Source organism: Amycolatopsis sp. cmx-4-54 (genome assembly GCF_046548895.1).
Lineage (GTDB): Bacteria > Actinomycetota > Actinomycetes > Mycobacteriales > Pseudonocardiaceae > Amycolatopsis.
On the sequence record NZ_JAEBEJ010000019.1, the window covers coordinates 1 to 56041 of the forward strand.

Annotated in this window: 55 protein-coding genes and 1 pseudogene (1 of these 56 cut by a window edge); 41 read left to right on the forward strand and 15 right to left on the reverse strand. The window is 69.6% G+C overall.

From position 1 onward, the window contains the following. The first annotated feature begins 395 nt into the window (after window positions 1-395). The gene (locus ACLJQ7_RS39700; RefSeq protein WP_410653350.1) at window positions 396-1250 is read left to right on the forward strand and encodes a M23 family metallopeptidase; all 855 of its coding nucleotides are present in this window, start codon (window positions 396-398) and stop codon (window positions 1248-1250) included. A 148-nt stretch (window positions 1251-1398) separates the two neighbouring features. Next, complete coding sequence (locus tag ACLJQ7_RS39705) at window positions 1399-2463, forward strand: DUF4192 domain-containing protein (protein WP_410653351.1); 1065 nt, start codon at window positions 1399-1401, stop codon at window positions 2461-2463. On the opposite strand, the gene galE is transcribed toward ACLJQ7_RS39705, so the two are convergent. The 3 genes from galE to ACLJQ7_RS39720 form a co-directional block, all read right to left on the reverse strand. Beyond that, a complete protein-coding gene (galE, locus tag ACLJQ7_RS39710) occupies window positions 2438-3391 on the reverse strand; it encodes a UDP-glucose 4-epimerase GalE (RefSeq protein WP_410653452.1) in 954 nt (317 codons plus the stop codon). The two genes, ACLJQ7_RS39705 and galE, sit on opposite strands and share 26 nt — an antisense overlap. Window positions 3392-3586: 195 nt before the next feature. Further along, window positions 3587-4768, reverse strand: coding sequence for a galactokinase (gene galK / locus ACLJQ7_RS39715; protein WP_410653352.1), 1182 nt, complete (start codon window positions 4766-4768; stop codon window positions 3587-3589). Beyond that, the gene (locus ACLJQ7_RS39720; protein WP_091597341.1) at window positions 4765-5484 is read right to left on the reverse strand and encodes a metal-dependent transcriptional regulator; all 720 of its coding nucleotides are present in this window, start codon (window positions 5482-5484) and stop codon (window positions 4765-4767) included. The genes galK and ACLJQ7_RS39720 overlap by 4 nt, the downstream gene beginning before the upstream one ends. Window positions 5485-5592: 108 nt before the next feature. Here ACLJQ7_RS39720 and ACLJQ7_RS39725 point away from each other — a divergent pair, with 108 nt between their 5' ends. The 3 genes from ACLJQ7_RS39725 (at window position 5593) to ACLJQ7_RS39735 (ending at window position 10505) form a co-directional block, all read left to right on the forward strand. Further along, window positions 5593-6441 carry a sulfurtransferase gene (locus tag ACLJQ7_RS39725; RefSeq protein ID WP_410653353.1) on the forward strand — a complete coding sequence of 283 codons (849 nt, stop codon included), beginning with the start codon at window positions 5593-5595 and terminating at the stop codon, window positions 6439-6441. A gap of 196 nt (window positions 6442-6637) precedes the next feature. Then, window positions 6638-7810: an acetoin utilization protein AcuC gene (locus tag ACLJQ7_RS39730; protein ID WP_410653354.1), complete on the forward strand. Its 1173-nt coding sequence runs from the start codon at window positions 6638-6640 to the stop codon at window positions 7808-7810. Window position 7811: 1 nt separating this feature from the next. Next, window positions 7812-10505 (forward strand): GNAT family N-acetyltransferase, encoded by a 2694-nt coding sequence (locus ACLJQ7_RS39735; protein WP_410653355.1) that lies wholly within the window; start codon window positions 7812-7814, stop codon window positions 10503-10505. Window positions 10506-10511: 6 nt separating this feature from the next. Here ACLJQ7_RS39735 and ACLJQ7_RS39740 read toward each other — a convergent pair whose 3' ends face one another. Continuing rightward, entirely contained in the window at window positions 10512-10937 is a 426-nt protein-coding gene (locus tag ACLJQ7_RS39740) for an SgcJ/EcaC family oxidoreductase (protein ID WP_410653356.1), read from the reverse strand. Window positions 10938-11001: 64 nt separating this feature from the next. Here ACLJQ7_RS39740 and ACLJQ7_RS39745 point away from each other — a divergent pair, with 64 nt between their 5' ends. Then, entirely contained in the window at window positions 11002-11607 is a 606-nt protein-coding gene (locus ACLJQ7_RS39745; RefSeq protein WP_410653357.1) for a TetR/AcrR family transcriptional regulator, read from the forward strand. A 78-nt stretch (window positions 11608-11685) separates the two neighbouring features. On the opposite strand, the gene ACLJQ7_RS39750 is transcribed toward ACLJQ7_RS39745, so the two are convergent. From ACLJQ7_RS39750 to ACLJQ7_RS39760, 3 genes are all read right to left on the reverse strand, one after another. Continuing rightward, complete coding sequence (locus ACLJQ7_RS39750) at window positions 11686-13197, reverse strand: long-chain-fatty-acid--CoA ligase (protein WP_410653358.1); 1512 nt, start codon at window positions 13195-13197, stop codon at window positions 11686-11688. Then, window positions 13194-14267 carry an acyl-CoA dehydrogenase family protein gene (locus tag ACLJQ7_RS39755; protein ID WP_410653359.1) on the reverse strand — a complete coding sequence of 358 codons (1074 nt, stop codon included), beginning with the start codon at window positions 14265-14267 and terminating at the stop codon, window positions 13194-13196. Before ACLJQ7_RS39755 ends, ACLJQ7_RS39750 begins: the two co-directional genes overlap by 4 nt. 176 nt (window positions 14268-14443) lie before the next feature. Beyond that, window positions 14444-15625 carry an acyl-CoA dehydrogenase family protein gene (locus ACLJQ7_RS39760; RefSeq protein ID WP_410653360.1) on the reverse strand — a complete coding sequence of 394 codons (1182 nt, stop codon included), beginning with the start codon at window positions 15623-15625 and terminating at the stop codon, window positions 14444-14446. A 103-nt stretch (window positions 15626-15728) separates the two neighbouring features. Here ACLJQ7_RS39760 and ACLJQ7_RS39765 point away from each other — a divergent pair, with 103 nt between their 5' ends. The 13 genes from ACLJQ7_RS39765 (at window position 15729) to ACLJQ7_RS39825 (ending at window position 27677) form a co-directional block, all read left to right on the forward strand. Next, window positions 15729-15920: a ferredoxin gene (locus ACLJQ7_RS39765; RefSeq protein WP_410653361.1), complete on the forward strand. Its 192-nt coding sequence runs from the start codon at window positions 15729-15731 to the stop codon at window positions 15918-15920. An 85-nt stretch (window positions 15921-16005) separates the two neighbouring features. After that, window positions 16006-16890: a 3-oxoacyl-ACP reductase gene (locus ACLJQ7_RS39770; RefSeq protein WP_410653362.1), complete on the forward strand. Its 885-nt coding sequence runs from the start codon at window positions 16006-16008 to the stop codon at window positions 16888-16890. Window positions 16891-16915: 25 nt separating this feature from the next. Beyond that, on the forward strand, window positions 16916-17677 hold the full coding sequence (locus ACLJQ7_RS39775) for a glucose 1-dehydrogenase (RefSeq protein ID WP_410653453.1): 762 nt from the start codon (window positions 16916-16918) through the stop codon (window positions 17675-17677). Window positions 17678-17821: 144 nt separating this feature from the next. Then, window positions 17822-18607 carry an MlaE family ABC transporter permease gene (locus ACLJQ7_RS39780; RefSeq protein ID WP_410653363.1) on the forward strand — a complete coding sequence of 262 codons (786 nt, stop codon included), beginning with the start codon at window positions 17822-17824 and terminating at the stop codon, window positions 18605-18607. A gap of 1 nt (window position 18608) precedes the next feature. Then, a complete protein-coding gene (locus ACLJQ7_RS39785; RefSeq protein WP_034322613.1) occupies window positions 18609-19457 on the forward strand; it encodes an MlaE family ABC transporter permease in 849 nt (282 codons plus the stop codon). Next, complete coding sequence (locus tag ACLJQ7_RS39790; protein WP_410653364.1) at window positions 19454-20788, forward strand: MCE family protein; 1335 nt, start codon at window positions 19454-19456, stop codon at window positions 20786-20788. The genes ACLJQ7_RS39785 and ACLJQ7_RS39790 overlap by 4 nt, the downstream gene beginning before the upstream one ends. Window positions 20789-21020: 232 nt before the next feature. After that, window positions 21021-22058 (forward strand): MCE family protein, encoded by a 1038-nt coding sequence (locus tag ACLJQ7_RS39795; RefSeq protein WP_410653365.1) that lies wholly within the window; start codon window positions 21021-21023, stop codon window positions 22056-22058. Continuing rightward, window positions 22055-23086 (forward strand): MCE family protein, encoded by a 1032-nt coding sequence (locus tag ACLJQ7_RS39800; protein ID WP_410653366.1) that lies wholly within the window; start codon window positions 22055-22057, stop codon window positions 23084-23086. The genes ACLJQ7_RS39795 and ACLJQ7_RS39800 overlap by 4 nt, the downstream gene beginning before the upstream one ends. Next, window positions 23083-24264, forward strand: coding sequence for an MCE family protein (locus ACLJQ7_RS39805; protein WP_410653367.1), 1182 nt, complete (start codon window positions 23083-23085; stop codon window positions 24262-24264). Before ACLJQ7_RS39800 ends, ACLJQ7_RS39805 begins: the two co-directional genes overlap by 4 nt. Then, window positions 24261-25466 carry an MCE family protein gene (locus tag ACLJQ7_RS39810; RefSeq protein ID WP_410653368.1) on the forward strand — a complete coding sequence of 402 codons (1206 nt, stop codon included), beginning with the start codon at window positions 24261-24263 and terminating at the stop codon, window positions 25464-25466. Before ACLJQ7_RS39805 ends, ACLJQ7_RS39810 begins: the two co-directional genes overlap by 4 nt. After that, entirely contained in the window at window positions 25463-26698 is a 1236-nt protein-coding gene (locus ACLJQ7_RS39815; RefSeq protein WP_410653369.1) for an MCE family protein, read from the forward strand. Before ACLJQ7_RS39810 ends, ACLJQ7_RS39815 begins: the two co-directional genes overlap by 4 nt. Further along, on the forward strand, window positions 26698-27186 hold the full coding sequence (locus ACLJQ7_RS39820; protein WP_410653370.1) for a hypothetical protein: 489 nt from the start codon (window positions 26698-26700) through the stop codon (window positions 27184-27186). The genes ACLJQ7_RS39815 and ACLJQ7_RS39820 overlap by 1 nt, the downstream gene beginning before the upstream one ends. Then, window positions 27183-27677, forward strand: a complete 495-nt coding sequence (locus tag ACLJQ7_RS39825) for a hypothetical protein (RefSeq protein WP_410653371.1) — start codon at window positions 27183-27185, stop codon at window positions 27675-27677. The genes ACLJQ7_RS39820 and ACLJQ7_RS39825 overlap by 4 nt, the downstream gene beginning before the upstream one ends. Here ACLJQ7_RS39825 and ACLJQ7_RS39830 read toward each other — a convergent pair whose 3' ends face one another. Further along, window positions 27678-28181: a hypothetical protein gene (locus tag ACLJQ7_RS39830; RefSeq protein WP_410653372.1), complete on the reverse strand. Its 504-nt coding sequence runs from the start codon at window positions 28179-28181 to the stop codon at window positions 27678-27680. A gap of 175 nt (window positions 28182-28356) precedes the next feature. Between ACLJQ7_RS39830 and ACLJQ7_RS39835 the strand changes: the two genes are divergently transcribed. The 3 genes from ACLJQ7_RS39835 (at window position 28357) to ACLJQ7_RS39845 (ending at window position 31796) form a co-directional block, all read left to right on the forward strand. After that, entirely contained in the window at window positions 28357-29601 is a 1245-nt protein-coding gene (locus ACLJQ7_RS39835) for an aminotransferase class I/II-fold pyridoxal phosphate-dependent enzyme (RefSeq protein WP_410653373.1), read from the forward strand. A gap of 87 nt (window positions 29602-29688) precedes the next feature. After that, window positions 29689-30636 (forward strand): ferritin-like domain-containing protein, encoded by a 948-nt coding sequence (locus ACLJQ7_RS39840; protein WP_410653374.1) that lies wholly within the window; start codon window positions 29689-29691, stop codon window positions 30634-30636. A gap of 65 nt (window positions 30637-30701) precedes the next feature. Next, window positions 30702-31796 carry an FAD-dependent oxidoreductase gene (locus ACLJQ7_RS39845; RefSeq protein ID WP_410653375.1) on the forward strand — a complete coding sequence of 365 codons (1095 nt, stop codon included), beginning with the start codon at window positions 30702-30704 and terminating at the stop codon, window positions 31794-31796. Between the two features lie 208 nt (window positions 31797-32004). Here the strand turns inward: ACLJQ7_RS39845 and ACLJQ7_RS39850 are convergent, their stop codons facing one another. Then, entirely contained in the window at window positions 32005-33795 is a 1791-nt protein-coding gene (locus ACLJQ7_RS39850) for an AMP-dependent synthetase/ligase (RefSeq protein WP_410653376.1), read from the reverse strand. Between the two features lie 125 nt (window positions 33796-33920). Between ACLJQ7_RS39850 and ACLJQ7_RS39855 the strand changes: the two genes are divergently transcribed. From ACLJQ7_RS39855 to ACLJQ7_RS39885, 7 genes are all read left to right on the forward strand, one after another. After that, window positions 33921-34331, forward strand: a complete 411-nt coding sequence (locus ACLJQ7_RS39855; protein ID WP_410653377.1) for a polyketide cyclase / dehydrase and lipid transport — start codon at window positions 33921-33923, stop codon at window positions 34329-34331. 173 nt (window positions 34332-34504) lie between these two features. Then, window positions 34505-35293, forward strand: coding sequence for a metallophosphoesterase family protein (locus ACLJQ7_RS39860; protein WP_410653378.1), 789 nt, complete (start codon window positions 34505-34507; stop codon window positions 35291-35293). Between the two features lie 27 nt (window positions 35294-35320). Further along, window positions 35321-35761, forward strand: coding sequence for an SRPBCC family protein (locus ACLJQ7_RS39865; RefSeq protein WP_034322545.1), 441 nt, complete (start codon window positions 35321-35323; stop codon window positions 35759-35761). A gap of 14 nt (window positions 35762-35775) precedes the next feature. After that, a complete protein-coding gene (locus ACLJQ7_RS39870) occupies window positions 35776-36957 on the forward strand; it encodes an ArsA family ATPase (RefSeq protein WP_410653379.1) in 1182 nt (393 codons plus the stop codon). Beyond that, a complete protein-coding gene (locus tag ACLJQ7_RS39875) occupies window positions 36954-37373 on the forward strand; it encodes a hypothetical protein (protein ID WP_410653380.1) in 420 nt (139 codons plus the stop codon). The genes ACLJQ7_RS39870 and ACLJQ7_RS39875 overlap by 4 nt, the downstream gene beginning before the upstream one ends. Before the next feature lie 16 nt (window positions 37374-37389). Next, window positions 37390-38349 carry an ROK family protein gene (locus ACLJQ7_RS39880; RefSeq protein ID WP_410653454.1) on the forward strand — a complete coding sequence of 320 codons (960 nt, stop codon included), beginning with the start codon at window positions 37390-37392 and terminating at the stop codon, window positions 38347-38349. Window positions 38350-38353: 4 nt separating this feature from the next. Further along, window positions 38354-39226, forward strand: a complete 873-nt coding sequence (locus tag ACLJQ7_RS39885; RefSeq protein WP_410653381.1) for an NUDIX domain-containing protein — start codon at window positions 38354-38356, stop codon at window positions 39224-39226. Window positions 39227-39247: 21 nt separating this feature from the next. On the opposite strand, the gene ACLJQ7_RS39890 is transcribed toward ACLJQ7_RS39885, so the two are convergent. From ACLJQ7_RS39890 to ACLJQ7_RS39900, 3 genes are read right to left on the reverse strand one after another with little or no spacing between them, the layout of a single operon-like run. After that, on the reverse strand, window positions 39248-40390 hold the full coding sequence (locus tag ACLJQ7_RS39890) for a glutamate--cysteine ligase (protein WP_410653382.1): 1143 nt from the start codon (window positions 40388-40390) through the stop codon (window positions 39248-39250). 20 nt (window positions 40391-40410) lie between these two features. Then, on the reverse strand, window positions 40411-40902 hold the full coding sequence (locus tag ACLJQ7_RS39895; protein ID WP_410653383.1) for a hypothetical protein: 492 nt from the start codon (window positions 40900-40902) through the stop codon (window positions 40411-40413). Further along, window positions 40899-41669 (reverse strand): alpha/beta hydrolase, encoded by a 771-nt coding sequence (locus tag ACLJQ7_RS39900; RefSeq protein WP_410653384.1) that lies wholly within the window; start codon window positions 41667-41669, stop codon window positions 40899-40901. Before ACLJQ7_RS39900 ends, ACLJQ7_RS39895 begins: the two co-directional genes overlap by 4 nt. Before the next feature lie 214 nt (window positions 41670-41883). Here ACLJQ7_RS39900 and ACLJQ7_RS39905 point away from each other — a divergent pair, with 214 nt between their 5' ends. Together ACLJQ7_RS39905 and ACLJQ7_RS39910 are read left to right on the forward strand one after the other, a co-directional pair. Continuing rightward, window positions 41884-42645 carry a lysophospholipid acyltransferase family protein gene (locus tag ACLJQ7_RS39905; protein ID WP_410653385.1) on the forward strand — a complete coding sequence of 254 codons (762 nt, stop codon included), beginning with the start codon at window positions 41884-41886 and terminating at the stop codon, window positions 42643-42645. Window positions 42646-42665: 20 nt separating this feature from the next. Beyond that, on the forward strand, window positions 42666-43151 hold the full coding sequence (locus ACLJQ7_RS39910) for a polyadenylate-specific 3'-exoribonuclease AS (protein ID WP_410653386.1): 486 nt from the start codon (window positions 42666-42668) through the stop codon (window positions 43149-43151). Between the two features lie 267 nt (window positions 43152-43418). Here the strand turns inward: ACLJQ7_RS39910 and ACLJQ7_RS39915 are convergent, their stop codons facing one another. After that, complete coding sequence (locus tag ACLJQ7_RS39915) at window positions 43419-44495, reverse strand: 3-deoxy-7-phosphoheptulonate synthase (protein ID WP_410653387.1); 1077 nt, start codon at window positions 44493-44495, stop codon at window positions 43419-43421. Between the two features lie 283 nt (window positions 44496-44778). On the opposite strand from ACLJQ7_RS39915, the gene ACLJQ7_RS39920 reads away from it, so the two are divergent. Both ACLJQ7_RS39920 and ACLJQ7_RS39925 read left to right on the forward strand, forming a co-directional pair. Continuing rightward, window positions 44779-45804 (forward strand): 6-phosphofructokinase, encoded by a 1026-nt coding sequence (locus ACLJQ7_RS39920; protein ID WP_410653388.1) that lies wholly within the window; start codon window positions 44779-44781, stop codon window positions 45802-45804. 195 nt (window positions 45805-45999) lie between these two features. Beyond that, window positions 46000-47454, forward strand: coding sequence for an amidohydrolase family protein (locus ACLJQ7_RS39925; RefSeq protein WP_410653389.1), 1455 nt, complete (start codon window positions 46000-46002; stop codon window positions 47452-47454). 12 nt (window positions 47455-47466) lie between these two features. On the opposite strand, the gene ACLJQ7_RS39930 is transcribed toward ACLJQ7_RS39925, so the two are convergent. Both ACLJQ7_RS39930 and ACLJQ7_RS39935 read right to left on the reverse strand, forming a co-directional pair. Next, complete coding sequence (locus ACLJQ7_RS39930) at window positions 47467-48909, reverse strand: aromatic amino acid ammonia-lyase (RefSeq protein WP_410653390.1); 1443 nt, start codon at window positions 48907-48909, stop codon at window positions 47467-47469. Window positions 48910-48947: 38 nt separating this feature from the next. Then, window positions 48948-49202: a hypothetical protein gene (locus tag ACLJQ7_RS39935; protein ID WP_410653391.1), complete on the reverse strand. Its 255-nt coding sequence runs from the start codon at window positions 49200-49202 to the stop codon at window positions 48948-48950. A gap of 54 nt (window positions 49203-49256) precedes the next feature. Between ACLJQ7_RS39935 and ACLJQ7_RS39940 the strand changes: the two are divergent. The 8 genes and pseudogenes from ACLJQ7_RS39940 to ACLJQ7_RS39975 form a co-directional block, all read left to right on the forward strand. Then, window positions 49257-49888 (forward strand): annotated as a pseudogene (locus ACLJQ7_RS39940) (glycoside hydrolase family 18 protein); the annotation flags it as partial. A 99-nt stretch (window positions 49889-49987) separates the two neighbouring features. Beyond that, entirely contained in the window at window positions 49988-50653 is a 666-nt protein-coding gene (locus tag ACLJQ7_RS39945; RefSeq protein WP_410653392.1) for a DUF2461 domain-containing protein, read from the forward strand. A 111-nt stretch (window positions 50654-50764) separates the two neighbouring features. Next, entirely contained in the window at window positions 50765-52189 is a 1425-nt protein-coding gene (gene pyk / locus ACLJQ7_RS39950) for a pyruvate kinase (RefSeq protein WP_073846805.1), read from the forward strand. Window positions 52190-52491: 302 nt separating this feature from the next. Further along, entirely contained in the window at window positions 52492-53391 is a 900-nt protein-coding gene (gene tesB / locus ACLJQ7_RS39955; protein ID WP_410653393.1) for an acyl-CoA thioesterase II, read from the forward strand. Window positions 53392-53850: 459 nt separating this feature from the next. Continuing rightward, complete coding sequence (locus ACLJQ7_RS39960; RefSeq protein ID WP_410653394.1) at window positions 53851-54768, forward strand: helix-turn-helix domain-containing protein; 918 nt, start codon at window positions 53851-53853, stop codon at window positions 54766-54768. Beyond that, window positions 54752-54961, forward strand: coding sequence for a DUF397 domain-containing protein (locus tag ACLJQ7_RS39965; RefSeq protein WP_410653395.1), 210 nt, complete (start codon window positions 54752-54754; stop codon window positions 54959-54961). The genes ACLJQ7_RS39960 and ACLJQ7_RS39965 overlap by 17 nt, the downstream gene beginning before the upstream one ends. A 160-nt stretch (window positions 54962-55121) precedes the next feature. Beyond that, window positions 55122-55334: a hypothetical protein gene (locus ACLJQ7_RS39970; RefSeq protein ID WP_410653396.1), complete on the forward strand. Its 213-nt coding sequence runs from the start codon at window positions 55122-55124 to the stop codon at window positions 55332-55334. 63 nt (window positions 55335-55397) lie between these two features. Next, window positions 55398-56041: the start of a helix-turn-helix transcriptional regulator gene (locus ACLJQ7_RS39975; RefSeq protein WP_410653397.1), read on the forward strand. The gene runs 2380 nt beyond the window's last position; 644 of the gene's 3024 nt are visible here — the first part of the coding sequence; it begins with the start codon at window positions 55398-55400; its stop codon lies beyond the right edge, outside the window.

The following is a 56041-nucleotide window of genomic DNA, read 5'->3' on the forward strand; positions in this document are numbered from 1 at the left end:
CGCCTACCAGACACTCTTCACCACAACCCACCGACCAGCCTGACCCCCCACCCCAACAACCGGACCACAGTGGACACACCGGATGCGACGACCGGCAATCCACCACACCCACCAACCCCACACCTGATCAACAACCACCACCACGATCAACCCACAACCACACCGGTGGATCCAGGTCCAACGTTGCGAAAGTGGCTTTCGCAACGTCACACCGTGGCCATCGACCACAGCCAGAATCCGGTGGGAAACGAAGACCGACGACGGGCCCGGCCTGAGCGAGAGCGGCTCTCGTCCCCCGAGGGAAAACCCCGACCCGACCTCGGGCTTGTACGGAAAATGTATTTCCACCGGCTTTGCTTCGGCCTGTCCGGCTTCCCCACCTGATGGAGGTCTCCATGTCCAGGTTGCGCCGTTTCGCAGTGCTCGCCGCGGCCGCCGTCATCCCCGCGCTCGGCCTGACCCTCGCCGGTACGACGCAGGCGTCGGCCGCCCCGAACTTCCAGGTCCCGTTCAAATGCGGCGTCACGGTCACGGCGGCGACGTTCAGCGGGCACAGCCCGGCGAACTCGGTCGACTTCCAGAAGTCGGGGATCACCGGGATGCCGGTGCTGGCGTCGTCGGGCGGCACCGTCACCCGGGTCGCCAACGAAGGCAGCACGAGCTACGGGCGCTGGGTCGAGATCGACCACGGCGGCGGCTGGCGTACCCGTTACGCCCACCTGTCGACCCAGTCCGTCTCGGTCGGCCAGGCCGTCAGCCTCGGCAAGCAGATCGGCACGGCCGGGGCGACCGGCGGCGTGACCGGCCCGCACCTGCACTTCGAACAGCGGCTCAACGGGGTCGCGCAGAAGGCGGTGCTGCACGGGGTCGCGGTGCCGTACTACGGCCACACCAACTTCACCAGCAAGAACTCGTGCGGCGGCAACCCGTACGAGGCCACCGAGGTGTGCGGCAGCGGGTTCTCGGTCGTCGACTCGCAGGGGCTCGCGAACGGTTCGGGTACGGCGTACCTGCTCTACAACGCGTCGACCAAGGCCAACTGCGTCACCACGCTGAAGGCGGTTTCGCTCGGCACCGCGTCGCCGGTGTCGGCGTTCCTCGAAGTCCAGGGCTCGGCTCGCGTGACCGACTCCGGCAGCTTCACCTACTACGCCGGACCGGTGAAGAAGACGGCTGCCTCGACCTGCGTCAAGTGGGGCGGCTCGGTCGGGTCGAACGCTTACGAGAGCCCGTTCGAACACTGCGACTGATCCCGAGGGACCGGGCACTGTAGACCACCCCACCGACAGGATTGGCGTCCCCGCGCACGGTCCACGGCGGTTGTCCACAACGGTCCCGGCTGTCCACAGATTGTCCTGCCCCCACCCAGCGGCCCCATTCCCGCCGCAGGGTGGGGGCATGACCACCTCCACCCCGACCGGCAGGACCAAGGTCGATCTGACGGATCCGGCGGACCTGCTCGCCGCGATCCCGTACCTCCTCGGCTTCCATCCCGAGGACTCCGTCGTCGTCTTCGGCCTGCGCGGCCCGGGACGCAAACAGCAGGGCCTCGTCATGCGCGTGGACCTGCCCCCGCCGAGCCTGGAACTCGACCAGGCGCGGGATCTGGCGATCAGGCTCGCCGTGACCGGCCACACCGGTGCCACCGTGGCGGTGGTCGGCGGTGGTGTCGCGAACAAGGCGGGACGGCCCCCGCGACGCCGGTTCATCCGGCGCCTCGAGGCTTCGCTGACCGAGTTCGACATCTCGCTGAAGCATTCGGTGTGGGCGCCGCGGATCGCCGCCGACGTGCGCTGGGGCTGCTACCGGGAAAGGACCTGCGGCGGTCTCCTGCCGGACCCACGCGACTCGGTGGCCGCCGCGGTCGTCACCGGCGCCGGGCAGATCACGCACGCGAGCCGGGAAGACGTCGAGCGCCTCTTCGACCCCGTCGCGCCGGAGACGCTCGCCCGGCGTTCCGATCTCCTGACCAGGATGGCCGAGCCGCCATGGCGAGGCGGAGACCTCGTCCAGGCCGGAATCGACGAGGTGAACGCCGCGCTCGCCCGCGCCGACGGCGGCGACCGGACGATCACCGACGACCAGGCCGTCCGGCTGGCCTGGGCCCTTTCCCTGGTCGAGGTCCGCGGCGCCTGCATGCTCACCGCCGCCCCCGCGGATTCACCGCTCGCCCGCACCGCGGAGGAGCTCTGGCTCACGCTGGCCAGGGAACTCCCGGCGCCGGAAGCCGCCGAGGCGCTGGCCCTGAAGGCGCACGCCGCCTACGTCCGAGGTGACCTGGCGACCGCCGGGATCGCCCTGGTCAGGGCCGGTGAAACCGACCCCGAACACGGGTTGACGAAGTTGCTGACCGGGGCGCTGGAAACGATGGTGCAACCGTCCGAAGTGGCTCGGGTGGTCCTGCGGCAGCGAGCCGAAGGAACCCCCGAGATCGCCCTCAGGCGTTCTGGCGGGACCGGGTGAACGCCCAGGCGTCGGCGACGATGCCGTCGAGGTCGGTGCGTTCGGGCTTCCAGCCGAGTTCGTCACCGGCCCGCTCGCTGGAGGCCACCAGCACCGACGGGTCACCGGCCCGGCGCGGAGCGACCGCGGCGGGGATCTCGTGGCCGGTGGTGCGGCGGCACGCCTCGATCACCTCGAGCACCGAGAAACCGGTGCCGCTGCCGAGGTTGTAGATGCGGTGTTCGCCGTCGGCCGCGTGACGCAGGGCCAGCTGGTGCGCGTCGGCGAGGTCGACCACGTGGATGTAGTCGCGGATGGCGGTGCCGTCCGCGGTCGGGTAGTCGTCACCGAAGATCTGGATCCGCTCGCGGTCCCCGGTGGCGACCTGGAGCACGAGAGGGATCAGATGGGTTTCGGTGGTGTGCCGCTCGCCGAACGAGCCGTAGGCGCCGGCGACGTTGAAGTAACGCAGGCTGACGGCGGCGATGCCGTGGGCGCGCGAGAACGAGGTGATCGCGTGGTCGATGGCCAGCTTCGTCGCACCGTAGGTGTTGGTCGGCTGGGTCGGCGCCGTCTCCGGGATGGGGGAGGACTCGGGCTCGCCATAGGTGGCCGCGGTGGAGGAGAACACCAGCCGCTTCGTGCCGTGGTCGCGCATCGCTTCGAGCAGGCGGAGCGAGGTCAGGACGTTGCCTTCCCAGTACTTCGCCGGATCCGTCATCGACTCGCCGACCAGGGACTTGGCGGCGAAGTGGAGGACACCGTCGAAGCCGTCGCCGAGCAGGCGCCGGGCGACCTCGGCGGCGTCGCCCTCGACGAAGGTGGCGTCCGGGTGCACCGCGTCGGCGTGCCCGGTGGAGAGGTCGTCGACCACGGTGACGTCGTGCCCGGCCTCGATGAGGCGGGCCGCGCAGACGCTGCCCACATAACCGGCTCCGCCCGTCACCATCAGCTTCAGGGTCTTGGTCGGTTCGTCGGTCACGTTCGCGCCTTTCTGCTGCGGATGCGGTCGCGGCCCAGTGTCCTCGCCCCCGGGCACCGGCCGCGCCCCGGGTCCACGGAATCCGGCTTCGGCGTGTTCTCCCTCAAAACACGCGTGTCCCGTGCCTGGACACGCGAATCACGCCGCGCGGCCGATTCAGGGCTAGAGCTCGTCGCGGCCCGCGCCACGCGACGGCACGGCGGTGAACAGCCTGGGGTGACGCAGATCCGCCGCTTCGTACGCGGCCTTCACCGCTCGCCCGACGGTGTCCACATCGGACTCGCGGACCAGAGCGATCGCCGAACCGCCGAAGCCGCCGCCGGTCATCCGCGCGCCGAGCGCCCCGGCTTCACGGGCCGAATCGGCGGCGAGGTCGAGTTCGGGGGTGGAGATCCGGTAGTCGTCGCGCATGCTCACATGCGAGGCGTCCAGCTGAGGACCGATCTCGGTGATGCGGCCCGCCCGCAGCAGATCCACGGTGTCGAGGACGCGCTGGTTCTCCGTCACCACGTGGCGTACCAGTGGCACGAGTTCGTCCGGCAGCCTGTCGAGCGCGGCGTCGAGCCCGTCGACGTCGATGTCCCTCAGCGCCTTCACTTCGAGCAGTTCCGCGGCGCGCTCACAGCCCCGGCGGCGTTCGCCGTAGCCGCCCTCGGCGTGCGAATGCTTCGTGCGGGTGTCCATGATCAGGATCCGGACGCCGGATTCCTCCAGCGGGAACGGCACCTGTTCCAGCTCGCCGGAGCGGACGTCGAGGAACAGCACGTTCGATTCCGTGCAGCACAGGGAAGCGGTCTGGTCGAGCAGACCGGTCGGCGCCCCGACGAAGTCGTTCTCCGAACGCTGCACCCAGCGGGCCACTTCGTGCAGGCTCGGCGAACCCCCGCCGATGCCCGGAGTGATCCCGGCCAGCCCCAGCAGGGCGAGCGCGACGGCGCATTCGAGCGCGTGGGAGGAGGACAAGCCCGCCCCCGACGGCACGTTCCCCGCGATCACCACGTCCGCGCCGCCGGCGAGGCCCTGGTCACGCAGGACCCACGCGACCCCCGCCGGGTACGCGGCCCACCCCTCGACCGAGCCGGGCCGCAGGTCGGCGATGGCCAGCGGGCCGGACTCCTGGACCCTGCCGTCCGAGCCGAGGGTGGCCACGGTCAGCACACCGTCCTCGCGCGGCGTCGCCGCGGCGGCGAGCCGGTGCGGGAGGGCGAACGGCAGCACGAAACCGTCGTTGTAGTCGGTGTGCTCACCGATCAGGTTCACCCGGCCCGGCGCGGACCAGACCCCGGACGGGGCCCGGCCGTGGAGGGCCAGGAAGGTCTCCGCGGCGTCGGACGCGGCGCTCACCTGGCCTGCGCCAGCACGGCGTGCAGCGCCGACACGGGCACCTGGGCGGAGCTGCTCCCGCCGGTGACCTCGATGGTCCCGCCGGGCGCCGTCTTGCCGACCTTGACCCGGTTGCCGGGCACGATGCCGACCGACTTGAGCTCCGTCATCAGCGTCTCGTCCAGCTGCACGTGCTCGGCGATCCGGCGGATCTCGACCTCACCGCCACCCATGCGGGCGAACTCGTCGAGCCGCACGAGATCGGCTTCGGCGGGCGGAGCGGGATCGCCGTCGCCGAGCTTGTCGAGCCCCGGGATCGGGTTGCCGTAGGGCGACGTGGTGGGGTGGTCGAGCAGCTTGACCAGCTTGCGCTCGACGGCCTCGCTCATCACGTGTTCCCAGCGGCAGGCCTCGTTGTGGACGTGCTCCCACTCCAGGCCGATGACGTCGACCAGGAGGCGCTCGGCCAGCCGGTGCTTGCGCATGACCGCGATGGCGAGTTCGCGACCGTGCTCGGTCAGCTGCAGATGCCTGTCGTCCGCGACCACGACCAGTCCGTCGCGCTCCATCCTGGCGACGGTCTGGCTCACGGTCGGGCCGCTCTGCTGCAGCCGCTCCGCGATCCGGGCCCGCAGCGGGACGACACCTTCTTCTTCGAGCTCGTAGATGGTACGCAAGTACATCTCTGTGGTGTCGATGAGATCGTTCACGCTGTCCCCTTCGTCCGCGTTGCTCATCGTAGTCGCTGGCACCGACAGCGACGCAGGCGTGGGGAGAACAAGCGCCGAGGCGGGAAAAGTCCCCCAAGCTGGGCAGGGAGTCATGAGGCACGGGAAGATGGCCCCATGCGCCCCATGATCACCACCAGCGAACTCGCCGCGCGGCTTTCCGGGCCGGAATCGGCACGCTCCGTAGTGCTCGACGTCCGCTGGCGGCTCGCCGGCCCGCCCGGCGCCGAGTCCTACCGTGAGGCGCATCTCCCGGGCGCGATGTACGTCGACCTCGACACGGCGCTCGCGGGGGAGCCGGGTGACGGCGGCCGTCATCCGCTTCCCGAGCCGGGGACGCTGCAGCGGCATCTGCGGGCGGCCGGGGTCCGTGCCGGTCACCCGGTCGTGGTCTACGACGACGCCGACGGTTCGGTCGCGGCCAGGGCGTGGTGGCTGCTGCGCTGGGCCGGGCACGCCGAAGTCGCCGTGCTGGACGGTGGGTTCGCGGCGTGGGCCGAGGAGGAGCGCCCGGTCACCGACGAGGTCCCTTCGCCCGAGGAGGGGGACATCGTCGTGAAGCCCGGCGGCATGCCGGTGCTGGACGCGGCCGAGGCCGCCACGCTCGCCAGGGACGGCTTGCTCTTCGACGCGCGGGCGAGGCCGAGGTACGCGGGGGAGACCGAGCCGATCGACCCGCGCGCCGGGCATATCCCCGGCGCGGTCAACGCGCCCTTCTCCGGGCATCTCGGGGAGGACGGACGCTGGCGCGACGCCTCGGAACTGGCCGAGCGGTTCGAAGGTCTCGGCGTGACCCCGGAGACCCCGGTCGGTGTCTACTGTGGATCGGGCGTCACCGCCTCGTCCGTGGTGCTCGCGCTCGAGGTCGCCGGTCACCCGGAGCCCGCGGCGTTGTACGCGGGCTCGTGGTCGCACTGGTCGCGCGATCCGGAGCGCCCGGTGGCCACCGGGGATCTGCCCGGCTGACCCGCGGGCGTCCGGAACGACGCACGAGCCGCGTCCGGGCACTGGTGTCCCGCGTCGGAAATCCGGCGCGTATCCCGGCGGCCGGCTTCCCGACGGCCGCGTTGCCGGCCCGCCCGAGTACGACTCCGTACGAGGACGAACCGGCGCCTTGCCGATAAGCACCGTATTTCCGACGCGGGGCACTAGAGTTCGGACCATGCGAGCACCGGCCGTCGTATGGGACTCCTCGCTGCTGGGCTACGACCTCGGCGGCGAGCATCCGTTCAACCCGGTGCGGCTCGAACTGACGATCCGGCTCGCCACCGAGCTCGGCGTGCTCGACGGGGTCGAACTGCTCGTCCCCGGTCCGGCGGGCGAAGACGAGCTGCGGCGCGTGCACCTCGCCGAGTACATCGAGGCCGTCCGGCAGGCGCCGATGACCGGTGCCGACTTCGCGCACGGGCTCGGCACCGAGGACAACCCGGTGTTCACCGGGATGCACGAGGCTTCCGCGCTGGTCGTGGGCTCGACGCTGCTGGCCGCGCGGAAGATCGCCGAGGGTGAGGCGACGCGGGCGGTGAACATCGCCGGCGGGCTGCATCACGCGATGCCGGGCAAGGCGTCGGGTTTCTGCGTCTACAACGACTGTTCGGTGGCGATCTCGTGGCTGCTGGACCACGGTTTCGACCGCATCGCCTACGTCGACACCGACGTGCACCACGGCGACGGCGTGCAGACCGCGTTCTACGACGACCCCCGGGTGCTGACCGTTTCCCTGCACCAGCATCCGTTCACGTTGTGGCCGGGAACGGGCTACTCGGCGGAGATCGGCAAGGGCGGGGCCGAGGGCACCGCGGTCAACCTCCCGCTGCCGCCCGGCACCCGCGACGGCGGCTGGCTGCGGGCGTTCGAGGCGGTGGTGCCGTCCCTGCTGGAACAGTTCCGGCCGCAGATCCTCGTCACCCAGTGCGGCGTCGACTCGCACGAGGAAGACCCGCTGGCGGATCTCTCGCTGTCGGTGGACGGCCATCGCGCCATCTACCGGCGGTTGCGTGAACTGTCCGAAGCGCACGCCGGTGGCCGCTGGCTCGCCGTCGGCGGCGGTGGCTACCAGCTGATCCGCGTGGTGCCACGCTCCTGGACCCATCTGCTCGCCACCGTGCTCGGCCGCGACGTCGACCCGGCGACCTCGTTGCCGCCGAACTGGGTCGCGTCGATCTCCAGGGCCGCGCCGCGAGCCGAGCTCCCGGCAGGCATGTCCGACGGCCGCGAGACGGCGTTCGTCCCGTGGGGAGACGGAGCGGACGAGCCGGTCGACATCGCCATCCGCGACACCCGCCGCGCGATCTTCCCGCTGCACGGCCTCGATCCGGACGATCCCAGGGACTGACATGGCCAGTGAGGACACCAAACGCGACCCCTACGACTTCCCGCGCGAGTGGGAGGCCGACGTCCTGCTCTCCGACGGCGGCACGGTGCACCTGCGCCCGGTGATCCCCAGCGACGCCGACGGCCTCGTCGCCTTCCACGGCAGGCTGTCCGAACGCACCCGGTACTTCCGGTACTTCGGCGCCTATCCGCGGATCCCGCAGCGCGACCTCGAACGGTTCTCCGTCGTCGACCACCACGACAGGGTGGCCTTCGTCGCGCTGCTGGGCGACGACATCGTCGCGGTCGGCCGGTACGAACGGCTCGAACACGGGCCGTCGGCCGAGGTCGCGTTCGTCGTCGACGACGCCCACCAGGGCCGCGGGCTCGGGTCGATCCTGCTGGAACATCTGGCCGCCGCCGCCTCGGAGTCCGGGCTTCGCCGCTTCGTCGCCGAGGTGCTCGCCGAGAACGCGGCGATGGTCCGCGTGTTCCGTGACGCGGGCTACCAGGTCAGCCGCGAAATCGAGGAAGGCGTGCTGCACCTGGAGTTCGACATCGACCCGACCGAGGAGTCGCTCGCGGTCGCCCGGTCCCGGGAACAGGCCGCCGAGGCGCGCAGCGTGCACAATCTGCTCCACCCGAAGTCGGTCGCGGTGATCGGCGCGTCCACCGATCCGACGAAGATCGGCTACGTCGCCCTCACCAACCTGCTCAGCGCCGACTTCGCCGGCACCGTCTACCCGGTCAATCCCGAGCACAAGTCCGTCCGCGGCGTCCGCGCCTATCCGTCCGTCGTGGACATTCCCGAGGACGTCGATCTCGCGCTGGTCGCCGTGCCCGCCGAGGCCGTCGAGTCCGTTTTGGACGGTGCGCTGGCCAAAGGGGTCAAGACCCTCCTGATCGTCTCCGCCGGGTTCGCCGAGGCCGGGCCGCACGGGCTGCACGCCGAGCTGAGACTGGTCGGGGAGGCCAGGGCGCACGGGATGCGGGTCGTCGGCCCGAACGCGCTGGGCGTGCTCAACACCGACGCTTCGGTCCGGCTCAACGCCACCCTCGCGCCCCGTCTGCCCGCGCGCGGCCGCACCGGGTTCTTCTGCCAGTCCGGCGCGCTGGGCACCGCGATCCTCGCCGATGCCGAGTCGCGTGGTCTCGGGCTGTCGACGTTCGTCTCGGCGGGCAACCGGGCCGACGTCTCCGGCAACGACCTGCTCCAGTACTGGGAGACCGATCCGGCGACCGACCTCGTCCTGCTGTACCTGGAATCGTTCGGCAACCCGCGCAAGTTCGCGCGGCTCGCGCGGCGGCTGGCGCGGACGAAACCGGTGGTGGCGGTGAAATCCGGCAGGCACGCGGTCCGCCCGCAGCTCGCCGCGACGTCGGCGGAGGTCGACGAGTCCAGCGTCCAAGCCCTGTTCGAGCAGGCGGGCGTCGTCCGCGTCGACACGCTCGCGCAGCTCTTCGACACCGCGCTGGTCTTCGCCCACCAGCCGCTGCCCGCCGGGCCGCGGGTCGCCATCGTGGGCAACTCCAGTGCCATCGGGCTGCTCGCCGCCGACACCGCGCGGGCGCACGGTCTCCGGCTGGCCGCCGACCCGGTCGACGTCGGGCCGCAGGCGAGCCCGGAGGAGTTCGCCGCCGCCGTGCGCGAAGCCCTCAACTCCCCGGAGACCGACGCGCTCGTCGTGGTCTTCGTGCCGCCGCTCGCGATCCCGGGCACCGCGTACGCCCGCGCGCTGCGGGAGGCCGTCGTCGAGATGGACAAGAACAAGCCGATCGTGTCGACCTTCCTCGCCGTCGAGGGGGTGCCGGACGAACTGGCCGTGCTGTCGGAGGACGGCGTTCCGACGCGGGGTTCGGTCCCGTCGTACCCCAGCCCCGAACGCGCGGTGAACGCGCTCGCGCGAGTCGTGCGCTACGCCGCCTGGCGGCAGCGTCCGCAGGGCAACCTGGTGCGCCCCGCGGGGCTGCACGCCGAGCAGGCGCAGGTGATCGTCAGCGAACTGCTGGCGGGCGAGGACGGCAAGACGACGCTGCTCTCCGACGACGACGTGGTCCGGTTCCTGGGCTGCTACGGCATCGACGTGGTCCCGTTCCGGGTCGCCTCGTCCGCGGACGAGGCGGTGAAGTCGGCTGAGGAGCTGGGTTTCCCGGTCACCCTCAAGGCCGTCGACGAACGGCTGCGCGGCAGGCCGGACCTCGCGGGCGTGCGGCTCGACCTGTCCTCTGTGGACGGAGTGCGCCGGGCGTACGCCGATCTGCGCGAGATCTCGCACGACGACGAGGTCTACGTCCAGCGGATGGCGCCCAAGGGTATTTCGTGCGTGGTCGGGCTGCAGGACGATCCGTCGTTCGGCACGCTCGTGTCGTTCGGTCTCTCCGGGCTGGTCAGCACGTTGCTGGGGGACAGGGCCTACCGCGCGGTCCCGCTCACCGACGTCGACGCCGCCACGCTGCTGCGCGAGCCGCGGGCTTCGCCGCTGCTGACCGGATACCGCGGCGACGAACCGGCGGATCTGGCGGCGCTCCAGGACATCGTGCTGCGCGTGGCGGCGCTCGCGGAGGACAATCCCGAGGTCCGCTCGATGACGCTCGACCCGATCCTGGCGTCGCCGGACGGCGCCTTCGTCGCCAACGCGCGGATCGTGCTGGGCCCACCACCGTCCCGGCCCGACACGGGGCCGCGACGGCTGCGGCCGATCAACGCCCCCGCTTGAGCCCGGTCAGGAATCCCATTCCTGGGGCGAGCGGGCCGCGAGGTCCGCGTCGTGGCCGGTGAACGCCGCGATATCACCCCGGATCGTGTTGTGGAACGCGACGATCAACCCGTCGTGGACGAGTTTCGTCTGCACCGCCCGAGCTTCCCCGGCCAGGGGACCGGCGGGGATGCTCAGCGTGGTGGCGGTGTGCACGAGATCGAACCCGCCGCCGAGCGGACGGCTCGACACCTGGCGGATCCGCAGTGTGCTGCCCCGGTAGATGGTGTCGAAGATGTTCTGGCTCTCGCGCGCGATCGTCGCGCGGCCGCGCTGGATGCGGCCGACGACGTCGACGAAATCCGCGTCCTCGGCGAAGTTCGCGGCCCACGCCTCGCCGTCGCCCGCGTTCCAGGCGCGTTCCAGCGCGGTGATGATCTCCTCGGTGGTCATCGCTATCCTTCCTAGAACATCGTTCCATTACTTAGAACAACGTTCCAACTTTCGAGGAGCATACATGCCCCCGGACCTTCCCGGCATCGTCCGGTTGCGCGACCGGCGTGAGGCGCTGACGCTGCGCACGATCCTGACGGCGGCCCGCGGCCTCTTCGCCGAGCGCGGGTACGCGCGGACACCGATCCGCCTCATCGCCCAGGAAGCGGGGGTGTCCCCGCAGACCATCTACGCGCACTTCGGTTCGAAGGCCGGTGTCCTCGGCGGGCTCGTCGACCTCCTCGACGACGAGGCCGGGATCCCCGACCTCGTCGCCGAGGCGCGGCGGACCGAGGACCCGGTCGCGTTGCTCGGCCTGCTCGCCACGGTCGCCCGCCAGGTCCGGGAACGCTGCGGCGACATCGTCGCGATGCTGAGCTCCGGTGCCGCCGTCGATCCGGACATCGCCGCGACCCAGGCGGAAGGTGCCCGGCGTAACCGGCTCGGCGTCGAGATGGTCGTCGGCCGTATCCACGAGAGCGGGCGCGCGGTGGTGCCCCGGGCCGCGGACGTCGCCGTGGCCCTGATGAGCGCCGACGTCCACACCAGCCTCGTCGCCGAGGCCGGGTGGAGTCACGACGACTACGAAGCCTGGCTCAAGGACACCTTGGTCACGTCGCTGCTCCGGTGACGCAAGTTCTTGCCGACCACCCCGCATTTAGTCCTCTGGATGCGGTAGTCGGGGCCACGAATTACCGTATCCAGAGGACTAAATGCGGGGGTAGCGGAGCTCTTGGGCGTCGCGGGTGCCGTCCGCGGCCAGGTCGCGTTTGAGCACCTTGTGCGTGGCGGTCCGGGGCAGTTCGCCGAGCGTCCGCACGAACCGGGGCCACTGCTTCGGCCCCAGATCACCTTGCGCGGCAACGAAAGCCGCGAACTCGGCGGCGTCGATCGGCGACCGGCAGACGAGGGCCGCCATCACCTGGTCGCCCACACGCGGATCCGGAACCCCGTAGACGGCGGCCTCGCTGACGGCGGGGTGCCGCAGGAGCGCGCGCTCGATCGGGGCCGTGCCGAGGTTCTCGCCGTCGACGCGCAGCCAGTCGCCGAGCCGTCCCGCGAAGTAGCAGTAGCCGTCCGCGTCGAGGTAGGCCAGGTCACCGGTGTGGTACATCCCGTCGCGCATGCGCTCGGCCTCGGCCGCCGGATCGCCGTAGTACCCGGCGAAGAAGCCGGGACCACCGGTGTTGACCAGTTCGCCGACCGCGTCGGCGGCGTTGAGCAGCTTCCCGGCTTCATCGAACTCCGCCGGGGGACAGGGTTTCCCGGTCTCCAGGTCGAGGACAGCGACGCCGTCGAGCAGCCTGCCGAGCGAACCGGCCGGGGTGGTGGCGTCCCTGCCGAAGTTCACGCCGCCCTCGGTCGAGCCGAACGCGTCGACGACGTGGCAGCCGAAGCGCTTGCCGAAAGCGGCGAGGTCGGCTTCCGCTCCTTCGTTGCCGTAGACCAGTTTCAGCGGGTTGTCGGCGTCGTCGTCCCGCTCTGGGGTGGTGAGCACATAGGACAGTGGCTTGCCGACGTAGTTGGCATACGTCGCCCCGAACTTCCGGATGTCCGGCAGGAAACCGGAGGCGGAGAAGCGTCGCCGCAACGCGATCCCCGCGCCCGCGGCGAGCCCGACCGACCAGCCCGCCATGATGGCGTTGGAGTGGAACATCGGCATCGACACGTACACGGTGTCCTGTATGGACAGACCGAACCGGGTGGCCAGCATCTCGCCCGGGTAGGCGACCTTGCCGTGCGTGCACCGGACCGCCTTCGGGTCACCGCTCGTGCCCGAGGTGAAGATCAGCATGAGCAGGTCTTCGGGCTTCGAGGCCACGGGGACGACGGCCTCCCGCGCGGGTTCGAGAGCGCTCAGCGGCAGCACCGGGACGTCCGCCTCGGACAGGAGTGGAAGATACTTCTCCTCGGCGAACACCAGCTCGCAGCCGGCCAGCGCGACGTCGCGGGCCAGCGCCGCGCCCCGGCGCGTGGGGTTCAGGCCGACCAGCACGTGCCCCGAGAGCGCCGCCCCGCCGAGCAGGAACGAGAACTCGGGAACATTGTCCGCCAGCAGCCCGAAGTGCCCGCCGGGCCGCAGAATCGCGGTGAGCGCGGCGGCGTGTCCGGCGCAGGCCCGGACGTGTTCGACCCAGGTCCAGCGCCGGTCCTCGAACAGCAGGCCGGTCGAGCGGTCCTCCGCCCGCGCGAGCAGGAGCTCCGTGACCGTGGGGGTCATGCCGGGTCCGCGGCCAGCAGGTCGCCGAGTCCCCGCAGCTGTGCGGTCGCTCCGCCCAGGGTGAACTCGAGCCGTTTCGCCGCGACGAAGTAGCGATGCAGGGTGTGGTCGACGTCGATGCCGACCCCGCCGTGGACGTGCACGGCGGTGTGCGCGACACGGTGCCCGGCCTCGGCCGTCCAGAACTTCGCCGTCGCGACCTCTTCGGCCGCCGGAAGCCCTTCGCTGAGCCGCCAGGCGGCCTGCCACAGCGTCAGCCGGACGGCTTCGACGTCGACGTAGGCGTCGGCGAGCCGCTGCCGCACCGCCTGGAAACTCCCGATGAGGTGGCCGAACTGCTTGCGCTCCCGCGCGTACGCCGCGGTCAGCTCCAGCGCCCGTTCGACCACGCCGAGCTGCTGCGCGCAGACGCCGACCGTGCCGCGCAGCCGCAGCCATTCGCCGATGTCGCCCAAGGACGTGGCGGCCTTCGCACCGGACAGCTCGACGAGCGCCGCGTCGGCGTGGTCGACGGTCCGCTGCGGCGAGACCGTCACGGCGTCCCGGTCGAGCAGGAACACCTGACGGCCGCCGTCAATGGCGGCTTCGACGAGGAACCCGTGCGCGAACGCGCCCGACGGCACCGCGGTCTGCGCGCCGGTCAGCCGCCAGCCGTCCCCGTCGGCCTCGGCGGTGAAACCGCACGGCACGCCGTAGTCCGGCAGCGCCACCGCGAGAACGTGGTCACCGCGCAGGACCGGGACGACCCAGCGCTCGGCAAGCCTTCCGTCCCCGAATTCGGCGACGGCGGCCGCGCCGAGGACGACCGACGTCAGATACGGCACGGGTGCGACCGCGCGGCCGATCTCGGCCAGCACGGAACACTGCTCCAGCAGCCCGAACCCGCCACCGCCGACCGACTGCGGCAGCGCGGCGTCGAGCACCCCGGCCTGCGCCAGCGAAGTCCACAATGGAGCGTCGAAGCCGCCGGAACCGTGCGGCCCCAGCACGTCGGGGGTGACCTTGTCCGTCAGGATCCGGCGCGTGAGCGAAGCGAGATCCTGCTGCGCCTCGGTGAGCGTGAAGTCCATCGATATCTCCTAGTGGTCACGATCGGAAGGTGGCCGGGGGTCTCGACGGCCCAGGTTCCCGCTGGGCGCACGGCCGGAAGACACGAGTACGACACCGGTACGCACGTCTCCCGGCCGCGCGCCCAGCGGAAATCTGGATCCATCGAATACCCCCACCCACTTTCCGATCGCGACCACTAGCGCGTGACGGGCAGGCCGAGGGCGGTCGCGGCGATCATGTCCCGCTGGATCTCGTTGGTCCCGCCGCCGAAGGTGAGGATCAGCGAAGAGCGGTGCAGCCGTTCGATCCGGCCGCGCAACTGGGCGCCTGGGGAGCCCTCGCGGACGACGGCGCACGCGCCGAGGATCTCCATCATCAGCCGGTACGCCTCGGTCGCGAACTCCGTGCCGAACACCTTCGTCGCCGACGCCTCCGCCGGGCCGAGCTCGCTGCTCGTGGCCGCCCAGGCGATCCGCCAGTTCCGCAGCTTCAGGTACTCGGCGTGCGTGTGGATCCGCGCCAGGTGCAGCCGCACCCACGGCTGGTCGACGACGCGGGAGCCGTCGGGAAGTTTCGTGGTCTGCGCCCAGCTCCGCACCTCGCGCAGCGACGTCTGGATCGGGGCGGCCGAGGTCAGCGCGACGCGTTCGTGGTTGAGCTGGTTCGTGATGAGCGGCCAGCCCTCGTTCTCCCCGGCGACCCGGGAGGTCACCGGGACGCGGACGTCGTCGTAGTAGGTCGCGCTCGTGCCCGGCCCGGCGACCGTATGCACCTTGGTCCAGGAGAAGCCGGGGGCCGAGGTCGGCACGATCAGCATGCTCAGGCCCTTGTGCTTGCGGGCGTCGGGGTCGGTGCGGGCGGCCAGCCAGACGTAGTCGGCGTACTCGATCAGGCTCGTCCACATCTTCTGGCCGTTGATGACGTAGTCGTCGCCGTCGCGGACCGCGCGGGTGCGCAGCGACGCGAGGTCGGTGCCCGCGCCCGGCTCGGAGTAGCCGATCGCGAAATGCAGCTCACCGGCGGCGATCTTCGGCAGGTAGAACGCCTTCTGTTCTTCGGTGCCGTAGCGCATGATGGTCGGCCCGACGGTGTTCACCGTGAGGAACGGGACGGGCACCCCCGCCGCGGCCGCCTCGTCGGTGAAGACGAGCTGGTCGAGCATCGGCCGGTCCTGCCCGCCGTACTCGCGGGGCCAGCCGATCGCGAGCCAGCCCGCACTGCCGAGGTCTCGGACGATTTCCTTGTACACCAGGCCGTCGCCGTACTCGCCACCGTCACCGGCCAGGGCTTCACGGCGTTCGGGGGTCATCAGCCCGGCGAAGTACTCCCTGAGTTCCGCCGCCAGCGCCCGCTGCTCCGGCGTGTAGTCGATCCGCATCCGTCACCTCTGCCGTCGGTGCTCGTTACTGGTGCCATGGCCGCTCGCGGCGGTAAGGTAGAACCTGTTCTAGTTGTACCAGGTGTGGCGGCGAGGAGGGAATATGGAGATCGACGTCGATCGCTCGCTCTGCGAGGCGAACGCGATCTGTGTCGGCTTCGCGCCCGAGGTCTTCGATCTCGACGACGATGAGGAACTGGTCGTCGCGTCGGCCGAAGTTCCCCGAAATCAAGTAGAACGTGTTACTCAGGCTGTGGCGAGCTGTCCGAAAAATGCCCTGCTCATCCGTGGTTAGCACCGTTGATGTGGCGCTTGCATAGAACGAGAACAGATTCTAGTGTGTGCGGAGAGGCTGTGCGTTGGAAGGCGGGAGGCCCGGAGTGAGTTTGGACGGCAGGACGGCCATCGTGACCGGGGCCGGCGCGGGACTCGGCCGAGCCGAGGCGCTGGCGCTGGCCGCCGCGGGGGCGTCGGTGGTGGTCAACGACGTGTCGGACGCGGCGCGCGCGGTGGCCGACGAGATCGAGGCCGAGGGCGGCAAGGCCGTCGCGGTCACCGGCGACGTGTCGGAGTCCGCGACCGCGGACGCGTTGCTCACCGCCGCCGTCGACCACTTCGGCGGGCTGCACGTCCTGGTCAACAACGCGGGCGTGCTGCGCGACCGGATGCTGTTCTCGATGACCGACGACGAATGGGACACCGTACTCCGCGTCCACCTGCGCGGGCATTTCCTGCTTTCACGCAACGCCGGGGCGTACTGGCGCGACAAGTCCAAAGTGGACGGCGCGCCGGTGTACGGCCGGGTGGTCAACACCGCGTCGGAGTCGTTCCTGCTCGGCGCCCCCGGCCAGCCGAACTACGGCGCGGCCAAGGCGGGCATCGCCGCGCTCACCGTCTCCACCGCGCGCGGTCTGTCCCGTTACGGCGTCCGCGCCAACGCGATCTGCCCGCGCGCCCGCACGGCGATGACCGAAGCGGTCTTCGGCGCCGACGCGCCGGAGGGGATCGACCCGCTTTCGGTCGACCACGTCGCGCCGTTCGTGTCCTTCCTCTGCTCGCCCGAGGCCGATCGCGTCAACGGTCAGGTGTTCCTCGTCTACGGCGGGATGGTCGCGCTGCTGCGGCCGCCGTCGGTGGAACAGCGGTTCGACACCGTCAACGGCACCTGGACGGCCGGCGAACTCGCCACCAGCGTGGGCGGCTACTTCGCCGACCGCGACCCGGAGCGGATGTTCTCCGCGTCCGAGATCATGTCGCTGCCGTGAACAACAGGAACAGGTGTGGATGACGATGGGCAGGCTCGACGGCAAGGTAGCGCTGATCACCGGCGGCGCCCGCGGGCAGGGCGAGGCGGCCGCGCGGCTGTTCGTCGCCGAGGGCGCGCGCGTGGTGATCGCCGACATCAACGACCTCGACGGCAAGAAACTCGCCGCCGATCTCGGCGAGTCCGCCGTCTACCAGCATCTCGACGTCGGCGACGAGGCCGGATGGGAAGCCGCGATCGAGCGCACCGTCTCGGAGTTCGGCCCGCCGACGGTACTGGTCAACAACGCGGGCATCCTGCATTTCTCGGAACTCGGCAAGACCACGCTCGCCGACTACGAACGCGTCATCCGGGTGAACCAGATCGGGGCGTTTCTCGGGATGCGTTCGGTCGTTGAACCGATGACCGGGGCCGGAGGCGGCTCCATCGTCAACGTGTCCTCAGTCGAAGGGCTCGCCGGGATGCCGTTCCTCGTCGCCTACACCGCGAGCAAGTTCGCGATCCGCGGGATGACCAAGGTCGCCGCGCTCGAACTCGGCGCGAAGAACATCCGCGTCAACTCGGTCCATCCCGGCGCGATCGACACCCCGATGGTCGCGGCCGCCGCGGGCGGGCAGAAAGTCGACATGTCGTGGGTGGGCAAGAAGGTCGCCCTGGGCCGCGTCGGGCAGCCGGAGGACATCGCGAAACTCGTGTTGTTCCTGGCCAGTGACGAAAGTTCGTACAGCACGGGTTCGGAGTTCGTCGCCGACGGCGGCGCCTGTGCCACGCACGCACTTAGATTCTGATCGGGCGCGAAGCGCCTCCGTTGAGGGTGGTGGTGGGGACATGGATGGACTAGCGCGGAGGTGCCGAGAGCAGAGTGAACACCGCTGACGCAATGGGGCGTTGACAGGTGGAGTAAGACTCGGGGCAGGCTACTGGGAGGTTCTGTGGGAGCGACGGTGTCCGTCCCCGGTACGGGTGCGCTCGCACAGGTCGGCAGGCTCGCGACCCTGTCGTGGGAAGTCCTGCGCGCGATCTTCAAACGCCCGTTCCAGTTCCGCGAATGGATCCAGCAGTGCTGGTTCTTCGCCAGCGTCACCATCCTGCCGACGGCACTGGTGGCGATCCCGTTCGGCGCCGTCATCGCGTTGCAGCTGGGCTCGCTGACGCAGCAGATCGGCGCGCAGTCGTTCACCGGCGCGGCGAGCGCGCTCGCGATCGTGCAGCAGGCGAGCCCGCTGATCACCGCGCTGCTGGTGGCGGGCGCGGGCGGCAGTGCGGTCTGCGCCGACATCGGCGCCCGCAAGATCCGCGAAGAGATCGACGCGATGGAGGTCCTCGGGGTCAACCCGATCCAGCGCCTGATCGTGCCCCGCGTGCTCGCCGCGATCGTGGTTTCGGTGCTGCTGAACGGTTTGGTGAGCGTCGTCGGCGTGCTCGGCGGTTATTTCTTCAACGTCGTCATGCAGGGCGGCACCCCCGGCGCGTACCTCGCCAGCTTCAACGCGCTCGCGCAGGTGCCGGACCTGTGGATCAGCGAGATCAAGGCGCTCCTCTACGGTTTCGTCGCCGGGGTGGTCGCGGCGTTCCGCGGGCTGAACCCGGCGGGCGGGCCGAAGGGTGTCGGCGACGCGGTGAACCAGGCCGTGGTCATCACGTTCCTGCTGCTGTTCCTGATCAACGTCGTGCTGACCGCGATCTACCTGCGGATCGTCCCGCCGAAGGCGATGTGACATGGCAGGCGAACCCGCTGTTTCGGACCGGACGCTCGAAATCATCGCGCGTCCCGGTGCGATGCTGGAAGGCTTCGGCGGCCAGCTGTCGTTCTACTTCCGCGCGCTGGCCTGGACCCCGCGCACGATCCGGCGCTACGGCCGCGAGATCTTCCGCCTGCTGACCGAGGTCAGCTTCGGCACCGGCGCGCTCGCGGTGATCGGCGGGACGCTCGGCGTGATGATCGGGATGACACTGTTCACCGGTCTCATCGTCGGTCTGCAGGGCTACTCCGCGCTGAACCAGCTCGGTACCGCCGCGCTCACCGGGTTCATCTCCGCCTACTTCAACACCCGCGAGGTCGCGCCGCTTTCGGCCGGGCTCGCGCTCTCGGCCACCGTCGGCTGCGGGTTCACCGCGCAACTCGGCGCGATGAAGATCTCCGAGGAGATCGACGCGCTCGAAGTGATGGGCGTGCCGAGCCTGCCGTATCTGGTGACGACGCGGGTGATCGCCGGCGTCACCGCGGTCATCCCGCTCTACGCCGTCGGCCTGCTTTCGTCGTATCTCGCCTCGCGGCAGATCACCATCTGGCTCTACGGCCAGTCCGCGGGCACCTACGACCATTACTTCACGTTGTTCCTGCCGCCCGAGGACGTGCTTTGGTCGTTCCTCAAGGTGATCATCTTCAGCGTGCTCGTGATCCTGTCGCATTGCTATTACGGCTACACCGCCAGCGGTGGGCCCGCCGGGGTCGGTGTCGCGGTCGGCCGCGCGGTGCGGACGTCGATCGTGCTGATCTCGGTCCTCGACTTCTTCCTCAGCCTCGCGATCTGGGGCGCCACGACGACGGTGAGGATTTCCGGGTGAACAGGAGGATTCTGCTGCGGCGGCTCCGGCACCAGGTGCTGGGCCTGGTCTTCCTCGTGGTGGTCGTGCTGTTCTTCGTCACCACCATCGCCTTCTACCAGAAGGCCTTCACCACGGTGACCCTGGTGAAACTGGAGACCGACCGCATCGGCAACCAGATGCGCGTGGGCGCGGACGTGAAGGTGCGTGGAATGGTCGTCGGCGAGGTCCGGGAGATCCAGGCGCACGGTGATCGCGCGACGATGGACCTGGCGCTGCATCCGGACAAGACGTCGGTCATCCCCGCCAACGTGTCCGCGCGGCTGCTGCCGAAGACGTTGTTCGGCGAACGGTATGTCGCGTTGCAGATACCGGAACGGCCGGAGCGGCACATCGCCGAGGGCGACGTCATCCCGCAGGACCGCAGCAGCAGCGCGATCGAACTGGAAACCGTGCTCGGCAACGTGATGCCGTTGCTGCAGGCCGTCCAGCCGGAGAAGATGGCCAGCACGCTCAACGCCGTCGCGTCCGCTTTGGACGGTCAGGGCAAACAGCTGGGCTCGACGCTGGCGGGGCTTTCGGACTACCTCGGCAAGGTGAATCCGTCGCTGCCCGATCTCAAGGCCGACATCACCGGGCTCGCCGACGCCGCCGCGATCTACGACAAGGCCGCGCCGGATCTGCTGGCCGCGCTTTCGGATCTGACCACCACGAGCAAGACCCTGGTCGAGAGCCAGCGCGGGCTCGCCGACGTGTACTCGACGGTGACCGCGGCCTCGATCGACCTGACGAGTTTCCTGAAAGTGAACCAGGACAACCTGATCCGCCTCACCACCAGCCTTCAGCCCACGTTGGACGTCCTCGCGAAGTACGCGCCGGAGTACCCGTGCCTGCTCAAGCAGCTCGCCGGATCGGTGCCGCGCGCGGAACTCGCGTTCGGCAAGGGCACCGCGCATCCCGAGGTCAGCCGGGTGACGATCGAGTTCACGCCGAGCCGGGGCAAGTACCTGCCCGGTGTCGACGAGCCGAAGTACAACGACAAACGCGGTCCGCGGTGTTACCCGGAGGTGCCGCCGCCGGGACGCTGGCCGCAGTACCCGCCGGACGGCGCCATCGACGACGGATCCTCGAAACCCGCGCCGCCGCGCGATCCCGACGGCACCCTGCCCTCGAACGGGACCATTCCCGCGGGTGGGGGCGCGGGTGGTTCGGTGGTGAACTCGCCGGATGAGCAGCGGCTGATCGACCTGCTCGTGTCGCCGGCCATGGGCACGACGCCGGATCAGGTGCCGAACTGGGGGAGTCTGCTGGTGGGGCCGCTGTACCGCGGGGTGGAGGTGGAGCTGCGATGAGTACTCAGGCGCGCGCGGTGGGTGCGGGCGTGACCCCCGGCTGCCCGCCGGTCGCCCCATCGCCCGCCCGGCCGACGTTGCGAAAGCCACTTTCGCAACCTTCAACGTTGCGAAAGTGGCTTTCGCAACGTGCTCGGCCCGCGACGGCAGGAAGCGACCGGACACACTGGGGGCGCATGAGTAAGGACGGTTTCAACCGTCCTGGCCATTCACGAGGCGGGAGGGCCGCCCGATGAGGTCCTTCGTACCCGACCTGGTCAAGATCCTCGTCTTCGCGGTGGTGACCGTGCTGCTCACCGCGATCCTCGGCGCCACGATCGCGAACACCAACTTCGGCGAGACCTCCGGCTACACGGCCAAGTTCACCGACGCGTCCGGGCTCAAGGAGGGCGACGACGTCCGCATCGTCGGCGTGAAGGTCGGCCAGGTCGGCGAGATCGAGGTCGAAGCGGGCGAGAAGAACTTCGCCCAGGTCCATTTCGACGTCCAGACCTCGCACCGGTTGCCGGCGTCGGTCACCGCGACGATCAAGTACCGTAACCTGGTCGGCCAGCGGTATCTCTCGCTCGGCACGGACATCGGCGACGAGAAGTCGTTGCCGCGCGGCGGGGTCATCCCGCCCGAACGCACCAAACCGGCGCTCAACCTGACCGTGCTGTTCAACGGGTTCAAACCGCTCTTCCGCGCGCTGAACCCCGAGGACGTCAACAAACTCTCCTACGAGATCATCCAGGTCTTCCAGGGCGAGGGCGGCACGATCACCAGCCTGCTCGCGCACACCGCGTCGGTCACGTCGGCCATCGCGGGCAAGGACAAGATCATCGGCGAGGTCATCGCGAACCTCAACAACGTGCTCGGCACGGTCGAGAAACGCTCTCCGCAGCTGGGCGAGCTAATCGACCAAACCCAGCGGCTGGTCACCGGGCTCGCCGAGCAGCGGCAGCCGATCGGGGAGGCGGTCAAGGCGCTGGGCGACCTCACCGTCGCCACGACCGGGCTGCTCGCCGACGCGCGCCCCGCACTCAAGGACGACGTCGTCCAGCTCGGCGCGCTGTCGCAGAACCTCGGCGACTCGGAACAGCTGCTCGACCACCTCCTGCAGGTGCTGCCGGGCAACCTGCAGAAGTTCACCAGGACGCTGAGTTACGGCAGCTGGTTCAACTACTACCTGTGCGGGATCTCCGGCAGCATTGGCATCAAATCGCTCGACATCGAACTGCCGATCACGCCGCTGCCCGGCACGCAGCGACCGGAGAGGTGCGGGCCGTGAAGCCGCTCAAGGAACGCAACCAGGCCGTGGTCGGCGGCGTGACGCTCATCCTGATCGTGCTGATCACGGCGACGACGTACTTCTCGGACCGGATCCCGCTGTTCGGCAACGGGACGACCTACTCCGCGTACTTCGGTGAGTCCGCGGGGCTGTCGCCCGACAACGAGGTCCAGGTCGCCGGCGTCAAGGTCGGCCAGGTCAGTTCGGTGGAGCTGGCGGGCAAGAAGGTGCTGGTGAAGTTCCGGGTCAAGGATGTCCGGGTCGGCGACGCGACCGCCGCGTCGATCGAGATCAAGACACTGCTCGGCGAGAAATTCCTCGCGCTCACGCCGAAGGGCAAGGCGAACCAGGACCCGAACACCACCATCGGGCTCGACCGCACGCGGACGCCGTTCGAGCTGCAGGACGCGTTCCAGGAGCTGTCGAGCACGGTCGGTGAGATCGACACCGAACAGCTGGCGTCGAGTTTCACCGTCCTTTCCGACGCGCTCAAGGACAGCCCGCAGTACCTCAAGGACGCGCTGAGCGGCCTCTCTTCCTTGTCCAAGACGGTGTCCTCACGCGACGGTGACCTGAAGACGTTGCTGGCCAACACGAGCAAGGTGTCCAAGACGCTGTCCGACCGCAACGCCCAGCTGAAACGGATCCTCGACGACGGCAATCTCCTGCTCGCCGAACTGCAGAACCGGAAGGACGCGATCAGCACCTTGCTCAAGGGCACGCAACAGGTCTCCGCGCAGCTGTCCGGTCTTGTCGCCGACAACCGGCAACAGCTGAAGCCGACGCTGGAGAAACTCGGCAAGGTCACCGACATCCTGCAGCGCAACCAGGACAACCTCAGCCGCAGCCTCGCGCTGATGGCGCCGTTCGCCCGCGTCGGCGCCAACGCGACGGGCAACGGGCGCTGGTTCGAGGGCTACCTGTGCGGGCTGCTGCCGCCGACGATCATCGCGGGCGCGTTCCAGGTGAACCCGGAGGGCTGCACCCCGCCGATCGCGGCACCGAATCAGGGAGTGGGCGGACGATGAGCACTCGCACCCGCACGGTCTACGACCGGGTCGCGTTCGCCTGCGTTCTCGTGCTGCTCCTGACCGCCGGGCTGTGGCTGGTGTTCAAGGAACCGGGAGGCACACGGATCAGCGCCTACTTCGGGAAGACCGTCGGGCTCTACGCGGGTTCGTCGGTCCGGGTGCTCGGGGTGAAGGTCGGGGAGATCGCCGGGGTCACGCCGCAGGGCGAGGCGGTCCGGGTCGACATGCGGATCGACGGCGACACCCCGATCCCGGCCGACGCGGGAGCCGTCGTCGTCGCGCCGAGCCTGGTCAGCGACCGGTACGTCCAGCTGACCCCGGCCTACGAGAGCGGCCCCGAAATGGCGTCGGACACGGTGATCGCCAAGGAGAAGACGGCGACGCCCGCCGAACTCGACGATCTCTACACGAGTCTCGACAAGCTCTCGACCAGCCTGGGACCCAACGGCGCCAACAAGAACGGCGCGCTGTCCGACGTGCTCGACACCGCGGCGGCGAACCTCGACGGCAACGGCAAGAACCTCAACACCACGGTGACGCGGCTGTCCGAGCTGGCCAAAACGCTGGACAGCTCCAAAGGCGACCTGTTCACCACGGTGCAGAACCTGAACTCCTTCACCGGCGCGCTCGCCGAAAGTGACAAGCAGCTCAACGAGTTCTACCGCCGGGCCGCGGACGTCAGCGGCTTCCTCGCCGCGGATTCCGCCGACGTGGGCGCCGCGCTGAACTCCCTGGCGACGGCGATGGGCGACGTCGAGAAGTTCGTCGCGGAGAACAAGGATCTCCTCTCGTCCAATGTGGACAAACTGGCCGGGCTGACGAAGGTGCTCGTGGACCAGCGGGCCTCGCTCGCCGAGGTGATCGACATCGCGCCGACCGGGGCGACCAACTTCATCAACTCCTATGACGCCGCGTCCGGCACGATCGCGGTGCGGGACAACCTGAACGAGCTGACGCATCCGCCGATCCTGACCGTGTGCCGCCTGATCAGCGCGAGCACGCCGAAACCGATCCCGGACGCGTTGGGCGACATCTGCAAGCAGCTCGCGCCGGTCCTCGACGGCACGCTGAAACTCCCGTCGGTTCCACAGGTGCTGGCCTCGCTGCAGAGCGGCGAACTGCCACCGCTGCCGCTCCCGCTCGTCGACGTCATGACGAAGGGGCTCCGGAAATGAGGCGGCAACGGCAGAAGATCGCGGGAGTGATGGCGGGCGTCCTCGTGCTGGCCGGTTGCAGTGACGGCGGTTTTTCGGGGCTGTACAACACGCCCTTGCCGGGCGGCGCGGATCTCGGCGACCACCCGTACCGGCTCACCGCGCAGTTCTCCGACGTCCTCGACCTGGTGCCGCAGGCGAGTGTGAAGGTCAACGACGTCCCGGTCGGCCGGGTCGAGAAGATCGACCTCGCGCCGGACACGCGGTCGGCGTGGGTGAGCATGGTCGTCAACGGCGACATCGCGCTGCCCGCGAACGCGCGTGCCGAGCTGCGGCAGTCGAGCCTGCTCGGAGAGAAGTTCGTCGACCTGCACGCCCCCGAGAAGCCCGAGGGAACGCTCGCCGAGGGCGCGAAGATCCCGCTGGACCGCACGAACCGCAACCCCGAGGTCGAAGAGGTCCTCGGCGCGCTTTCCCTGTTGCTCAACGGCGGTGGCGTCGAGCAGATCCAGAAGATCAGCCACGAACTCAACGAAGCGCTCACCGGCAACGAGGCCGAGGTCCGCTCCCTGCTGTCCCAAGTGGACAAGCTCGCCACGGAACTCGACGGCCACAAGGGCGAGATCCTGCGCGCCATCGACGGCCTCGACAAGCTGTCGAAGACCCTCGTCGGCCAGACACAGAACCTCACGAACGCGCTCGACAACCTCTCGCCGGGGCTCAAGGTCGTGACCGAGCAACGGGACCAGCTGGTCGGCATGCTGCGGTCGCTGAACACGCTGTCCGGGGTCGCGACCGAGACGATCAACGCGAGCAAGGACACGCTGGTCGCGAACCTCCGCGCGTTGCAGCCGACCTTGCGGAAGCTGACCGAGGCCGGCCAGGATCTGCCGACGGCGCTGCGGATCCTGCTCACGTACCCGTTCCCGGACTACGCGGGCAACGTGATCAAGGGCGACTACGCGAACGTGGAGGCGAAGATCGACCTGAAACTGGACACGTTCCTGGAGAACATGAACAACTCGTCGCAGCCGATCATCCAGCTGCCCGGTACCCAGGGGACCGGCACACCCGGCGCCATCCCGTTCAACAACGGTGCCGCGCCACCGGTGCTGCCGCTGCCCGCCGGTGATCTCCCGCAGGCTCCGCAGGCGCCCCAAGGGGATGTGCTCGGTGGCGTCCTCGGCGGGATCCTCGGGCCGCTGCTCGGAGGTGGCCGGTGATCACGCGCAAGACCAAGATCCAGCTGGCGGTGTTCGTCGTCATCGCGGTCGTGTCGGTCGTCTACGCGGGTGGCAAGTACGCCGGGCTGGACCGGCTCTTCGGCACCCGTGGCTACCTCGTCACCGCGCAACTCGAGGACTCCGGCGGGATCTTCGTCAACGCCGAGGTCTCCTACCGCGGTGTCGCGGTCGGCAAGGTCGCGTCGATGACGCTCACCGAACACGGCATCGACCTCGGCCTCGACATCGACTCCGGCGCGCCGCGGATCCCCGCGGACACCAAGGCCGCGGTCGCGAACCGGTCGGCGGTGGGGGAGCAGTACGTCGATCTGCTGCCCATGCACGAAAACGGGCCGTACCTCGCCGAGGGATCGGTCATCAAGCGGGACAAGACCTCGATCCCGCTCGCGCCGGACACCGTACTGTCCAATTTGGACAAACTGGTGTCGAGTGTGAAACCGGAATCGTTGAAGACCGTCGTCGACGAGACCTACGAGGCCTTCGCGAACGCGGGCCCGGATCTGCGGCAGCTGCTGGACAGCACCGGTTCCCTCACCGCGACCGCGACCCAGTACCTGCCCGACACCCAGGGCCTGCTCGCCAACTCGCGGACGGTGCTGGACACCCAGCGGCGGCAGGCGGACAACATCAGCCAGTTCTCCAGCGGGCTCAAGACGATCGCCGCGCAGCTGAAGACCTCCGACCCGGACCTGCGGCGCGTGATCGACGAGGCACCGAAGCTGAGCCGCCAGATCAGCGACGTGCTCGCGGTCTCCGGGACCGACCTCGGCGTGCTGTTCGCGAACACGCTCACGACCGCCCAGATCACCTCCGCCCGCACCGACGCGATCGAGGAACTGCTCGTCGCGTACCCGATCATCTCGGCCTTCTCGCGTTCGACGTCGCCGGACGGCACCGGTCACCTGGGCGTGGTGTTCAACTTCTTCGACCCCGTCTCGTGCACGAAGGGCTACGAAGGCACGAAACAGCGTCCCGCCAACGACACCACCGAGGCGCCGGTGAACACCCAGGCGTACTGCGCCGAGCCGCCGGGAAGCCCCACCGGCGTGCGAGGCTCGCAGAACGCCCCGTACGCCGGGAAACCGCCGACGGTCCCGGAGCGGCCGAAGCAGACCCCGCAGGCGGCGGAATCCGCCCAGCTGCCGGGTGTGCTGAGCCTGCTCACCGGATCGGCCCCCGGCGGACTCGGCGCGTTGCTGGGCGGCAAGTAGTGGTCACCCGTGCCCTCGCCGTCGCCGCCGCGCTGGCGGTCCTCGCGGCCGCCTGGTTCGGCTGGTCGTGGTGGAGCGCCGCACGGGACGACGGCCTGGCGCGGGGCCGGGAACGCGAAGCCGTCCTGACCGCCGCGTCCGGCCAGCTCGAAGTGCTCAACACGATCGACTACCGCAGCGGCGCCCAGGACGTCGACCGCTGGCTCGGCGTCACCACAGGACGCCTCGGCAAGGACCTCACGGGCGACCGGCAGATCCAGATCGACCGGGCGAACGCGAGCAAGACCGTCGCCACCGCCGAGCTCAAGCAGGCCGCGGTCACCGAACTCGACGCCGTCGCCGGGACGGCGCGGCTGATGGCCGTGCTGGACGTGCGGGTCAGCACCGGCGGCGGCTCGGCCGCGCCCAAGGTGAGCAGGCTGACCGTGGACTACCAGCGCGTCGCGGACGGCTGGAAGGTCAGCGCGGTACAGGCGGCCGGATCATGACCGGGCGCGTCCCGCGGATCCTGATCGCGATCATCGCGCTGGCGACCGGCTGCGCGGTGTGGTTCGGTCTCGAGGCGTCTTCGCTGGGCTCGGACGGCAACGCGGCGCTGGTGGACCAGGCCGCCACGGCCGAGGTCGCGGACCAGGTCGGCGCCGGGGTGAAGGCCGTCTTCTCCTACGACTACAGCAACCTCGCGCGAACCGAGCGGGCCGCGGGCGAGGTGCTGACCGGCGAGGCGACCGGCCAGTACCGGGACCAGTTCGCGTCGGCGCGCAAACGGGCGGAGGACCAGAAGCTCGTGCGGACGACGACGGTCCGGTCGCTCGGTGTCCGGTCCCTGCGCGGCGACCAGGCCGAGGTGCTGCTGTTCCTCGACCAGCAGACGATGACCACCGGTGGCGGCGCCCCGCAGTCGACGGTCTCGCAGCTTTCGGTCACCGCGCAGCGCGTCGACGGCCGGTGGAGGATCTCCCAGCTGACTCCGCTGTGATCACGAGACGCGTTTCATGTCCGCCCCGGTGATCGCGCCGCCGGAAACGGTGTAGGAACCGGAAAAAGTACGCAGCGATCCATCGGTCTGGCGAGCCGAAAGATGGACGTCCACCCTGTTCCCGCTCACGCCCGTCACGGTGAGATCTGCCCAGGAAGTCGTCGCGAATCCCTTGACGTAGGAGGCATAAGCGCCGCCTTTCGCCAGTCGTCGCCCGCCGAGGTTCCACGCGGTGAGGAAATCACGCCGGTTGAGCGCCTCGTAGTACGCGATCACCGTTCGCGCCACCGGAACCGCCGGCGCGGGATGCACCGTCCGCGTCTCGGGCGGTGCGACATAAACCGTCTGCGGCGGGGCCGCGACCGCCGGTGGCTGGAGCACGATCGTGGTCGGCGGAGCGACCACCGCGACGGCCGGAGTCGCCGTTCCCTGATGGGGTACCGCGCACGCGGCCAGCGCGCCCGCGGCCATCAGTGTCACCGCCGCCCAGTTCTTCGATCCCATTTTTCTCCCCTTTCCTCGTGATACCGAGAATGCGGGAAAAAACGGTCGTTCCAATAGGGGATTCGGACTCGTTACGAATGCTGAAAACCCGCCGGAACCGTTATCGGATCTTGTACGCGCCGGTCCAGGGCCACCCTCGTCTCACACCGGAACGCGCCCGGGTTTAGCGTTAGGCATGACCACTGCACCTGTCGATGTCGAGAGCGCCCGCCGCGACTACGCGGCCCTCGTCGACCGTGGCCTCTCCCTGGACATCACCCGCGGCAAGCCGTCCCCCCGCCAGCTGGACCTCGCCGACGGGCTGCTCGCCCTCCCCGGAGACGTGCGCAAGGCCGAAGACGGCACGGACGTCCGCAACTACGGCGGCCTCAAGGGCTTGCCCGAGCTTCGCCGCATCTTCGCCGGGCCGCTGCAGGTCCCGGCCGAGCAGCTGCTGGCCGCGGGTAACTCCAGCCTGGAGCTCATGCACGACTCGATCGTGCAGGCCTTCCTCAGCAAGCTCCCGGGCGCCGAGCGCCGCTGGGCCGACGAGCCGAGCGTCAAATTCCTATGCCCCGTGCCGGGCTACGACCGGCACTTCGCGCTGGCCGAACGCTTCGGGATCGAGCTGATCCAGGTGCCGCTCACCGAGACCGGCCCGGACATGGCGGTCGTCGAGCGCCTCGTCGCCGAGGACGCCGCGGTCAAGGGCATCTGGTGCGTGCCGAAGTACAGCAACCCGACCGGCGTCACCTACAGCGACGACACCGTGCGCCGGCTGGCGACGATGACCACGGCGGCCCCGGATTTCCGGATCTTCTGGGACAACGCCTACGCCGTGCACCACCTCACCGACGAAGAGGCGCGGTTGGCCGACCTGCTCGCGCTGGCCACCGAGGCGGGCAATGCCGACCGCGTGTTCGTGTTCGGCTCCACCTCGAAGGTCACCTACGCGGGTGGCGGCGTCGGCTTCTTCGGCGCCTCCGAAGCGAACCTGGCCTGGTGGACCGGCCTCATCGGCAAGCGGACCATCGGCCCGGACAAGGTCAACCAGCTCCGCCACGCGCAGTTCCTGCGCGACGAGGACGGCGTCCGCGAGCACATGCGCAAGCACGCCGAGCTCATCGGGCCGAAGTTCGCGGCCGTCGACGAGATCCTGACCAAGGAACTCGGCGAATCGGGCCTCGCGTCCTGGACCAAGCCGACCGGCGGGTACTTCATCTCGCTGACCGTGCCGTCCGGGACCGCCAAGGAGGTCGTGCGGCTGGCCAAGGAGGCGGGAATCGCCCTGACCCCGGCCGGCGCGACCCACCCGTACGGCGACGACCCCGAAGACGCCGTCATCCGCATCGCGCCGACCTACCCTGAGCTGGCCGAAGTGGAAGAGGCCATCCGCGGTCTCGCCGTCTGCGTTCGCCTTGCCGCGGCGACGAAGAAATAAGTTCGAGATCTTTTCCAATCCGGGTCACGGGTGGTTCCGAACGTCCGAGTGGGTGGGTGTGCACCGCAAAGACGAGAGGAACCACTCGTGTTCGGAAAGCCCTTCGTTCGTACCCTCATCTCGCGCAGCGCCGAGAACCGCACGGATCGCCGCCGGTTCCTGAAGGCCGCGGGCGCGGCGGGGCTCGGTGTGGTCGGCGCGACCTACCTCGGGGTACAGGCCACTTCGTCCGCGTCGGCGACGGGTGAGGCCGCTGCCGCCGCCGAAGGTCCCAGCGACGCCGCCGTACTCAACTTCGCGCTCAACCTGGAGTACCTCGAAGCCGAATTCTACTCCTTCGCCGTCCACGGCCGCGGGCTGCCGGACGACCTCACCGGCGGCGTGGGCGCCCAGGGTGGCGTCGCCGGCGGCAAGAAGGTGAAGTTCCACGACAAGACGCTGCACCAGTTCGCGAAGGAGATCGCGGGCGACGAGGTCGCGCACGTCAAGTTCCTGCGCGGCGCGCTGGGCGAGGCCGCGGTGTCGCGGCCCGAGATCGACCTCGAGGACAGCTTCACCGCCGCCGCTCGCGCGGCCGGGCTGATCAGCGAATACCAGCGGTTCGATCCGTTCGCCAACGAGAAGAACTTCCTGCTGGCGGCGTTCCTGTTCGAGGACGTCGGCGTCACGGCCTACAAGGGCGCCGCACCGCTGATCACCAACAAGACATTCCTGGACGCGGCCGCGGGCATCCTGGCCGCCGAGGCCTACCACGCCGCCACCATCCGGACCTCGATGTTCGACCGGGGCCTCGGGGACGCGGCGGCCAAGATCTCCAACGCCCGCGACGCCCTCGACGGTCCCGGCGACGGCGACCAGGGCATCCTGCTCGGCAACCAGGCCAACATCGTGCCGGCCGACGACAACGGCATTTGCTTCGGCCGCGGCGCCGACCGGGTGCTGAACGTCGTCTACCTGAACGCCGGTGCGGTGAAGGAGGGCGGGTTCTTCCCCAAGGGGGTCAACGGCGACCTCGTCGCCAGCGGCGGCGCGTGACCTTCTCTGTCGTGTCGCCGTTTCCCGGTACGGTCGGGTGACGGCGACACGACAGGGGGTCAGCGGTGAAGGCTGTGATCATCGGCGGCGGCGTCTCGGGCACGGTGACCGCGATGGCGTTGCGGCGGGCCGGGATCGAAGCGAGCGTCCACGAGGCGTACCCGTCCGGCGGCGAGGACGCGGGTGCGTTCCTGACGATCATGCACAACGGCATGGACGCCCTGCGCGCGATCGGCGCCGAGGCACCGGTGATCGACAATTCCTTCGGCGCGGTGGGCCTGGAACTCGTGACCCCGGACGGGCGGACCGTCGAACGGCGTTCCTTCGCCATCGACGGTCTCGCCGGGCCGCGCACGATGACGCGGGCGTCGCTTTATCGCGCGCTGCAGGAGGAGGCGATCTCGCGCGGGATCACCTTCGAGCGCGGGAAACGGCTGGTTTCCGCCTCGCCGGGGATCGCGCGGTTCGAGGATGGTTCCGTGGCCGAAGGCGACATCCTGATCGGCGCCGACGGGCTGCGCTCGGTGGTCCGGACGATCATCGACCCGGACTGCCCGCCTCCGCGCTCGACGGGGCTCGACGTCGTCTACGGCTACACGACCGACACGAGCATCCCGCAGGCCCCGTCCCTCTATCGGATGGTTCAGAGCCTGCACGCCTTTTTCGGTTACACCAGCACGCCCGACGGCGCGACGTACTGGTTCGCGCGGCTTCCCACGGCCGAAGGCGTCCGCGTCGGTCTTTCGGCGGCTGAGTGGCGCTCGGCCGCTTTCGCCGCTTTCGACGGGGAACCGTTGCCTGCCGCGGAAATCATCCAGTCCACCGGAGACGACGTCTTCGGCGGGCACTCCTACGACGTGCCCTCGACGCCGGTGTGGTTCAACGCCACGATGGTCCTCGTGGGCGACGCGGCGCACGCGGCCTCGCCCGCCGCGGGACAGGGCGCGTCGATGGCATTGGAGGACAGTGTCGTCCTGGCGCAGTGTCTGCGGGATCTTCCCGACGCGCCAACGGCTTTCGCGGCCTACGAGCGGCTGCGGCGGGCGCGGGTGGAGGAGCTGGTGGCCGGCAGCGCGGCGGTGTCGTCGGGGACGACGCCCGACCGGGACCGGAACTGGCTGTACCGGCACCACATCGAGTGGGACGCGAAGATCGGCTGAAGGACGCCCTTGGGGAGCACGACACTACTGTCCACAATGGACGCTCTCCGGGCCCGCCCGGCGTCGCGAAAGCCACTTTCGCAACCTTCAACGTTGCGAAAGTGGCTTTCGCAACGCTCGCGAGGTTCCCCAACGCCACCGACCCAACGCGCGTGAAGGCCCCTTCACTCGGCTCAGCCGAGGGAAGGGGGCCTTCGCACGCGAAAAGCTACTTCTTGTACAGGGCTTCGATGTCGGTCGCGTAGTTCTTGTTCACGATGTTGCGCTTCAGCTTCAGGCTCGGCGTGATCTCCCCGCCCGCCTCGGTGAAGTCCTTCGACAGGATCGTGAACTTCTTGATCGCCTCGGCCTGCGACACCGCGCTGTTGGCCTGATCGACGGCCGTCTGGATCTCGGCGCGCAGCTCGGCGTCGCCTGCCAGGTCGGACACCGTGGCGTCGGCGGGCTTGCCGTGCTGCGACTTCCACGACGGGAAGTACTCCTCGTCGATGGTGATCAGCGCGCCGATGAACGGCCGCTGGTCGCCGACGACCATCGCCTGGCTGACCAGCGGGCTGGACTTGATGGTGTCCTCGAGCCCGGACGGGGCGACGTTCTTGCCGCCCGCGGTCACGATGATCTCCTTCTTGCGCCCGGTGATCTTGAGGAACCCGTCCCTGTCCAGCTCGCCGAGGTCGCCGGTGTGGAACCAGCCGTCCTCGAGCGCTTCGGCGGTCGCTTCGGCGTTGTTGAAGTAACCGCTGAAGACGACGTCGCCCTTCAGCAGGATCTCGCCGTCGTCGGCGATCCGCACCGAGGTACCGGCGACCGGGCGGCCCACGGTGCCGACGCGGAACCCGTCCTGGGTGCCGACGCAGGCGGCCGCGGACGTCTCGGTCAGGCCGTAGCCCTCGAACACCGGGACACCGATGCCGCGGAAGAAGTGCGCGAGCCGCACGCCGAGCGGGGCACCGCCGGACACCGCGGCCACGCACCGGCCGCCGAGGGCCGCGCGCAGCTTGCTGAACACCAGCTTGTCGAACAGCGCGTGCTTGATCTTGAGGCCGAGCCCGGCTCCGCCGGTGTCCTGGGCCTGGCTGTACGCGACGGCGGTGGCTTCGGCGGCGTCGAAGATCTTGCCCTTGCCGTCACCGTGCGCCTTCTGCTTCGCGCCGTTGTAGACCTTCTCGAACACCCGCGGCACGGCGACGACGAACGTCGGCCGGAAGGTGCCGAGGTCGGCGACGAGGTCCTTGACGTCCGAGGTGTGCCCGAGGGTCACCCGCGCGCTGAGCGCGGTCACCGCGATGGCGCGGGCGAGGACGTGCGCGAGCGGCAGGAACACCAGCAGCGAGTTGCCCTGCTCCATCAGCTGCGGGAACGCGGCGATGTCGGCGCGGATCTCGGCGAGGAGGTTCCGGTGGGTCAGCTCGACGCCCTTGGGGCGGCCGGTCGTGCCCGAGGTGTACACGATCGTGGCGAGGTCGCCGGCCTTCACCGTGCGGCGCCGCTCGTGCAGGTCGTCGTCGCTGAGCCCGGCACCCTGCTCGGTGAGCTGGTCGACGGCGCCCGCCTCGATCTGCCAGGTGTGCTCGAGCGTGTCGAGGCGGCCCTTGACGGATTCGAGCGTCGCGACGTGTTCGTCGGTCTCGACGAACACGGCCTTCGCGGCCGAGTCCGAGAGGATCCAGTGGACCTGCTCGGCCGAGGAGGTGTCGTAGATCGGGACGGTGACCGCTCCGGCGGCCCAGATCGCGAAGTCGATCAGGGTCCATTCGTAGCGGGTCTTGGACATGAGCCCGATCCGGTCGCCCGGAGCGATACCCGCCTGTGCCATTCCCTTGGCCACGGCCAGAACCTGGGCGGCGAAGTCTTTGGCGGTGATGTCCAACCAGGTACCGTCGACCTGGCGGCGGAAACTCACGACATCGGAGAACCGCTCCGCGTTCGCCCAGACGACGTCGGCGAGATTCTCGTCGTCGGTCACCGGATTGGCGGCGGGGGCGCTGTATTCGCGCACGAGGAACCTCCGTGTTCGCGTGCAAGTGGTGTGACCGGTGTTACCCGCCAGTCAACTTAGCGTGCCGTGCACCTTAAGACCATGCTGACGAATCGGCCATACCCAGGGCATGACATTCTGCCGCTGTGAACCAGGCGCCGCCAGCTCTCGACATCGTCGACGAGACCTTCCTCGTGGTCCCGCCCTCCACCGTGGCCGCCGCCTTCGCCGATCCGCGATCTTGGTCACGTTACTGGCCGGACCTCGTCCTGGAGGTCTACACCGACCGCGGCGACCAAGGACTGCGCTGGACCGTGCGCGGTGCCTTGATCGGTACCATGGAGGTCTGGCTCGAGCCGGTGCTCGACGGCACTCTGCTGCACTACTTCCTGCGTGCCACTCCCGCCGGTCCGGACGGGGCGCCGCGCGCGCTCCAGGCCCGTGACCTGCGGCGGGAGTTCGACCGCAGGGCCCGTGCCGCCAAGGTGATCGCGCTCGGGCTCAAGGAGATCCTTGAGGACGGGCGTGAGCCCGGGGTCGGTCCCCGGGCCGGGTAGGGGAGAGGCGGAGCTGCGGATGTGTCGCGATGTGGTGACCACGCACGACCGTGGGCCCGCCCCGGCCGAAGGCCTCGCTATCCCGGCGGGAAAGCACGAAGTGAGGGAGCCACCTGCCGCGCCCTGGTGACGGGATCGCGGTCGCGGGTCCACCAAGGAGCACAGGGGAGAGCATGCGGGTTCACGTGGTGTCGGACGTGCACGGCAACGCCGACGCGCTCAAACGCGCGGGCGACGGCGCCGACGCGCTGATCGTCCTGGGCGACCTGCTGGACTTCGTCGACTACCGCGAACACGACAAGGGCATCATGGGCGCGCTGTTCGGCGCCGAGAAGGTCGGCGAGTTCGCGCGGCTGCGGCGTGAGGGCACTCGTGATGAGACCGTTGCCTTCTCGCGATCGTTGTGGGCCACTTTGGCCGATCCCGCCGCCGCGGTCGGCGAGGCCATCCAGGACCAGTACGCCGTCCTCTTCGGAGCGCTGACCGCGCCGACGTTCGCGACCCCCGGCAACGTCGACGACCCGTCGCTGTGGCCCGAGTTCGCCGGCGACGGCATCACCGTCCTCGACGGCGAGGTCGCCGAGTTCGGCGGGCTGCGCTTCGGGTTCATCGGCGGCGCGCTGCTCCCGCCGAACGTGGTCCCGCGCCGCAACGGCTTCTGGCGGCCCTATCTGCGCACCCGCGAGGAGTACGACGTCGCCGTCGCCGGGCTGGAGAACGTGGACGTCCTGTGCACCCACATCCCGCCCGCCGTCCCGGAACTGACCTACGACGTGATCGCCCGGCGCTCCGAGATCGGGTCGGCGGCGCTGGTGGATCTCATCCGCGAGCAGCGGCCGCGCTGGTCGGTCTTCGGGCACGTCCACCAGCCGCTGACGCCGCGGACGAGGCTCGGCAGGACCGAATGCCGTAACGTCGGTCACTTCAAAGAGACCTCTCAGCCGTACGTGCTTCGCTGGTGACTGCCGGTCCCGGCTAGAGTTCGGGGCATGGCCGAGCAGTCCACGCAGTCCATCGAGGTCGACGCCGAGCCCGCGCGGGTCATGGCCGTCATCGCCGACTTCCCCGCGTACCCGGAATGGGCCAAGGCCGTCCGGGAGACCGAGGTCCTCGCCGAGGATGACAACGGCCGCGCCAAGCAGGTGAAACTCACCCTCGACGCCGGGCCCATCAAGGACGTCTACACCCTCGAGTACGACTGGGACGCCGACGGCCACGGAGTCAGCTGGCACCTGGTCAAGGGCCAGATGCAGAAGGCCCAGAACGGCCGCTACGCCCTCGAAGCGCTGAGCGCCGGCCGCACCAAGGTCACGTATACGCTGTCCGTCGAGCTGGCGCTGCCGATGATCGGGCTGCTGCGCCGCAAGGCCGAGAAGATGGTCATGGACACCGCGCTCAAGGAGCTCAAGAAGCGCGCTGAAGCATCCTGAGTCGAAGGGTAGGCATGCGGATCCTGCTGTTCACCGGCAAGGGGGGTGTCGGCAAGACCACGCTGGCCGCGGCGACGGCGGCGGCACTGGCCGGGCGGGGCAGGAAGACGCTCGTGGTCTCGACCGACCCGGCGCATTCCCTCGGTGACGCCTTCGGCCGCGCGCTCGGCGGCGAACCGTCCGAAGTGGACGCTGTGTCCGATGGTCCCTCCGCGGTAGGGAGTACGTCGGGACTTTTACACGCCGCCCAGATCGACACCCGCGGCCTGGTGGACAGCACCTGGCGCGAACTCCGGCAGGAACTCCAGACCGCGCTCGCGGGAGTGGGCCTCGAATCGCTCGACGCCGAAGAACTCACGGTGGTGCCCGGCGTCGACGAACTCCTCGCCCTCACCGAAGTCCAGCGTCTCGCCGAGCACGGTCCCTGGGAGACGGTCGTCGTCGACTGTGGACCGACCGCGGAAACGCTGCGCCTGCTGGCGTTGCCCGAAGCCGTCTCCGGCTATCTGTCGAGGATGTTCAAACCGGGCGCGCGGCGGACGGCGGCCGCGGTGCGGCGGCTCGGCGCGCATCTGGAGTCGCTGCGCACCCTGCTGACCGATCCGGCCACCACGACCGTGCGGCTCGTGCTGACCCCGGAACGCGTCGTCGTCGCGGAAGCGCGCCGCACCCTCAGTTCCCTTGCCCTGCGCGGAATCCTGGTCGACGGCCTGATCGTCAACCGGCTGATGCCCGCGCCCGGGTTCTGGCGCGGCGCGGCGGCCACGTGGATGCGGACCCGGCGCGCGCAGCAGAACACCGTCCTCGCCGAACTCGCCGACGCGGGCTTCGGGCCGGGGCAGGTGAAGCCCGTCGAGCATCGCGCGGTCGAGCCGGTGGGGCTCGAGGCGCTGCAGGAAATCGCGTACGAGCTCTACCAAGGTCTGGACCCCTTGGCGGGCAGCGAAAAGGGTGTTACCCCGCTCTTGCGGGTGTCCGAATCGGACAGCGGCTACGAGCTGCGGATCGCGGTGCCACTGCACCGTGACTCCGAAGTGGACCTGGCCAGAGTGGACGATGATCTCGCCGTTACCGTGGACGGTTTCCGGCGGCTGATCGCGTTGCCGGAGATGTTGCGCCCGTGCCGGATCACCGGTGCGGAATCCGACGCGCACGGCCTGGTCGTGAGCCTGGCCGGGAACCGGGGACCCGGGTGAGCGAGAACAACGAGAACACCGGATCAGGGCCGCTCGACCTGGCCGAAGAGATCCGCCTGCTGGTCGAACTGGTCGTCGAGCACGCCGCGCCGTGGCTGGAGGGATTGATCTCCGCCGGCCACGGCTGCACCGACCACGATTCCGGCGGGTGGTGCCCGCTCTGCGCGATCGTCGGGATCTTCCGCGGCGAGCGGCCCGAGTTCGTGGCCGGCCTGATGGAGCAGGCCGCGCAGCTCGTGGCGCTGCTGCGGGCGGTGCTCGCCGATCGCTGGGAACCCGAGGCGGGCGTGCACATGCCGGGCTTCCAGCCTGCGCGGAAGGAGCCCGCGGCCGAAGATGTGCAGGTGGGAGCTTCGCGGGTGCAGCACATCGCGGTGACCAGGCGCGACGCTTGGCAGCCGGACCGGGAGAAGTGAGTTGCTGACGGTAGGGGTGGACGTCGGGGGCACGAGTGTGCGCGCCGGCGTGGTGGACGAGCACGGCTCGCTGATGGACACGGCCAGGGTCGGGACGCCCAGCGGCGAGGACGCGCTCGAAGACGCCATCGCCGGGGTCGTCGAAGACCTCCGCAACCGGCACGACGTCTCCGGCGTCGGCCTCGCGGTCGCCGGGTTCGTGGCGAAGGACCGGCGGACGGTGATGTTCGCGCCGCATCTGTCCTGGCGTGCCGCGCCGGTCGCCGAGCGCATCGAAAAGCGGGTCGGCCTGCCGGTGACCCTGGAACACGACGTGAACGCCGCCGCGGTCGGCGAGTACCGCTTCGGGGCCGCCCGCGGCGCTCATGTCGCCGCGCTGATCGCACTGGGCACGGGGATCGGCGCGGGACTGCTGCTCGACGGCAAGATCTACCGGGGCGCGTACGGCGTCGCACCGGAACTCGGGCACCTGACCGTCGTCCCCGGCGGCAGACCCTGCCCGTGCGGGAAGTACGGCTGCTGGGAGCGGTATTGCAGCGGGACGGCGCTGGCCGCGACGGCGGTGGAACTGCTCGCGCGGCACCCCGGCCGCTCGACCGTGCTCGCGCGCGAGACCAGGGGAGACCCCGGCTCGGTCACCGGACGCCGGGTGGCCGGTGCCGCCCGCGACGGGGACCCGATCGCCCAGCGCGCGATGACCGAGCTGGCGAAGTGGCTGGCCGAGGGCCTGGCGCTGGTCGCCGACGTCTTCGACCCCGAGATCATCGTGATCGGCGGTGGGGTGTCCGAATCGGCGCCGTTGTTCCTCGACGAGGCACGCGAGCGTTACGCGGACAAGATCACCGGCGCCGGGCACCGCCCGCTGGCCCGGATCCGGGCCGCGCACCACGGCGACGATTCGGCGATCGTCGGTGCCGCCGCGCTCGCCGTCGACGCGTCGAAGGCTCCCGGCGCCGAGGTCGGTGTGACAGGCTGAACCCGTGACCCGGCAGGACGGCAACGGCTTCGTGAAGTGCGACTTCGGGCATCTTCACTGGGGTCTGAACGGCGCCGCCGGGTTGCTGCTGTCCGATCCCGCACGCGGTGTCCTGCTGCAGCGGCGGGCCTGGTGGGTCCATCATGGACACACCTGGGCGCTGCCAGGGGGCGCCGTCGAGGCGGGGGAGAGCCCGCGTGAGGCCGCCACCCGCGAGGCGCACGAGGAGGCCGACATCCCGCCCGGCCGGGTCCGCGCGCTGGCGGCGTCGCACGTCGACCACGGGAACTGGCGCTACACCACGGTCCTGGCCGCGCCGATCGGCCCGCTATCGGCCAGGGTGACGAGCGCGGAGAGCGCGGAACTGCGGTGGGTCCGGGCGGCCGAGGTCGCGGACTTCCGGCTGCACCGGGATTTCGCGGCCGCGTGGCCGGGATTGAGGGAACACTTGGATCGCAGGCTCGTACTGGTGGTCGACGGCGCGAACGTCGTCGGGTCGCGGCCGGACGGCTGGTGGCGCGACCGGCGTGGCGCCGCGGAGCGGTTGCGGGACAAGCTCGGGGCCCTGGGCGGAACCGGGCTCGCCGATCCGGCGCTTCCCGGTGGCGGCGAATGGTCGTGGTGGCCGAAGGTCGTGCTGGTCGTCGAGGGCAAGGCGCGGGGCGTCGCGCCGGTGCCCGGTGTCGAGGTCGTCGAGGCGGAGGGCGAGGGTGACGACACGATCGTCGCCGTCGCGCGGGAGGCCCGCGCCGCGGCACCGGACGACCACGTCGTCGTGGTGACCGCCGATCGCGAACTGCGGTCCCGCGTCGAGGCACTCGGCGCTTCGACCTTCGGCCCCGGCACGCTTCTGGGGCACCTCGACTCCCGCGTTTAGTCCTCTGAATGCGGTCGGAGTTCAGGGGCGCGCGATCTTCCCGTCCCGCATCTCCGCGATGAGCGAGGCGACGACGGCGCGAAGGCTGCCGTTGTACTGCTTCGCCACCGCGCGCTGACGCAGGTAGCTCGGCCCGCAGGTCAGGATCGTCTCCACCGACCGCAGTTCGTCGGCGCAGTCCAGACGCCGGGCGACCGGTTCCAGCCGGTTCAGCAGGTCGTAGGTGTCGTCGGTGACCAGGCGCTCGTTGCCCGCCGCGTCGAGGATGACGATCGCGTCGACGCCGTAGCGCGCCGCGCGCCACTTGTTCTCCTGGACGTGCCACGGCGGCAGCGTCGGCAGGATCTCGCCGTCGTCCAGGCGGGCGCTGAAATCGTCGACCAGGCATTGGGTCAGCGCTGAGATCGCGCCGACCTCCTCCAGCGTCGGCAACCCGTCGCACACCCGCATTTCGATCGTCCCGAAATGCGGCGCGGGCCGGATGTCCCAGCGGATCTCGGAAAAGTGGTCGATCACGCCCGTGGTGAACATGTCGTCGACGTAGCTCTCCAGCTCGGTCCACTTCCGGAACTGGAACGGCAGCCCGGCCGTCGGCAGCTGCTGGAACATCAGCGCGCGGTTCGACGCGTACCCGGTGTCCTCGGCGCCCCAGTACGGCGAAGACGCCGAAAGCGCTTGCAGATGCGGCGCGTATTTGAGCAGTGCGTCCAGGATCGGCAGGGCCTTGTCGCGGTGGTCGACGCCGACGTGCACGTGGACGCCGTAGATCAGCATCTGCCGTCCCCACCACTGGGTCCGGTCGATGAGCTTGGCGTAGCGCTCCTTGTCGGTGACCTTCTGCTGGTACCACGTCGAGAACGGATGCGACCCGGCCGAGAACAGCTCGACGCCCAGCGGGTCGAGCACCGAGTGCACGACGTCCAGCGAATCATTCAGATCGGCTTTGACCTCGGCGATCGTGTCGCAGATCCCGCTGATCACCTCGATGGTGTTGAGCAGCAGCTCCTGCTTGATCTTCGGGTGCTCCTCCGCGCCGCCGGGACGGACGGCGTCGAGCACCTCTTCCGCGACCGACGACAGCTCGCCGGTCCGCCGGTCGACGAGGGCGAGTTCCCATTCCGCGCCGACCGTCGACCGGCGCGAGGGAGTGAAGTCGATCTTCATCTTCCGAATTGTCCGGCAGATCAGACCTGGGCGCCGTTGTTCGGATCCGCGCCGGGCGGCGGCCCCTGACGCACCCGCAGCAGGAGCAGGGCGATCGCGGTCGCGAGGGCGAGGATGCCGAGGGGGGTACCGAGCCGGGTGCCCATGCCGATCAGGTTGGGCGCGATCAGGAGCAGCAGGCCGAGCACGAAGAACAGCAGGACGATGAACGCGCCCTTGCGCGGACGCGGCAGGGGAGGCGGCTCGGGCGGCACGAAATGGCCCTCGTCGTCGCTCGACCCGGCGGGGTCGTCCTCGAAGAGGGTCTTGTCCCAGCTGGTGCCGCCCCCTCGCCAGCCCGGTTCGGGTTCGGCGTCCGGCTGCTCGGGCCGCGGGGTCTTCTCGGCGGGCTTTTCCGCCGGTTTCTCCAGTTCCTCGTCCGGGAACAGACCGACGCCCTCCGCACGGAGGTCGGCCACGATCTCGGCGAACGTCGCGTCGACGTCCTCCGGCCCGTCCTTGCCTCTGCTCATCCGGCGTCCACCTGTCCCGCCCGGTGCACGGACCGGGCGAAGTCCACCGTACGCGTGAAGATCAGGCCTGCGTCGTGGTCTTGCGTGGCGACGTGGAAGCTGTTCTCCAGCACCACCTCGGTCACGTCCTCGCTGCCGATCCCGGCCAGGATCACCTGGGAGTTGACCGGCTCCACGACATGGTCGGCGGCCGAATGGAGCAGAAGCACCGGCTGGGTCACCTTGCCCAGATCCGCGCGGGTGAGCTTCCACAGCTTCGCCAGGCTCGCCGCGGCGCGCACGGGCGTCCGCGAGTAGGCCAGCTCCTTCTCGTCGGGCTTCGCGATGTCGTTCGCCACGCCCGGCACCGACGGCAGGACCCTCGACAGGACGGGCAGCAGCTTGGCGTCCCAGCGCAACGTCAGGATCGAGGGGTTCACCAGCACGATGCCGTCGATCCGGTCGCCGAACTCCTCGGCGAGGCGCAGCGTCAGCGTCCCGCCCATCGACATCCCGGCGACGAACACCGTCTCGCACGTCGCGAAGAGCGCCAGCAGCTCTTCACGGACCGCGCCGTACCAGTCCTCCCAGCCTGTCCGGTTCATGTCCTGCCACCGCGTGCCGTGCCCGGGAAGGAGCGGGCAGCGCACCGTGTAACCGGCTTCGGCCAGATGGTCCCCCCAGGGCCGCATGCTCGCGGGAGTGCCGGTGAATCCGTGGCACAGCAGGAACCCTGCTTCGGTCGAACCGGTGTGAGCGAACGGTTCCGCGCCGGCGAGGACGGCCATGCGATCGCCTTCCGTGAGAGCTGGGTAGGTCTCCTATGTTCGCACGACCGGAGCGGCTTGTGGGCCCCCGGCCACCGGCGGAATCGGGCCGGATCGGGTGTGAGATCCGTCGCTGGGTGCGGGTAACCGGGTGGACTTCGTTGTGCCTGGGGTGCGCGATTCGTAGTCTTGACCATCGGGCGCGGGGGTCGAGCTGCTAGGAGGAGTTTTCGCAGTGCTGTACTGGCTCATGAAACACGTGTTTATCGGGCCACTGCTCAAGGCGCTGTGGCCCACCAGAGTCGTCGGCGCGGAGAACATCCCCGACGACGGCGGCGCGATCCTCGCGGGCAACCACCTCGCGGTCGCCGACTCCTTCTTCATGCCGCTGCGCGTCAAGCGCAAGGTGACCTTCCCGGCCAAATCGGAGTACTTCACCGAAAAGGGCTTCAAGGGCCTGCTGAAGAAGTGGTTCTTCACCGGCGTCGGCCAGTTCCCGATCGACCGCTCCGGCGGCAACGCCGCGCAGGCCGCGCTCGACACCGCGACCCGGCTGGTCCGCGAGGGCCACCTCCTCGGCATCTACCCCGAAGGCACCCGCTCCCCGGACGGCCGCCTGTACAAGGGCAAGACCGGCGTCGCGCGGATCGCGCTCGAGTCCGGCGGTGTCGTGGTCCCGGTCGCCATGGTCGGTACCGACAAGGTCAACCCGATCGGCTCGAAGATGTGGTGGCCGCGCCGCCTCGAAATCCGCTTCGGCAAGCCGCTCGACTTCTCGCGCTACGAAGGCCTCGCCGGCGACCGCTTCATCGAGCGGTCCATCACCGACGAGATCATGTACGCGCTCATGGAGCTGTCCGGCCAGGAGTACGTCGACATCTACGCCGCCAAGGCGAAGGAACTGCTCGCCGCCGAGGAGGCGGGGCTCCGCCCCAAGGTGCCCGCGCAGCCGTCCGCCCAGGACGTCGCCCGTATCCCGGACACCAAGGTCGGCTGAGGCCCCACTAGGGTTCTCCGGTGCGCTTTTTCTACGACACCGAATTCATTGAGGACGGCGTGACCATCGATCTGGTGTCGATCGGTGTCGTGGACGAAAGAGGACGCGAGTTCTACGCGGTCTCGACCGATTTCGATCCCGGCAAGGCCGGCCCCTGGGTTCGCGACAACGTGCTCCCGAAACTCCCGTCGCCCGCCGACCCGGCGTGGCGCGGCCGCGAGAAGATCCGGACGGATCTGCTCGAGTTCTTCGGCAAGCCGCCCGGCGGGATCGAACTGTGGGCCTGGTTCGCCGCTTACGACCACGTCGCGCTGGCGCAGCTGTGGGGACCGATGCCTGCCCTGCCGCGTCAGCTGCCGCGGTTCACGCGTGACCTGCGGCAGCGCTGGGAGGACGCGGGCAAGCCGAAGCTGCCCTCGGCGCCGGACGACCAGCACGACGCGCTGGCGGACGCGCGGCACAACTACCAGCGTTGGCAGATCATCGAGTCCTACTGGCACCGGTAGGGCCCGTCCCGTTCCGCCTCAAGTACGTGAAGGACCCCTTCCCGTACCTAGGCGCAAGGATGGGGGCCTTCATGTACTGGGGAAGGCGCGGCGCTTGTGACTGATGGTGCTGCTGAGGCTGAAGTGGGCAGACGCGAAGGACGCCATCCCGCATGTGACGCGGCGAAAGCTCCCTTCGCGGTATAAGACGCGACCCGGCACGCAAGGAACGGTCCTTTCCTTGCGAATTCGCCAGGAACGGACCGTTCATCGCAGCCACTGGTACCCCTACCGGCGCGAGTCCACCGCCTCCGCGAGCGTGTCCAGCAGCTCCGCCGTCGTCTCCCACCCGAGGCACGCGTCCGTGATCGACTGCCCGTACGTGAGCGAGGCGGCCGAGCCCAGCGTCAGGTCCTGCCGTCCTGCCACCAGGAAGCTCTCCAGCATCAGCCCCGCGATGCCCCGCTCACCGGCACCGATCCGGTCCGCGAGTTCACGGACGACCGTGGCCTGCCGCACGTGGTCCTTCGCGCTGTTGCCGTGGCTCGCGTCGATGATCACGCGCTCCGGCAGCCCCGACTTCGCCAGCCGCGCGAGCGTGTCGGCCACCGTCGCGGGGTCGTAGTTCGGGCCGGCGGAGCTGCCGCGCAGGATCACGTGGCAGTCCTCGTTGCCCGCCGTGGTGATCAGGGCGGCGAGCCCGTCGGGGTTGATACCCGCGAAGACGTGGCCGGCGCCGGCCGCGCGGGTGGCGTCGACGGCGACCTGGACGTCGCCCTCGGTCGAGTTCTTGATCCCGACCGGCATCGACAGCGCGCTGCACAGCTGCCGGTGCACCTGGCTCGCCGCGGTCCGCGCGCCGATGGAACCCCAGGTCACGGTGTCGGAGATGAACTGCGGGGTGATCGGGTCGAGGAACTCGCAGCCCACCGGAAGGCCGAGAGCGGAGATGTCGAGCAGCAGTTTGCGCGCCATCCGCAGGCCGTGGTTGACCTCGTACGTGCCGTCGAGCCCGGGGTCGTTGATGAGGCCCTTCCAGCCGAGCGTGGTCCGCGGCTTCTCGAAGTAGACCCGCATGACGATGTGCAGGTCGCGGCGGTGTTCTTCGGCCTTGGCGGCGAGGCGGCGGGCGTAGTCGAGCGCGGCGTCCGCGTCGTGCACCGAGCAGGGCCCGACGACGACGAGGAGCCGGTCGTCCCGGCCGTCGAGGATGTCGACGGCCGAGGCCCGCCCGGCTAGGACGGTATCGGCGATTTCCGCCGTCATCGGATGTTCGTGCCGCAGCATCGCGGGCGACAGCAGGGGGTTGATGGCCGCCGTGCGGTGCCCGTCGAGGGCGATCAGGGTGTCAGCGGAGGGAGACATCGCGGGGTCTGGTTCCTTTCGAAAGGGATACCGACCCGCGGGACCTCGCCGAGCCGGTGTGATTCCGGCTCGGGGTGGAGGTCAGCGCAGGTTCACGCGGCCGTGCCCACCCGGGGCCGGCTTCGTAAACCAGAAATAGCGCTGCACGGGGCCAAGCTAGCACATCGCGGACGTGGACCGATTCCCGAGGTGGTCCGCCCTGCACCGATCCAGAGAACTCCCGCTACGCTGGCGACGGGACATGTGACTGTCATCTCTACGGAACACAAGACGGAGGCTTCTCATGCGTGTCGGTGTGCTGACCGGCGGTGGCGACTGCCCGGGGCTCAACGCGGTGATCCGCGCTGTGGTGCGCAAGGGCATCGAGGTGCACGGCTGGGACATCGTCGGGTTCCGCAACGGCTGGAACGGTCCCCTCACCGGGGACAGCCGCCCGCTCGGCCTGAACGACGTCGAGGACATCCTGACCCGCGGCGGCACGATCCTGCGGTCGTCGCGGACCAATCCGTACAAGGTCGAGGGCGGGGTCGACAAGATCAAGGCCGTGCTCGCCGACCAGCAGGTCGACGCGCTGATCGCGATCGGCGGCGAAGACACCCTCGGCGTCGCGAAGCGGCTCACCGACGACGGTGTCGGCGTCGTCGGGGTGCCCAAGACGATCGACAACGACCTCGGCGCCACCGACTACACCTTCGGCTTCGACACGGCCGTCTCGATCGCCACCGAGGCCATCGACCGGCTGCACACCACGGCCGAGTCGCACCATCGGGCCCTGGTCGTCGAGGTCATGGGCAGGCACGCGGGCTGGATCGCGCTGCACTCCGGTCTCGCCGGCGGCGCGAGCGTGATCCTCGTGCCGGAGCGGCACTTCAGCGTCGACCAGGTCGTCTCGTGGGTCGAGCGCCGGTTCGAGAAGGAGTACGCGCCGATCATCGTGGTCGCCGAGGGCGCGCTGCCCGAGGGCGGCGAGGAGCGGCTGCTCACCGGCGAGAAGGACGCCTTCGGGCACGTCCGGCTCGGCGGTATCGGCACCTGGCTGGCCGACGAGATCGCCGCCCGCACCGGCAAGGAATCCCGGGCGGTCGTGCTCGGGCACGTCCAGCGTGGCGGCACCCCGACGGCGTACGACCGGGTGCTCGCCACCCGGTTCGGGCTCAACGCGGTCGACGCCGTCGCCGACGGTGATTTCGGTGTGATGGTGGCGCTGCGCGGCACGGACATCGTCCGCGTCAAGCTCTCCGAGGCGACCGCCGAGCTGAAGACCGTCCCGGTCGGGCGGTACGAAGAGGCCGAGGTCTTCTTCGGCTGAGCCGAGTTTCAGGAGAAGGCCCCTTACTTTGTGCTGAGTTCAGGTAAGGGGCCTTCGTTTTCTTGCGGCCTCGCCTCCGCGACAAGTTGAATCGGCCATCTGGGGATCCAGGTGAAAGGGACGGCGGTTCTCATGGCGGGTGCGGGATCCAATAGGCGCGAGTTCCTGAGGTGGCTGGCCGTCGGAGGAGCCGGGATGGCGTTCGCCGGGCTGCTGCCCGGCACGGCCACCGCCGTCATGGGCGAGATCGTCGTCATCGCCGAGGTCACCCTGATCGACGGCACGGGCTCGGCGCCGCGGCCCGGCGTTTCGGTCGTGCTCGCCGGTGACCGGATCGTCTGGGTGGGCGGCTCCGCCGAGCTCCCGGATATCGGTGGCGCGCGGGTGATCGACGGACGCGGCAAGTACCTCGTCCCGGGGCTGTGGGACATGCACTCCCACGGCGCGGACCTCGAAGAGATCGTCCCGCCCCTGCATCTGGTCCACGGTGTCACCGGTGTCCGCGAGATGTGGGGATACGCCGAGAACCGCGAGACGAAGGGCAAGATCGAACGCGGTGAGCTGCTCGGCCCGCGCATGGTGCTGGCGAGCGGGATCGTCGACGGTCCGGTGACGCTGCTGGCGCCACCGGTTCTCCACGTGTCGACGGCGGCCGAGGCGCGAGCCGTCGTCCGCGCGGAGAAGGCCGCGGGCGCCGAATTCGTCAAGACCTACTCCTACCTCGGCCCGGACGCCCTGCGCGCGCTCGCGGACGAAACCCGCGCGCAGGGCCTCCGGTTCTCCGGGCACTGGCCGTACAAGCTGTCCCACCTCGAGGTGAGCGACCTCGGCCAGCACAGCCTCGAGCATTTCTTCGGGGTGTCCGTCCATTGCTCGTCCCGGCGCGACGAGATCCTCGACCGGTTGACGGCGACGCCCTACGACCCCGAGGCGCCGCGTGCGTTCTTCGACCTGGCGCGGCGGCTGGAGTTCGAATCGGTCACCACGTACGACCGCGGCAGGGCGCGGGCCTACTTCGCCAGGCTGCGGTGCAACGGCACCTGGCATTCGCCGACGCTGACGATCAACCGGGTGGTCACGCAGCCCGCCGGAACCCACCAGCACGACCCGCGGCTGAAATACGTGCCCGCCGACATGCGCGAGAGCTGGGCCAAGGGCATCGAACTGTTCGCGCCCAAGACCCCGGCGGACATCGCCCTGCAGGAGCGCTACTACCAGGAGACGCTGCGGCTGGTCGGCGTCGCCCGCGATGCGGGGGTCGGGCTCATCGGCGGCACCGACTGCCTCAACCCGTACACCTTCCCCGGCAGCGGGCTGCACGAGGAACTGGCCTTCCTGGTCGAGGCCGGGCTTTCACCGGTGCAGGCGCTGAAGACCGTCACGGGCGACGCGGCGAGGTTCCTGGGCAGGGAAGCGACGTCGGGCACGGTGACGGTCGGGAAGGAGGCGGATCTCGTGCTGCTGGACGCGAACCCGGCGACCGACATCCGCAACGTCGCGAAGATCGACACGGTGATCACCCGCGGCCGGGTCCTCGGCAGGGCGGAGCGCCGTCGGATGCTCGACGCCGTCGAGGCCGCCGCGAACCGGCCGACGGCGGCCACGAGCGCCCGGATCCACTCCCTCGCCCGGCGGGGCTGCTGCTGCTGACCTCCCGGGGAGTCAGACGAGCGCGAGGGTGTCCAAAAGCGACACGGCGCGGGCGATGTCCTCGGTGAGCGGCCGGTCTTCGAGGCTGGGGTCGAGCACCGCCGCGGCGGTCTCGTAGGCGTCCCGCGCGGGCAGGGAGACGAGGTCTGCCTTGCGCATCCGCAGCGCCCGGACGGCCGCGACCAGCTCGCACGCCAGCACCTGCTGGTACGCCGAGCCCGCCGCGGTCGCCGCCCGCGCGGCCTGGGTGGAGAAACTCGCGTGGTCCTCGATCCCGCGGGAGACGACGGCGGTGCCCAGCGTCGCCGGCAGCGCGGCCTGCCGCAGTTCGGTGAGCGCGTCGTGCGCGACGTACTCCAGGATCATCACCCCCGAACTGCCCGACGGCCCGGCCGCGAGGAACGGCCGCAGCCCGGTGAACTCCGGCTCCACCAGATCACCGAGCCGGGCCACCGACAGCTCGGCGACCTGGTGGACGGTCGCGCGCACCTGGTCGAGCGCGGTCGAGACGTACGCGGTGTGGAAATGCGCGTGGTGGTAGGCGTCCTGATGCACCGTCGAGATCATCGGGTTTTCGGTGCTGGCGTTGATCTCCACCGCGAGGACGTCGCGCAGGTAGTGGATCGCGTCCAGCGCGGGCCCCTGCACCTGCGGGAAAGCGCGGAGCCCGAACGGGTCCTGGATCCGCCTGCCGGGTTTGGGCGTGCCCTCCATCCCGAGCAGCCGCCGCATCTCCGCCGCGCAGGCGACCTGTCCGGCGTGCGGACGTGCTTCGTGGACGGGAGTCGCGTAGGCCTCCGGGTTCCCGTCGAGCGCGATGTACGTGAGCGCCGCGACGACGTGACTCGCCCGCGTCAGCGTGTCGAGCCGCATCGCCGCGAGGGTCGCTTCGGCCAGCGTCGCGGCGTTGCTGCTCATGAACGCGAGCGCGTCACCGGCCCGCACGGGAACCGGAGGCACACTGCCCGCCAGCCACGGCCGTTCGCCGGTGAGGGCGAGCGCGGTCTCCGCGAGCGGCGCGAGGTCGCCGGTACCGATCGCGCCCAGCCGGTGCACCAGCGGCAGCGCCCCGGTCCGCACGGCGGCGGCCAGCGCCCCGATCAGCTCGGGGCTGAGCCCCGAACGTCCGGCCAGCAGCTGGTTGAGCCGGATGAGCATCATCGCCCTGGTCTGGCCGGGGGACATGACGTCGCCGCTGCCGCCCGCGTGACTGCGCAGCAGCCGCAGCCCGTGATCCGGCGACTCACCCTCGCCGACCGGGTCCTCCTTGTTGGCGCCGACGCCGGTGGTGCGGCCGTAGACGATGCGGCGCGTGCTCAGCTCTTCGGCGAGTTTCCACGCGCTTTCCGCGCCGCGCAGCGCGGCGATCGAGACGTCAATGCCCAGCGGACCCTCGGTGCTCGCGGCGGTCACGACGTCCGCACAGCGCAGGGTCCGGCCGTCCACCCGGATCACGTCGGCCTCCTTTCACGACCGCTCCACTATGGACGCCCTCAGTGCGACGGCGGCTGCCAGGGCGGCCGGTTCCCCCAGTCCCACTTCGGCATGGTCTCGGGAACGGTGACCTCACGGCCGGGCTGCGAGAACATCACTGCGAGCCTGCTGCCCCATTCGACGTACGCGGCGAACGCGGAGCGGAACTCCGGATCGGCGGGCAGCCCGGCCTCGTCCGCGGCGTCGAAGAGCAGGTTCACCCAGCGGCGGCGCTGCTCTTCGGTGATGGCGCGGCCGAGATGCCGCCCGACCATGTGCCGGTGACCGCCGTGGTCGTGGCTGTAGGTCTCCGGGCCGCCGAACACCCAGCGGGCCGGCCCGCGATCAAGAATCTCGCGCAGGCGCTGCGGGAGAAGTTCGGCTCGGAGCTGGTCACCGCCGCGATCACCGCGGACGGCACCGATGGCGGCAAGATCGACGCGGCGGACTACGGCGGCGCCTCGCAGTATTTCGACTGGTACAACGTCATGACCTACGACTACTTCGGTGCCTGGGCCGCGCAGGGCCGACCGCCCCGCATTCCCCGCTGACCGGCTACGAGGGCATCCCGACCGACGGCTTCCACTCCGACGCCGCGATCCAGAAGCTGAAGAGCAAGGGCGTCCCGGCGAACAAACTGTTGCTGGGCATCGGTTTCTACGGCCGCGGCTGGACCGGCGTCACCCAGGAGGCCCCGGGCGGCACCGCGACCGGACCGGCGGCGGGCACCGAGCCGGGCATCCAGGACTACAAGGTCCTGAAGAACACCTGCCCGGCCACCGGCACCGTCGCGGGCACCGCCTATGCGAAATGCGGCAGCGACTGGTGGAGCTACGACACCCCCGCGACCATCGGCGGCAAGGTCACCTACGCCAAGAACCAGGGTCTCGGCGGCGCCTTCTTCTGGGAGCTTTCCGGTGACACCACCGACGGCGAGCTGATCACCGCACTGGCCAAGTAAGCCTCTCCCGGGCGCGCGTGAAGGCCCCCTTTCCTCGGCTGAGCCGAGGGAAGGGGGCCTTCACGCGCTTCTGTCGGTGGTGAGGATTACGGTCACCGCATGGGTTTCGACGGTTTCGGCGAGTACGCCATCGACTTCTACGACGGTCTCGAGGCGGACAACTCCAAGTCCTATTGGGACGCGAACCTCGCCACCTACAAGGCCGACGTCCGCGCCCCGATGGAGGCGCTGCTCGCCGAGCTGGTCCCGGAGTTCGGCGACGGCTTCGGCGAAGGAAAGGTCTTCCGCCCGTACCGCGACGTCCGGTTCGCCAAGGACAAGACGCCGTACAAGACCCACTGCGGCGCGGTGATCGAACAGGGCCGCGGCGGCGGCGCGTACTACGTCGAGGTCGGCCCGGCCGGGCTCCGGGTCGGCGGCGGCTGCTTCCACTTCGAGTCCGATCAGCTCGCCCGCTTCCGCAAGGCCGTCGACACCGAACTGCGCGGCGCCGAACTGGCCAAAATCCTCGCGAAGCTGGAGAAAGCGGGCTGGGAGATCAAGGGCGACAGGCTCAAGTCGAAGCCGCGCGGCTTCCCCGAGGACCATCCCCGCATCGACCTGCTGAAGTACCGCTCCGTGTACGCCGTCCGCGGCTGGGAGCCGGACGACGTCCTGCACGAACGGGGCGCGCTCGACCGGGTGCGCAAGGCGTGGCGGCAGGTGCGCGCGTTCAACGAGTGGGCGCGGGACCGGGTCGGGCCGAGCGAGAAGCCGCGACGATAACCACCGAACCCCGATCGATGGTTGCCACTTCGCCCAGGTGAACTGACACTTTTCTTGAACTTTCGGTATCGGTACAGACGTATCCGCGATGAGGGACTACGCTGTGCGAACGTGAGCCGACGCGCGAAGATCGTTTGTACCCTTGGCCCCGCGACCGCTACGCCGGAGAAGATGCGGCAACTCGTCGACGCCGGGATGGACGTCGCGAGGATGAACTTCAGCCACGGGACGCACAGCGACCACAAGCAGGTCTACGACCTCATCCGCACCGCCGCCGCCGAATCGGGCCGCGCGGTGGGCATCCTCGCCGACCTCCAGGGGCCGAAGATCCGTCTCGGCACCTTCGCGGGCGGGCCGGTCGAGTGGCACAACGGCGACATCGTGCGCATCACCGTCGAGGACGTCGCGGGCACGCACGACCGCGTCTCGACCACCTACAAGGGACTCGCCGACGACGCGAAGCCCGGCGACCGTCTCCTCGTGGACGACGGCAAGGTCGGCCTCGTGGTCACCCACGTCGAGGGCCCGGACGTCGTCTGCGAGGTCACCGAAGGCGGCCCCGTCAGCAACAACAAGGGCGTTTCCCTGCCGGGCATGGACGTCTCCGTGCCGGCGCTGTCCGAAAAGGACATCGAAGACCTCGAGTTCGCGCTCGAACTCGGCGTGGACTTCATCGCGCTCTCGTTCGTCCGCTCGCCCGCCGACATCGACCTGGTCCACCAGGTGATGGACCGCGTCGGCAAGGGACGCCTCCCGGTCGTCGCGAAGATCGAGAAGCCCGAAGCGGTCTACAACCTCGAAGCCATCGTGCTTGCCTTCGACGCGGTGATGATCGCCCGCGGTGACCTCGGCGTGGAACTCCCGCTGGAACAGGTCCCGCTGGTGCAGAAGCGCACCATCCAAATCGCCCGCGAGAACGCGAAGCCGGTCATCGTCGCGACGCAGATGCTCGAGTCGATGATCAACAGCTCCCGCCCGACCCGCGCCGAGGCCTCGGACGTCGCCAACGCGGTGCTCGACGGCGCGGACGCGCTCATGCTCTCGGGTGAGACCAGTGTCGGCCGGTACGCCATCGACGTGGTCAAGACCATGGGCCGGATCATCGAAGCCGTCGAGACCGACTCGCCGGTCGTGCCGCCGCTGTCGCATGTCCCGCGCACCAAGCGCGGTGTCATCTCCTACGCGGCGCGGGACATCGGCGAGCGGCTGAACGCCAAGGCGCTGGTCGCCTTCACCCAGTCCGGTGACACCGTCCGGCGGCTCGCGCGGCTGCACACGCGGCTGCCGCTGCTGGCGTTCACGCCGGAGGAGAGCGTCCGCAGCCAGCTCGCGATGACCTGGGGCACCACGACGCGGATCGTGCCGAAGGTGGGCTCCACCGACCAGATGATCCAACAGGTCGACCACGCGATGCTCGAAATGGGCAAGTACGCCAAGGGTGACCTGGTGGTCATCGTGGCCGGTTCCCCGCCCGGGACCGTCGGCTCGACCAACCTCATCCGGGTGCACCGCCTCGGCGAGGACGACCACGCCTGACGCCGTCTCAGCGAAAGTCCGTGAAGGCCTCCTTCCCTACCGTCAGAGTAGGGAAGGAGGCCTTCACTGCGTCTTGGCCCGAGGTGGTCGTGAGTGGGTTCGCGTGCCTGGATGGACGACACGCGTGATTGGACGGACGACACGCGTGATCAGATGGACGACACGCGTCTCGCCCGGTCAGTCACGCGAGATCGCGACTCTTCGCTCATCGGTAGCGTCCCAGGTGTCCCGAAGGTGGCCTTCGCGACAAACGTCCCGCCTCACCGGGGCCCGGGGCACCCGCACGGCCTAAAGTTCAGGGCATGACTGAGATGGCCAGGGAAGCCGCGGCCGGTTTCGACAACGCCGGTGGGGTGGGCGGGCAGCCCGTGCTCGACCGGCTGGTCGCGCTGCTGGACTTGGAGAAGATCGAGGAGAACATCTTCCGCGGTGTCTCGCCCGCCCATTCGCCGGTGCGGGTGTTCGGCGGACAGGTCGCGGGACAGGCGCTGGTCGCCGCCGGCCGCACGGTCCCCGAGGAGCGGAAGGTCCACTCGCTGCACGCGTACTTCATCCGCGGCGGCGACCCGAGTGTCCCGATCGTCTACGAGGTCGACCGCATCCGCGACGGCCGCTCGTTCACCACCCGCCGTGTCGTGGGCATCCAGCACGGCAAGGCGATCTTCTCCCTGTCCGCCTCGTTCCAGAAGGACGAAGGCGGCATCGAACACTCCGAGACCATGCCGGACGTCCCCGATCCCGAGTCGCTCCCGACGCTGCAGGAGCGGGCCGAGGGGTACTTCATGGGCCATCTCGACCGGCCGCGCCCGATCGACCTGCGTTACGTCAACGAGCCGCCCTGGGTGACCAGGAAGTCGGGCGACCGGCCCGCCAGGAACCAGGTCTGGATGCGGGCCGACGGCAAGCTCCCGGATCAGCAGCTGCTGCACGTCTGCGTGCTGACCTACGCCTCCGACATGACGCTCTTGGATTCGGTCCTCGCGCGCCACGGCGTCTACTGGGATCTCGACAAGGTGCTCGGCGCGAGCCTCGACCACGCGCTCTGGTTCCACCGCCCGTTCCGGGCCGACGAGTGGTTCCTCTACGACAGCGCGTCGCCGACCGCGTCGGGTGCCCGGGGGCTCGCGACCGGCCGGTTCTTCGCCGCGGACGGAACGCATATCGCCACGGTGGTGCAGGAAGGGCTTCTGCGGGTGGTGTGAACGGTGACGTTCCGCATCGGTGTTGTCGTCTTGTCCACCCTTTAGAGGGAATGGCGAAACGCATTAACATCTGGAGCCAGAGCATTACCGAATGGGTGCGGGCATAAAGGGAGGGCCGGAACCGATCGGGGGACGGCTCCGGCCCTGCACCGGGGATGAATCCGGCTTCGATGGGTTTCCTTCCGAAAGCCCATCGGTGCAGCTCGCGGCTCCGCGCCCGTGCCGCGAGCGGATCCGCTGCCGCCGGTGAAGGCGGGCGTACCGCGTTGCACAATGCTCAACCTACAACGGCAATCTGCAAATTGCAGGATGAAAAACCGGCGTGGCGGAAAATGGTCGTGTGACCATCTCACCGAATGTGTCTCGGGCTGGTTAGATGTGCTTTGTGCGGGTTGCTGAACACTGTTCTCCTCGCCGTGTCGCGATCGTTGGTGCTCGGACAGCTTGTGGAGGTGCCGTATGACGAGGGGTCAGGGACCCACCGTGCGCCGCCGTCGGCTGGCGAGCGAGCTGAGGCGGTTGCGCGAGGCGGCGGACCTCACGATCGACGAGGTGAGCGAGAAGCTCGAATGCTCGGCGTCGAAGGTCAGCCGGATCGAGACGGGGCACGTCGGCGTCACCCCGCGCGACGCGCGCGACATGCTCGAGCTGTACGGCATCGCGGGCGACGAACAGGAAGCGCTCGTCCAGCTGGCCAGGGAAGCCCGCAAACGCGGCTGGTGGCACGCGTATAACGAGGTGTTCACCGGCACCTTCGTCGGGCTGGAGGCGGACGCGAGTTCGCTGCGGGCGTTCCAGGCGCTGCTGGTCCCGGGCCTGTTGCAGACCGAGCGGTACGCCAAGGCCGTGATCAGGGCGATGCGGCCCGACGCCGAGGACGCCGAGGTCAGGCGCCGGGTGGCGGCGAGGATGGCGCGGCAGGAACTGCTGACCGATCCCTCGCCCCCGGAGTACTGGGCCGTCATCGACGAAGCGGTCCTGCATCGCGTGGTCGACGGCCCCGAGGTCATGGCGGAGCAGTTGTACCGGATGGTCACGATGGCGGGGAGGGCGAACGTGACCGTCCAGATCGTGCCGTTCGGCGCGGGTGCCCATCCCGGGATGGAAGGTCCGTTCCTCGTCATGGGCTTCCCCGAACTGGCCGACACCGACGTGGTCTACGTCGACAGCACCTCCAGCGGGCTCTACCTGGAGGAACCCCCGGACGTCCGGCGATACGCGTTGATGTTCGACCATCTGCGTGCCGCCGCGTTGAAGCCGGACGATTCGGTCGAGGTGATCGCCGAGGCCGCCGGAAGGTTCGCCGAACAGGCGGCCCTTCCGGAGAAAAGTCCCTGGAAACAAGTAAGGAGTGGGGAGCATGACGCCCAACGATGATCTTTCCCAGGCCCGGTGGTTCAAGAGCAGCCACAGCGGGGGCGGCAACGACTGCGTCGAGGTCGCCTTCACCGGATCCGGTGCCGCGCTGAGGGACTCCAAGGACCCCGAGGGAGGTGCCTTCCGCCTCTCGCCGCAGGCTTGGCGCGGGCTGCTCGGCGCCGTGCGCACGGGTGGCCCCGCTCACGACTAGCGCCGCTGAACTCGACCCCTTACGCCCCCCGAGCAGGGGATGGGCTGGCGTAAGGGGTCGAATCACGTCCGGGTGTAGGTGATCACCCGATGCCGCGAGGCACCCCTCAGGACGAATCTCGTCACTACCGAACAAGGCAGTGAGTTCCTAAGGGGAAAAGATGAACACGAACGACGCTCTGCTCACCGGAGTACTGGCCGAGGTCGAGTACCGCCGCGAAGAGCTCCAGCGAGCGGGCCGCAGCGTATGGGTCGACCGGGCCCGCCGGGCAGGCAAGCGGATCCGCGCGCACCGCGCCGAGGTCCGGGTGCCCGCCCAGGAACGCCGCGAGGCTCGGCAGGCACCCGCCCGTAGCGGCGAGATCACCCGGTAGAGGTCGAGTGCGATGAAGCTCTCGGCGAAAACCCAGGCGAAGTTGTCGGTCCGGTAGGCAAGAATGCACCTCGTGCCCCGTCTTGGCTCCGGAATCCCGATCGTCGCCCGTACACAGGAGATGCGGCAGCTCCGCGCCGCCTTCGCCCGTGCAGAACGGGGCGAGGCCGGCGCGGTGCTGCTCTCCGGTGACGCCGGCGTCGGCAAGACCCGCCTGCTGACCGCGCTCGGCGAGTACTCCGCCGGCACGGGCGCCCTGGTGCTCACCGGGCGCTGTATCGACGTCCATGAGGGCGGTCTTCCTTATCTTCCGTTCGCCGAGGCGCTGGCGCCGCTGGCGACGACGTCCGATCCCGCGGTCACCGCCGCGGTCCGGGCCCGGCCGGCGCTGGGCAGGCTGCTCCCGCAGATGCAGCAGGCGGAGGACTACCCCGCCATCGAAGACGGTCAGCTCACCGCGAGCGAACGGGTGTCGACGCAACGGCTCGGTCCCGAACAGGACCTCGGCCAGCTCCAGCTGTTCGACGCGGTACTGGGGGTGCTGACCGTCATCGCGCAGCGCCGGCCCGTGGTGATCCTGCTGGAGGATCTGCACTGGGCCGACGGTTCCACCCGGAACCTGCTGTCCTTCCTGCTGACGAGGCTGCGCACCCAGCGGTTGCTGGTGGTGGCGAGCTATCGCGAGGAGGACGTCCACCGGCGGCATCC

Excerpts from the sequence above, each read along its gene's own strand:
- ACLJQ7_RS39810 (WP_410653368.1), top strand. The coding sequence starts at position 24,261 with ATGAGGCGGCAACGGCAGAAGATCGCGGGAGTGATGGCGGGCGTCCTC.
- ACLJQ7_RS39830 (WP_410653372.1), bottom strand. The coding sequence starts at position 28,181 with ATGGGATCGAAGAACTGGGCGGCGGTGACACTGATGGCCGCGGGCGCG.
- ACLJQ7_RS39915 (WP_410653387.1), bottom strand. The coding sequence starts at position 44,495 with ATGTCTCCCTCCGCTGACACCCTGATCGCCCTCGACGGGCACCGCACG.
- ACLJQ7_RS39900 (WP_410653384.1), bottom strand. The coding sequence starts at position 41,669 with ATGGCCGTCCTCGCCGGCGCGGAACCGTTCGCTCACACCGGTTCGACC.
- ACLJQ7_RS39895 (WP_410653383.1), bottom strand. The coding sequence starts at position 40,902 with ATGAGCAGAGGCAAGGACGGGCCGGAGGACGTCGACGCGACGTTCGCC.
- ACLJQ7_RS39835 (WP_410653373.1), top strand. The coding sequence starts at position 28,357 with ATGACCACTGCACCTGTCGATGTCGAGAGCGCCCGCCGCGACTACGCG.
- ACLJQ7_RS39775 (WP_410653453.1), top strand. The coding sequence starts at position 16,916 with ATGGGCAGGCTCGACGGCAAGGTAGCGCTGATCACCGGCGGCGCCCGC.
- ACLJQ7_RS39870 (WP_410653379.1), top strand. The coding sequence starts at position 35,776 with ATGCGGATCCTGCTGTTCACCGGCAAGGGGGGTGTCGGCAAGACCACG.
- ACLJQ7_RS39935 (WP_410653391.1), bottom strand. The coding sequence starts at position 49,202 with ATGGTCGGGCGGCATCTCGGCCGCGCCATCACCGAAGAGCAGCGCCGC.
- ACLJQ7_RS39860 (WP_410653378.1), top strand. The coding sequence starts at position 34,505 with ATGCGGGTTCACGTGGTGTCGGACGTGCACGGCAACGCCGACGCGCTC.
- ACLJQ7_RS39730 (WP_410653354.1), top strand. The coding sequence starts at position 6,638 with ATGCGAGCACCGGCCGTCGTATGGGACTCCTCGCTGCTGGGCTACGAC.
- ACLJQ7_RS39755 (WP_410653359.1), bottom strand. The coding sequence starts at position 14,267 with ATGGACTTCACGCTCACCGAGGCGCAGCAGGATCTCGCTTCGCTCACG.
- ACLJQ7_RS39805 (WP_410653367.1), top strand. The coding sequence starts at position 23,083 with ATGAGCACTCGCACCCGCACGGTCTACGACCGGGTCGCGTTCGCCTGC.
- tesB (WP_410653393.1), top strand. The coding sequence starts at position 52,492 with ATGACTGAGATGGCCAGGGAAGCCGCGGCCGGTTTCGACAACGCCGGT.
- ACLJQ7_RS39735 (WP_410653355.1), top strand. The coding sequence starts at position 7,812 with ATGGCCAGTGAGGACACCAAACGCGACCCCTACGACTTCCCGCGCGAG.
- ACLJQ7_RS39745 (WP_410653357.1), top strand. The coding sequence starts at position 11,002 with ATGCCCCCGGACCTTCCCGGCATCGTCCGGTTGCGCGACCGGCGTGAG.
- ACLJQ7_RS39705 (WP_410653351.1), top strand. The coding sequence starts at position 1,399 with ATGACCACCTCCACCCCGACCGGCAGGACCAAGGTCGATCTGACGGAT.
- ACLJQ7_RS39925 (WP_410653389.1), top strand. The coding sequence starts at position 46,000 with ATGGCGTTCGCCGGGCTGCTGCCCGGCACGGCCACCGCCGTCATGGGC.
- ACLJQ7_RS39765 (WP_410653361.1), top strand. The coding sequence starts at position 15,729 with ATGGAGATCGACGTCGATCGCTCGCTCTGCGAGGCGAACGCGATCTGT.
- ACLJQ7_RS39920 (WP_410653388.1), top strand. The coding sequence starts at position 44,779 with ATGCGTGTCGGTGTGCTGACCGGCGGTGGCGACTGCCCGGGGCTCAAC.
- ACLJQ7_RS39700 (WP_410653350.1), top strand. The coding sequence starts at position 396 with ATGTCCAGGTTGCGCCGTTTCGCAGTGCTCGCCGCGGCCGCCGTCATC.
- ACLJQ7_RS39960 (WP_410653394.1), top strand. The coding sequence starts at position 53,851 with ATGACGAGGGGTCAGGGACCCACCGTGCGCCGCCGTCGGCTGGCGAGC.
- ACLJQ7_RS39720 (WP_091597341.1), bottom strand. The coding sequence starts at position 5,484 with ATGAGCAACGCGGACGAAGGGGACAGCGTGAACGATCTCATCGACACC.
- ACLJQ7_RS39750 (WP_410653358.1), bottom strand. The coding sequence starts at position 13,197 with ATGACCCCCACGGTCACGGAGCTCCTGCTCGCGCGGGCGGAGGACCGC.
- ACLJQ7_RS39725 (WP_410653353.1), top strand. The coding sequence starts at position 5,593 with ATGCGCCCCATGATCACCACCAGCGAACTCGCCGCGCGGCTTTCCGGG.
- ACLJQ7_RS39865 (WP_034322545.1), top strand. The coding sequence starts at position 35,321 with ATGGCCGAGCAGTCCACGCAGTCCATCGAGGTCGACGCCGAGCCCGCG.
- ACLJQ7_RS39825 (WP_410653371.1), top strand. The coding sequence starts at position 27,183 with ATGACCGGGCGCGTCCCGCGGATCCTGATCGCGATCATCGCGCTGGCG.
- galE (WP_410653452.1), bottom strand. The coding sequence starts at position 3,391 with ATGGTGACGGGCGGAGCCGGTTATGTGGGCAGCGTCTGCGCGGCCCGC.
- ACLJQ7_RS39945 (WP_410653392.1), top strand. The coding sequence starts at position 49,988 with ATGGGTTTCGACGGTTTCGGCGAGTACGCCATCGACTTCTACGACGGT.
- ACLJQ7_RS39785 (WP_034322613.1), top strand. The coding sequence starts at position 18,609 with ATGGCAGGCGAACCCGCTGTTTCGGACCGGACGCTCGAAATCATCGCG.
- ACLJQ7_RS39970 (WP_410653396.1), top strand. The coding sequence starts at position 55,122 with ATGAACACGAACGACGCTCTGCTCACCGGAGTACTGGCCGAGGTCGAG.
- ACLJQ7_RS39965 (WP_410653395.1), top strand. The coding sequence starts at position 54,752 with ATGACGCCCAACGATGATCTTTCCCAGGCCCGGTGGTTCAAGAGCAGC.
- ACLJQ7_RS39890 (WP_410653382.1), bottom strand. The coding sequence starts at position 40,390 with ATGAAGATCGACTTCACTCCCTCGCGCCGGTCGACGGTCGGCGCGGAA.
- ACLJQ7_RS39760 (WP_410653360.1), bottom strand. The coding sequence starts at position 15,625 with ATGCGGATCGACTACACGCCGGAGCAGCGGGCGCTGGCGGCGGAACTC.
- ACLJQ7_RS39740 (WP_410653356.1), bottom strand. The coding sequence starts at position 10,937 with ATGACCACCGAGGAGATCATCACCGCGCTGGAACGCGCCTGGAACGCG.
- ACLJQ7_RS39795 (WP_410653365.1), top strand. The coding sequence starts at position 21,021 with ATGAGGTCCTTCGTACCCGACCTGGTCAAGATCCTCGTCTTCGCGGTG.